The sequence below is a fragment of the Paraburkholderia sp. CI2 genome, assembly GCF_014201055.1.
In the GTDB taxonomy this organism is placed as follows: domain Bacteria; phylum Pseudomonadota; class Gammaproteobacteria; order Burkholderiales; family Burkholderiaceae; genus Paraburkholderia; species Paraburkholderia tuberum.
Genome location: NZ_JACHDL010000006.1, coordinates 55534 through 112477, shown reverse-complemented (window position 1 = coordinate 112477; position 56944 = coordinate 55534). Strand labels below are relative to the sequence as shown.

51 protein-coding genes, 1 tRNA gene, 1 pseudogene and 1 riboswitch (2 of these 54 running past the window's edge) are annotated in these 56944 nt (G+C 65.2%); of the genes and pseudogenes, 29 read left to right on the top strand and 24 right to left on the bottom strand.

The features are described from left to right. The 6 genes from uca to HDG32_RS11045 form a co-directional block, all read right to left on the bottom strand. On the bottom strand, positions 1-1342 hold the 5' end (the start) of the coding sequence (uca, locus tag HDG32_RS11070) for an urea carboxylase (RefSeq protein ID WP_184066577.1). It extends 2258 nt beyond the left edge of the window; only the first 1342 of its 3600 coding nucleotides appear in the window; it begins with the start codon at positions 1340-1342; the stop codon falls past the left edge of the window. A gap of 172 nt (positions 1343-1514) precedes the next feature. Next, positions 1515-2156 carry an urea amidolyase associated protein UAAP2 gene (locus HDG32_RS11065; RefSeq protein ID WP_184066574.1) on the bottom strand — a complete coding sequence of 214 codons (642 nt, stop codon included), beginning with the start codon at positions 2154-2156 and terminating at the stop codon, positions 1515-1517. Positions 2157-2171: 15 nt separating this feature from the next. Then, a complete protein-coding gene (locus HDG32_RS11060; protein WP_184066571.1) occupies positions 2172-2888 on the bottom strand; it encodes an urea amidolyase associated protein UAAP1 in 717 nt (238 codons plus the stop codon). A 13-nt stretch (positions 2889-2901) separates the two neighbouring features. Further along, entirely contained in the window at positions 2902-3693 is a 792-nt protein-coding gene (locus tag HDG32_RS11055) for an ABC transporter ATP-binding protein (protein ID WP_184066568.1), read from the bottom strand. Further along, positions 3690-4502 (bottom strand): ABC transporter permease, encoded by an 813-nt coding sequence (locus tag HDG32_RS11050; protein WP_184066565.1) that lies wholly within the window; start codon positions 4500-4502, stop codon positions 3690-3692. The genes HDG32_RS11055 and HDG32_RS11050 overlap by 4 nt, the downstream gene beginning before the upstream one ends. A 75-nt stretch (positions 4503-4577) precedes the next feature. Further along, positions 4578-5648, bottom strand: coding sequence for a putative urea ABC transporter substrate-binding protein (locus tag HDG32_RS11045; protein WP_184066562.1), 1071 nt, complete (start codon positions 5646-5648; stop codon positions 4578-4580). Positions 5649-5705: 57 nt separating this feature from the next. Then, a riboswitch (guanidine-I (ykkC/yxkD leader) is annotated at positions 5706-5805 on the bottom strand. A gap of 299 nt (positions 5806-6104) precedes the next feature. Between HDG32_RS11045 and HDG32_RS11040 the strand changes: the two genes are divergently transcribed. Further along, positions 6105-7316, top strand: coding sequence for an MFS transporter (locus tag HDG32_RS11040; RefSeq protein ID WP_184066559.1), 1212 nt, complete (start codon positions 6105-6107; stop codon positions 7314-7316). A 182-nt stretch (positions 7317-7498) separates the two neighbouring features. Here HDG32_RS11040 and HDG32_RS11035 read toward each other — a convergent pair. From HDG32_RS11035 to HDG32_RS11020, 4 genes are all read right to left on the bottom strand, one after another. Further along, a tRNA-Met gene (locus tag HDG32_RS11035) sits at positions 7499-7575 on the bottom strand. Between the two features lie 86 nt (positions 7576-7661). Then, a complete protein-coding gene (locus HDG32_RS11030) occupies positions 7662-9320 on the bottom strand; it encodes an MFS transporter (RefSeq protein ID WP_184066556.1) in 1659 nt (552 codons plus the stop codon). 207 nt (positions 9321-9527) lie between these two features. Further along, the gene (locus HDG32_RS11025) at positions 9528-11087 is read right to left on the bottom strand and encodes a sensor histidine kinase (RefSeq protein WP_184066554.1); all 1560 of its coding nucleotides are present in this window, start codon (positions 11085-11087) and stop codon (positions 9528-9530) included. A gap of 9 nt (positions 11088-11096) precedes the next feature. After that, complete coding sequence (locus HDG32_RS11020) at positions 11097-11885, bottom strand: response regulator transcription factor (RefSeq protein WP_184066551.1); 789 nt, start codon at positions 11883-11885, stop codon at positions 11097-11099. A 254-nt stretch (positions 11886-12139) separates the two neighbouring features. Between HDG32_RS11020 and recA the strand changes: the two genes are divergently transcribed. The 8 genes from recA to HDG32_RS10980 all read left to right on the top strand — a co-directional run bounded on the left by recA (position 12140) and on the right by HDG32_RS10980 (position 20622). Continuing rightward, positions 12140-13216: a recombinase RecA gene (gene recA / locus HDG32_RS11015; protein ID WP_018421721.1), complete on the top strand. Its 1077-nt coding sequence runs from the start codon at positions 12140-12142 to the stop codon at positions 13214-13216. Between the two features lie 7 nt (positions 13217-13223). Continuing rightward, positions 13224-13982 (top strand): recombination regulator RecX, encoded by a 759-nt coding sequence (gene recX, locus HDG32_RS11010; protein ID WP_184066548.1) that lies wholly within the window; start codon positions 13224-13226, stop codon positions 13980-13982. Positions 13983-14112: 130 nt separating this feature from the next. Beyond that, positions 14113-14787: a DUF2889 domain-containing protein gene (locus HDG32_RS11005; protein ID WP_184066546.1), complete on the top strand. Its 675-nt coding sequence runs from the start codon at positions 14113-14115 to the stop codon at positions 14785-14787. A 55-nt stretch (positions 14788-14842) separates the two neighbouring features. Beyond that, on the top strand, positions 14843-16012 hold the full coding sequence (gene sucC, locus HDG32_RS11000) for an ADP-forming succinate--CoA ligase subunit beta (RefSeq protein WP_013090442.1): 1170 nt from the start codon (positions 14843-14845) through the stop codon (positions 16010-16012). A gap of 130 nt (positions 16013-16142) precedes the next feature. Next, positions 16143-17024, top strand: a complete 882-nt coding sequence (sucD, locus tag HDG32_RS10995; RefSeq protein ID WP_013090441.1) for a succinate--CoA ligase subunit alpha — start codon at positions 16143-16145, stop codon at positions 17022-17024. Between the two features lie 165 nt (positions 17025-17189). Beyond that, entirely contained in the window at positions 17190-17894 is a 705-nt protein-coding gene (locus HDG32_RS10990) for a TerC family protein (RefSeq protein ID WP_026226026.1), read from the top strand. Between the two features lie 157 nt (positions 17895-18051). Further along, a complete protein-coding gene (locus tag HDG32_RS10985) occupies positions 18052-18675 on the top strand; it encodes a pilin (RefSeq protein ID WP_090801738.1) in 624 nt (207 codons plus the stop codon). Positions 18676-18837: 162 nt separating this feature from the next. Further along, complete coding sequence (locus HDG32_RS10980) at positions 18838-20622, top strand: Wzy polymerase domain-containing protein (protein ID WP_184066543.1); 1785 nt, start codon at positions 18838-18840, stop codon at positions 20620-20622. Between the two features lie 53 nt (positions 20623-20675). Here the strand turns inward: HDG32_RS10980 and HDG32_RS10975 are convergent, their stop codons facing one another. Together HDG32_RS10975 and moaC are read right to left on the bottom strand one after the other, a co-directional pair. Beyond that, positions 20676-21056, bottom strand: coding sequence for a nucleotide pyrophosphohydrolase (locus HDG32_RS10975; protein WP_311539705.1), 381 nt, complete (start codon positions 21054-21056; stop codon positions 20676-20678). A gap of 1 nt (position 21057) precedes the next feature. Beyond that, a complete protein-coding gene (gene moaC, locus HDG32_RS10970; RefSeq protein WP_018421713.1) occupies positions 21058-21537 on the bottom strand; it encodes a cyclic pyranopterin monophosphate synthase MoaC in 480 nt (159 codons plus the stop codon). 229 nt (positions 21538-21766) lie between these two features. Between moaC and HDG32_RS10965 the strand changes: the two are divergent. Continuing rightward, a pseudogene (locus HDG32_RS10965) lies at positions 21767-22193 on the top strand (M48 family peptidase); the annotation flags it as partial. Positions 22194-22211: 18 nt separating this feature from the next. On the opposite strand, the gene HDG32_RS10960 reads toward HDG32_RS10965, so the two are convergent. The 6 genes from HDG32_RS10960 to HDG32_RS10935 all read right to left on the bottom strand — a co-directional run bounded on the left by HDG32_RS10960 (position 22212) and on the right by HDG32_RS10935 (position 26924). Next, entirely contained in the window at positions 22212-22787 is a 576-nt protein-coding gene (locus tag HDG32_RS10960) for a DUF2946 family protein (RefSeq protein ID WP_184066540.1), read from the bottom strand. Further along, positions 22780-23832: a hydrolase gene (locus HDG32_RS10955; RefSeq protein WP_184066537.1), complete on the bottom strand. Its 1053-nt coding sequence runs from the start codon at positions 23830-23832 to the stop codon at positions 22780-22782. Before HDG32_RS10955 ends, HDG32_RS10960 begins: the two co-directional genes overlap by 8 nt. A gap of 52 nt (positions 23833-23884) precedes the next feature. Continuing rightward, a complete protein-coding gene (locus tag HDG32_RS10950; protein ID WP_184066535.1) occupies positions 23885-24331 on the bottom strand; it encodes a nuclear transport factor 2 family protein in 447 nt (148 codons plus the stop codon). Between the two features lie 165 nt (positions 24332-24496). Then, positions 24497-25522 (bottom strand): lipopolysaccharide heptosyltransferase II, encoded by a 1026-nt coding sequence (gene waaF / locus HDG32_RS10945; protein ID WP_018421708.1) that lies wholly within the window; start codon positions 25520-25522, stop codon positions 24497-24499. Positions 25523-25731: 209 nt separating this feature from the next. Continuing rightward, complete coding sequence (locus tag HDG32_RS10940) at positions 25732-25926, bottom strand: zinc-finger domain-containing protein (protein ID WP_008920434.1); 195 nt, start codon at positions 25924-25926, stop codon at positions 25732-25734. A 74-nt stretch (positions 25927-26000) separates the two neighbouring features. Further along, positions 26001-26924: a branched-chain amino acid transaminase gene (locus HDG32_RS10935; protein ID WP_184066533.1), complete on the bottom strand. Its 924-nt coding sequence runs from the start codon at positions 26922-26924 to the stop codon at positions 26001-26003. Positions 26925-27150: 226 nt separating this feature from the next. On the opposite strand from HDG32_RS10935, the gene HDG32_RS10930 reads away from it, so the two are divergent. The 9 genes from HDG32_RS10930 to HDG32_RS10890 all read left to right on the top strand — a co-directional run bounded on the left by HDG32_RS10930 (position 27151) and on the right by HDG32_RS10890 (position 36798). Beyond that, positions 27151-27906, top strand: coding sequence for an AzlC family ABC transporter permease (locus HDG32_RS10930; RefSeq protein WP_184066531.1), 756 nt, complete (start codon positions 27151-27153; stop codon positions 27904-27906). Continuing rightward, positions 27903-28226 (top strand): AzlD domain-containing protein, encoded by a 324-nt coding sequence (locus tag HDG32_RS10925; RefSeq protein ID WP_090801726.1) that lies wholly within the window; start codon positions 27903-27905, stop codon positions 28224-28226. The genes HDG32_RS10930 and HDG32_RS10925 overlap by 4 nt, the downstream gene beginning before the upstream one ends. A gap of 278 nt (positions 28227-28504) precedes the next feature. Then, positions 28505-29698, top strand: coding sequence for a phosphoglycerate kinase (locus tag HDG32_RS10920; protein WP_184066529.1), 1194 nt, complete (start codon positions 28505-28507; stop codon positions 29696-29698). A 451-nt stretch (positions 29699-30149) separates the two neighbouring features. Further along, a complete protein-coding gene (pyk, locus tag HDG32_RS10915) occupies positions 30150-31586 on the top strand; it encodes a pyruvate kinase (protein ID WP_018421702.1) in 1437 nt (478 codons plus the stop codon). Positions 31587-31773: 187 nt separating this feature from the next. Then, entirely contained in the window at positions 31774-32838 is a 1065-nt protein-coding gene (fba, locus tag HDG32_RS10910; RefSeq protein WP_184023005.1) for a class II fructose-bisphosphate aldolase, read from the top strand. A 133-nt stretch (positions 32839-32971) separates the two neighbouring features. After that, positions 32972-33862 (top strand): phosphoribosylaminoimidazolesuccinocarboxamide synthase, encoded by an 891-nt coding sequence (locus tag HDG32_RS10905; protein WP_184006461.1) that lies wholly within the window; start codon positions 32972-32974, stop codon positions 33860-33862. A gap of 56 nt (positions 33863-33918) precedes the next feature. Further along, on the top strand, positions 33919-34437 hold the full coding sequence (purE, locus tag HDG32_RS10900; protein ID WP_018421699.1) for a 5-(carboxyamino)imidazole ribonucleotide mutase: 519 nt from the start codon (positions 33919-33921) through the stop codon (positions 34435-34437). Positions 34438-34541: 104 nt separating this feature from the next. Further along, a complete protein-coding gene (locus tag HDG32_RS10895) occupies positions 34542-35738 on the top strand; it encodes a 5-(carboxyamino)imidazole ribonucleotide synthase (protein ID WP_184066527.1) in 1197 nt (398 codons plus the stop codon). Between the two features lie 10 nt (positions 35739-35748). Next, the gene (locus tag HDG32_RS10890) at positions 35749-36798 is read left to right on the top strand and encodes an L-threonylcarbamoyladenylate synthase (protein WP_184066525.1); all 1050 of its coding nucleotides are present in this window, start codon (positions 35749-35751) and stop codon (positions 36796-36798) included. 151 nt (positions 36799-36949) lie between these two features. Here the strand turns inward: HDG32_RS10890 and HDG32_RS10885 are convergent, their stop codons facing one another. The 3 genes from HDG32_RS10885 to dacB all read right to left on the bottom strand — a co-directional run bounded on the left by HDG32_RS10885 (position 36950) and on the right by dacB (position 40937). Then, complete coding sequence (locus HDG32_RS10885; protein ID WP_184066523.1) at positions 36950-38173, bottom strand: SGNH/GDSL hydrolase family protein; 1224 nt, start codon at positions 38171-38173, stop codon at positions 36950-36952. 95 nt (positions 38174-38268) lie between these two features. Next, positions 38269-39186, bottom strand: coding sequence for a sterol desaturase family protein (locus HDG32_RS10880; protein WP_184066520.1), 918 nt, complete (start codon positions 39184-39186; stop codon positions 38269-38271). Positions 39187-39374: 188 nt separating this feature from the next. Further along, a complete protein-coding gene (gene dacB, locus HDG32_RS10875) occupies positions 39375-40937 on the bottom strand; it encodes a D-alanyl-D-alanine carboxypeptidase/D-alanyl-D-alanine-endopeptidase (RefSeq protein ID WP_409340018.1) in 1563 nt (520 codons plus the stop codon). Positions 40938-41258: 321 nt separating this feature from the next. Here dacB and HDG32_RS10870 point away from each other — a divergent pair, with 321 nt between their 5' ends. From HDG32_RS10870 to HDG32_RS10845, 6 genes are all read left to right on the top strand, one after another. Continuing rightward, on the top strand, positions 41259-41921 hold the full coding sequence (locus HDG32_RS10870) for a response regulator (RefSeq protein WP_184066517.1): 663 nt from the start codon (positions 41259-41261) through the stop codon (positions 41919-41921). Between the two features lie 4 nt (positions 41922-41925). Then, positions 41926-43224: an ATP-binding protein gene (locus tag HDG32_RS10865; RefSeq protein ID WP_184066515.1), complete on the top strand. Its 1299-nt coding sequence runs from the start codon at positions 41926-41928 to the stop codon at positions 43222-43224. A gap of 168 nt (positions 43225-43392) precedes the next feature. Further along, entirely contained in the window at positions 43393-44910 is a 1518-nt protein-coding gene (locus tag HDG32_RS10860) for a DegQ family serine endoprotease (protein ID WP_184066512.1), read from the top strand. Positions 44911-45188: 278 nt separating this feature from the next. Continuing rightward, positions 45189-45683 carry a carboxypeptidase regulatory-like domain-containing protein gene (locus tag HDG32_RS10855; RefSeq protein ID WP_184066509.1) on the top strand — a complete coding sequence of 165 codons (495 nt, stop codon included), beginning with the start codon at positions 45189-45191 and terminating at the stop codon, positions 45681-45683. A gap of 147 nt (positions 45684-45830) precedes the next feature. Continuing rightward, positions 45831-46211 carry a DUF427 domain-containing protein gene (locus tag HDG32_RS10850; protein ID WP_184023015.1) on the top strand — a complete coding sequence of 127 codons (381 nt, stop codon included), beginning with the start codon at positions 45831-45833 and terminating at the stop codon, positions 46209-46211. Positions 46212-46245: 34 nt separating this feature from the next. After that, a complete protein-coding gene (locus HDG32_RS10845; protein WP_184066506.1) occupies positions 46246-46968 on the top strand; it encodes a CoxG family protein in 723 nt (240 codons plus the stop codon). Between the two features lie 107 nt (positions 46969-47075). On the opposite strand, the gene HDG32_RS10840 is transcribed toward HDG32_RS10845, so the two are convergent. Continuing rightward, positions 47076-48071 (bottom strand): helix-turn-helix domain-containing protein, encoded by a 996-nt coding sequence (locus HDG32_RS10840; protein WP_184066504.1) that lies wholly within the window; start codon positions 48069-48071, stop codon positions 47076-47078. Positions 48072-48241: 170 nt separating this feature from the next. Here HDG32_RS10840 and HDG32_RS10835 point away from each other — a divergent pair, with 170 nt between their 5' ends. After that, positions 48242-48880 (top strand): cysteine hydrolase family protein, encoded by a 639-nt coding sequence (locus HDG32_RS10835; RefSeq protein WP_184066501.1) that lies wholly within the window; start codon positions 48242-48244, stop codon positions 48878-48880. 92 nt (positions 48881-48972) lie between these two features. On the opposite strand, the gene HDG32_RS10830 is transcribed toward HDG32_RS10835, so the two are convergent. Next, the gene (locus tag HDG32_RS10830) at positions 48973-49614 is read right to left on the bottom strand and encodes a TetR family transcriptional regulator (protein WP_184066498.1); all 642 of its coding nucleotides are present in this window, start codon (positions 49612-49614) and stop codon (positions 48973-48975) included. Positions 49615-50042: 428 nt separating this feature from the next. Here HDG32_RS10830 and HDG32_RS10825 point away from each other — a divergent pair, with 428 nt between their 5' ends. The 3 genes from HDG32_RS10825 to HDG32_RS10815 are packed head-to-tail and all read left to right on the top strand — an operon-like array spanning position 50043 to position 56037. After that, positions 50043-51266: an efflux RND transporter periplasmic adaptor subunit gene (locus HDG32_RS10825; RefSeq protein WP_184066495.1), complete on the top strand. Its 1224-nt coding sequence runs from the start codon at positions 50043-50045 to the stop codon at positions 51264-51266. 18 nt (positions 51267-51284) lie between these two features. Then, a complete protein-coding gene (locus HDG32_RS10820) occupies positions 51285-54515 on the top strand; it encodes an efflux RND transporter permease subunit (RefSeq protein ID WP_184066492.1) in 3231 nt (1076 codons plus the stop codon). Between the two features lies 1 nt (position 54516). Further along, positions 54517-56037: an efflux transporter outer membrane subunit gene (locus tag HDG32_RS10815; protein WP_184066489.1), complete on the top strand. Its 1521-nt coding sequence runs from the start codon at positions 54517-54519 to the stop codon at positions 56035-56037. A 115-nt stretch (positions 56038-56152) separates the two neighbouring features. Here HDG32_RS10815 and HDG32_RS10810 read toward each other — a convergent pair whose 3' ends face one another. Next, on the bottom strand, positions 56153-56944 hold the 3' portion of the coding sequence (locus HDG32_RS10810) for a nucleobase:cation symporter-2 family protein (RefSeq protein WP_184023022.1). The gene runs 618 nt beyond the window's last position; the window shows 792 of its 1410 coding nt (coding positions 619-1410); its start codon lies beyond the right edge, outside the window; the stop codon is at positions 56153-56155.

Below are 56944 nucleotides of genomic sequence, written 5' to 3'. Positions count from 1 at the left end.
GCCCTTCGAGACATCGAGTCCACGGTTCGCCTGACGCGAACGGCCGGTCGCGCAGAATCTGGCGCAGATAGTCGCGATTGGTCTCGACGCCGTAGAGTCGGGTGTTGCGCAGCGCATCGTCGAGCGCATCGCGCGCTTCATCGCGAGTCGGCGACCACGCGATCACTTTCGCGAGCATCGGGTCGAAGTACGGCGGCACTTCGCAACCGGCCTCGATCCATGTATCGATGCGCAATGCGCGCCCGTCGGCATTCGGGAACGCGACATCGGTCAAGAGGCCCGGACTCGGTTTGAAATCACGCCCCGGATCTTCCGCGTAGAGTCGCGCCTGGATCGCGTGCCCTCGCGGCGTTAGACTCGCCGCCAGGTGCTTCAGCGGCGCGAGCGTGCCGGCCGCCAGTTCGATCATCCAACGCACGAGGTCGACGCCCCACACCTGTTCGGTGACGCCGTGCTCGACCTGCAGACGCGTATTGACCTCGAGGAAGTAGAACTGTTCGGCGGCGCTGTCGTACACGAATTCGACGGTGCCGGCGGAGCGATAGTCGACGGCTTTCGCGAGCTTGACCGCTGCCTCGCAGAGCGCGGCCTGAATGCCGTCCGGCAGGCAGGGGGCGGGCGTTTCCTCGAGCACCTTCTGATTGCGCCGCTGCACCGAGCAGTCACGCACGCCGAGCGCGAGCGCGTCGCCTTTGCCATCGCCGAATACCTGCACTTCCAGATGCCGCGCCCGTTCGATGTACTTCTCCAGAAACACGCCGGCATCGCTGAAATTGTTTTCGCCGAGGCGCTTCACGGCATCGAAATGGGCGCCGAGTTCGTCGCCGTTCCAGCATACCCGCATGCCGATGCCGCCGCCGCCCGCGGTGCTCTTCAGCATCACCGGATAGCCGATGGCCTGTGCCGCCGCGAGCGCCGCCGGCAAGTCCGCGAGCAGCCCGGTGCCTTCGAGCATCGGCACCCCTTCGTTGGCCGCGATTTCGCGGGCCGTGTGCTTGAGGCCGAACGCGCGAAGCTGCGCGGGTGTCGGTCCGATGAACGCGATGCCGGCCGCTTCGCAGGCTTCGCCGAACGCCGCGTTCTCCGATAAGAAGCCGTAACCGGGATGGATCGCCTGCACGCCTTCGCGACGCGCAATCGCGAGGATCTTGGCCACGTCGAGATAAGTCAGCGCGGCCGGACCCTCGCCGAGCGCATGCGCGACAGGCGCTTCGCTGACGTGGCGGCTCGCTCGGTCGGCTTGCGCATAGATGGCGACGCCGGTGACGTCGAGTTCGCGCAACGTCCTGAGAATGCGGCACGCGATAGCGCCGCGATTGGCGATCAGAATCTTCTCGAACATGGAAGGTGTGTTGATTCGAAGGCGGGCCGTCCCGCCGTGGGAATGGCCGGCCGTGGTCGTCCACGGCCGAAATCGCGTCAGCGATGCGTCTGGGTCAGTTCTTCGCGCGTACGGCTGAAGTACCGGCCCGAGCGAACCAGCATGAGGAGAAAAAGCCAGTGGCGGATGCGCTTCAATTCCATATCAGCAGCTCCGCGGGCGTCGGGTTGTAGGCGTTGCATGGATTGTTCAGCTGCGGGCAGTTGGAGATCAGTACGATCACGTCCATCTCCGCGCGCAATTCGACGTATTTGCCCGGCGCAGAAATGCCGTCTTCGAAGCTGAGCCCGCCCGTGGCCGTGACCGGCACGTTCATGAAGAAGTTGACGTTCGCGCCGATGTCCTGCTTCGACAGGCGGCCGTCATGTGCGCAGGCACGCAGGAAGTTGTCGCGGCAGCTGTGCATGTAGCGCTTCTCCAGTGCGTAGCGCACCGTGTTGCTTTCCTGCGCGCAGGCGCCGCCGAGCGTATCGTGGCGGCCGCACGTGTCGGCGACGATCGTCAGCATCGGATTGCCGAGGTTCGAGTACAGCACCGAGCCCGTCGTCAGGTAGAGGCTTTTTTGCCGGCGCAACGTGCGTTGCGGGTCGAAGCGCTCGCGCGGATCGGCGAGGCTGTAGAACAGCGTGTCGACCGCCTGGTTGCCTTCGAGATCGACGATGCGCAGCGTTTGCCCGGCCTTCACCTCGTGAAGCCACGGCTCGCCGGCGGCGAGTGTCTCGCGATAGACCGCGGTTTCCGGACGTTTGTCGCTGACGATAAGCGTGCTGGTCATAAGCGTGGCCTTCGCTCAAAGAAAGAAGCGTTCTGTGTTGATGAAACCGCGTGCGTTCTCTTCGCATGCGGTGCGGCAAACTTCGGCGACCTCGGGCCGCGCGTCGCTCAACTCGAGCCTGACGGGCCTCGGCGCGTACTCGGGGTTCGGGTCGAGCGGGTGCTGGATCGCGGTGAGCACGACGAGCGTGTTCATCGGTGCGTAGAGCTCGATGTAGTTGCCGGCTTTTGAGTTTCCTGGCACGAAACTGAGAACGCCGTCGTCGCTGACATCGACACGGCTGAACAGATTGAGCGTCATCAGCAGGTCAGTGATGCCGAGCCCCCACTTGCCCATTTCGACGAGCAGGTTGTCCGTGCCGTTGCGATAGAACGCGTTGCGCAGCTCCTGGTAGCGGCCCGCGCCGTATCGTTCGCGGACCTCGTCGGCGTTCGAAGCTCCGCCGATGCTGTCGTGCCAGCCACAGGTATCCGCGACGATCGCGGCAAGCACGCGGCCCATGTCGGAGTACAGGCAGTGCCCGACCGTGAGCCTGGCCGTGTGCTGGCACTTCAACGAATCCGGTAGATTGAGCCGTTCGCTCTTTTCCGTCGCGTTGACCATCATCACGCTGACGTTCGCACCGCCGCGCAGGTCGGTAATGCGCAGCGATCGACCACGCTTGACGATCAGCGACGTATGGCCGCCGCCCGGGACGGTTTCTTCAAGCAGTAAGGTCGTATCTGAGTTCATACCTGAGTTCCCTTCAGTCGGAGACCAGTTCGATATGCGATGCGCCTCGCACGGCAGCCTCGGCGATATGCACGGCGGACATGGAATCGCGGCTACGGTCGAGCGCAATGTTGTAGGTGATGCGCGCGCCATAGGAGCCCGGCGCCTGCGGGTCGACGCGCACCTTGTCGAAAACCAGCACGCGGCTTCCCAACGTGAAGCCTTCTTTCAGGTCATGCGTGACCATGAAGATCGTGAGCTTCGCTTCGCGCCACAGGTCGGAGAGCAGCTCATGCATGTCCTTGCGGATGCCGGGGTCGAGCGCGCCGAACGGTTCGTCGAGCAGCAGCACGCGAGGCTTCATCATCAGCGCCTGCGCGATCGCGAGGCGTTGCTGCATGCCGCCCGACAGTTGCTGCGGAAACTTGTTCAAGGCCGCGCCCAGACCGACGCGCTCGAGCATGGCCGCTGCCTCGTCTTGCGCCACGCGCCGACGGGCACCGAATAGCCGGCCGGTGAACTTCGCCTGTGGAAGCTCCAGCCCCAGCATCACGTTGCGCAACACGCTCAGATGGTCGAACACCGAGTAGCGTTGAAACACGACGCCGCGATGCCTGTCCGGTTCGCCGGGCAGCGGCTTGCCGTCCAGCAGGATCTCGCCGCGCGTCGCGCGCTCCTGACCCAGCAGCAGGCGCAGAAACGTCGACTTGCCGCAGCCGGACGCGCCGACCATCGAACAGAACTCGCCTTCCTTGACGGTCAGATTCAAACGCTCGAGCACGACCTGGTCGCCGTATTCTTTCCAGACGTTGCGGACTTCGATCATCGCGCGCCTCCGTACCACGGGAAGCACCATTGCGTGATCCGGCGCAGCAGCTCGTCGGTGAGCCATGCGAGCAGCGTGATCCACGCGACGTACGGCAGGATCAGATCCATCGACAGATAGCGGCGCACGAGAAAGATGCGGTAGCCGAGGCCATCGGTCGACGCGATCGCTTCGGCGGCGATCAGAAAAAGCCACGCCGCGCCGAGAGAAAGACGCGTCGCCGCCAGCAGACGCGGCAGCAGTTGCGGCAGCACCAGACGCAGAATCAGCGTCCAGCTGGTGGCGCCGAGCGTCTGCGCCTTGACCCACAGCTCGACCGGAATCTCGCGGGCGCGAGCATGCAGATCGCGAATGATCACCGGCGTGATGCCGACGACGATCAGCACGACCTTCGACAACTCGTCGAGCCCGAACACGATGAACAGGACCGGCAGCACCGCCAGCGGCGGCACCATTGAGATCACGGTGATGAACGGCGACAGCGTCGCGCTGACGAGCGGAAACGAACCGGTCGCGATCGCGGCCACCAGTGCGATCACGGCACTGACGACAAGGCCGATGCCGAGCCGCCGCAAGCTCGACAGCGTGTCGGTCCACAACAGATACTCGCCGGTGCGCTTGTTTTCGGTGAAGGCGGCCGACTTCACCGCGTCGCTCATTTGCGCCGCGCTCGGCAGCAGCTTGTCATCGGGATTGAGCGAGAGTCGCATCGAGGACCCGGCGAAGTAGACCGCGAACAGCACGACGAACGGCAGCAGGAGCAGCATCAAGCCGCCGATCCGGCTCGGATGTCGATTGATGAGTCGCATGGTGAGCGCCTGGTTGGAAAGCTGGGGTGCGAGCCCGCGATAGCGAGCCCCCGGCGAGTGCCTGGACGGTCCGTGTCAGAGCTTGCCCGCGACCGCCATCGCGACGTAGGTCGGATCGAAACGCAGCTTGACGTTGTTCTTGTTGCCGACGACGACGCCCTTGTCGAACGCCATGCCGACCGCGTCCGCGCTCTTCGCGTCCTGTCCGAGCAGGCCGTGATCGAAAGAGAACTTCGCGACACGCGTCATGATCTTCGGCATGTCGGCGCTGGTGACGAAGTCGAGCGCGGCTTGCGGCGAATAGAAGAGGGCGGTCGTCGCCAGTTGGCCCTTGAAGTTGGCGAGATCGGTGCCCGAAGCCTTCGCCATCGCGGTCAGCGCGGACGTGCTGGCCGCGGAGTCCGTGTGCATCAGCGCGACCATTTCGAACCATGCACCGGTCAGCGCTTTGCCGAGGGCGGGGTTCTGCTGCAACGTCTTCGTGTTGACGACCATCATGTCCATGATTTCGCCGGGGATCTTGCTGGAGTCGAAGACTTCGCTGACGTTCGGCTGCGACTTCAGATCGGCGAGCATCGGATTCCAGGTGACCGCGTTGTGAACCGTGGGGGTCGCGAATGCGCCCGAGATGTCGGCATCCGAGGTGTTCACGACCTTGAGGTCGCGCTCGCTCATGTGAGCGCTTTCGAGCGCGCGTGCGAGCAGGTAGTGGGAGACGGAAAACTGCACGAGGTTGACCTGTTGGCCCTTCAGGTCGGCGATCTGCTTGCCCTTGCCCTTCATCAGCACGCCGTCATTGCCGTTCGAATAGTCGCTGACGATCAGGGCCGTCGAATCCACGCCGCCGGAGGCGGGAATCGTGAGCGCGTCCATGTTGGTCATCGCGCAGCCGTCGAACTTGCCGGCCGTGTACTGATTGATGGACTCGACGTAGTCGTTCAGCTGCACGACGTCGACATTGATGCCGTATTTCCTGGCCCATTTGGACACGATGCCCTGGGTTTTCGCCTCACCCCACGGCATCCAGCCGGCGTAGATGGTCCAGCAGACCTTGAAGTCGTTGCGGCCCGCGGCGAACGTGGGGCTCGAGGCGAAGGTGGCGAGGGAGACGGCGGCAATGCCAAGACAGCGAACGAGCTTGAACATGGGTTGACCTCGGAGGGGACGGTTAGCGACGGCAGGGAGCAGCGCAAACATCGCGTTCTCTCCCGGGCTTTTGTCCCGCCGTGTAACCTCGCCTGAGGTCGACAGCTCTCGGACCAGCACCTGCGTGAAGCAGGCCGGAACCCTAGCCGTCCATTTCCAGATTGTTTGTCGAACCGGAGGTTGCGCCGGCTCCTTGCACGCTCTTTAAAGCGGGAAGTGTGCCAGGGGCCATGCCGAGGGTTGGTCGTTAGCTTTGTGCGGCGAAGGGCAAGTTTTTGCCCTGGGGCGGGGAAGGTGTGCACTGATGTGTGTCAGGGGGCGCACTCGATTCGGGCGTGAGAGGACGGGTATCCGACTCAGCGAAGCCAGACAAGATGCAACGGTCGTAGCGGGCTGCCTTGCTGCTCGCATGCGTCTGCGCCGTTCGAACGTGTTATTTGATGCCATCCCTATCGAATGCGAAACGAACCGCAAGTCAATGTCGTCCGGCAGATTCCACGCAGCGTGTGGGTTCTAGGATGTGTGAGTCTTTTCATGGACATCTCATCCGAAATCATCCACAGCCTGCTGCCGATGTTTCTGCTGGCAAGCCTTGGCGCCGGCGCCGGCACGATTGGGCTCATCGAGGGCATCGCGGAGGCCACGGCCCAGATGGTCAAGGTGTTTTCGGGAACGCTGAGTGACTACCTCGGCAACCGAAAGTGGCTCGCCGTAGCAGGGTATTCGCTCGGCGCAATGAGCAAGCCGCTTTTTGCCATTGCGTCGTCGGTTGGAGTCGTGGTGACGGCGCGCGTCATTGACCGTGTCGGCAAGGGCGTTCGCGGTGCGCCTCGCGATGCACTCATCGCGGATGTCACGCCGCAGCACCTGCGTGGCGCGGCCTTCGGCCTGCGCCAGTCGCTCGATACGGTCGGTGCGTTCCTCGGACCGCTGCTGGCCGTTCTCATCATGCTGATATGGGCAGATAATTTTCGGCTTGCCTTCTGGCTTGCCGTCATTCCTGGTGTGCTCGCGGTTGCGCTGTTGACGTTTGGTATCACGGAGCCTGAGCACGAGCCTCGCGCCAAAAGAAGCAATCCTGTGCGGTGGCAGAGTCTCAGGGAGCTTGGTTTGGACTACTGGTGGGTCGTAGGGATAGGCGCCGTTTTTGCGTTGGCGCGATTCAGCGAGGCTTTTCTGGTGCTTCGTGCGATGGGCAGCGGCGTACCGATTGCGCTCGTTCCGCTCGTCATGGTGGCAATGAATATCGTCTACGCGCTGTCCGCTTATCCGTTCGGGAAGCTCGCGGACACGATGCGGCATACGCGGCTGCTGATAGGTGGTCTGATCGTGTTGATTGGCGCCGACCTCGTGCTTGCACACGGCACCCACTGGAGCATAGTCGTCGTAGGCGTAGCGCTGTGGGGGCTGCACATGGGGATGACGCAAGGCCTGCTCGCCACGATGGTCGCGCACACGGCACCTGCGCATCTGCGCGGGACTGCGTTCGGTTTCTTCAATCTGCTGAGCGGCATCGTGACGCTGGTTTCGAGCGTTGTCGCAGGCCAGTTGTGGGAACGTCTGGGCGCAGCCACGACCTTTTATGCGGGCGCAGCCTTCGGTCTGATGACCGTGGTGCTGCTGCTCTTTCACCCGACACCGGCTCAATCTCTTCACGACCTGAGCTAACGTGGCATAGCCGGGGTATCCGTCTGGAAAATGCGCGCATTGTTGCCGCTATTTCCCCAACGTCGAGTGGTGTGTTGCTGCGTCCGCCTGAACTCGGATGCCCATCGGTCGTCAGGCTTCGTGGCAGCGTTTCAAAACAAAAAAGCCGCTGTCCTTGTGGGACAGCGGCTTTTTCTTGAAGCTGGTGGCGAATCAGGGACTCGAACCCCGGACCTGCGGATTATGATTCCGTCGCTCTAACCGACTGAGCTAATTCGCCGAAAGAAGCGAGATTATGCTGGGGCCACCGAAGGCTGTCAACCCCCGGCTCACAACTTTTTCAGATAGCTCCGGCTGTCGGTCCACTCAATCCTTCGCGTAGATATCCGAGTCCTTGGTTTCGCGCACGAACAGCATGCCGATCACGAAGGTGACCACCGCGATGATGATCGGATACCAGAGCCCCGAGTAGATGTTGCCCTTCGCCGCGACGATCGCGAACGCGGTGGCCGGCAGGAAGCCGCCGAACCAGCCATTGCCGACGTGATACGGCAGCGACATCGACGTATAACGGATGCGCGTCGGGAACATCTCGACCAGCATCGCCGCGATCGGCCCGTAGACCATCGTCACGTAGATCACGAGGATCGTCAGGATCACGATGCTCATCGGCCAGTTGATCTGAGCCGGATCAGCCTTCGGCGGGTAGCCGGCGGCCTTCAGCGTCGCGGCGAGCGTCTTCTCGAACGTCTTGGCTTGCTCCTTCGCGTCGCCGGCGCGGCCGTCGAACGTGTTGACGACCGTATCGCCCACGCGGATCTGCGCGATCGTGCCGGCAGGCGCCGCGACGTTGTCGTAGTTCAGGCCGGCTCGCGACAGCGCGCCCTTCGCGATGTCGCATGAGCTCGTGAACTTCGCCGTGCCCACCGGGTTGAACTGGAACGAGCACTCGGCCGGATCGGCGATCACGACGATCGGCGACTTCGCGGTTGCCGCTTCGAGCGCCGGGTTCGTGTAGTGTGTGAGCGCCTTGAACAGCGGGAAGTAGGTGAGGGCGGCGATCAGCAGGCCGGCCATGATGATCGGCTTGCGGCCGATGCGATCCGACAGCGAGCCGAAGAACAGGAAGAACGGCGTGCCGATCAGCAGCGCGAGCGCGATCATGATGTTGGCGCTCGAACCGTCGACCCTCAGCGTCTGCGTGAGGAAGAACAGCGTGTAGAACTGGCCCGTGTACCAGACGACAGCCTGGCCGGCCGTCAGGCCGAGCAGCGCGATAATCACGACCTTCAGGTTCTTCCATTGGCCGAACGCTTCGGAAAGCGGCGCCTTCGAGGTCTTGCCCTCGGCCTTGATGCGCGCGAACACCGGCGACTCATGCAGTTGCAGGCGAATCCACACCGACACCGCGAGCAGCAGGATCGACACGAGGAACGGAATGCGCCAGCCCCAGGCGCCGAACGCGTCTTCGCCCATGAGCGTGCGAACGCCGAGAATCACGAGCAGCGACAGAAACAGACCGAGCGTGGCGGTGGTCTGGATCCATGCGGTGTAGAAGCCGCGGCGGTTCGCCGGCGCGTGTTCGGCCACGTAGGTCGCGGCGCCGCCATACTCGCCGCCGAGCGCGAGACCCTGCAGCAGGCGCATCGCGATGAAGAGCACCGGCGAAGCGATGCCGATCGCCGCGTAGCCCGGCAGGAAGCCGACGAGGAACGTCGACAGGCCCATGATGACGATCGTGATCAGGAACGTGTACTTGCGCCCGACCATGTCGCCGAGCCGCCCGAATACGATCGCGCCGAACGGCCGCACCGCGAAGCCCGCCGCGAAGCTGAGCAGCGTGAAGATGAACGCCGCGGTCGGATTGACGCCGGAGAAGAAGCTCTTGCTGATGAAGGCCGCAAGCGAGCCGGCCAGATAAAAGTCGTACCACTCGAAAACCGTACCCAGCGACGATGCGAAGATCACCCGCTTCTCATCGCGCGTCATCGGCACGTGCGAGATTTGCCCGCCAACGGTAGCCATATTGTCGTCTCCAATATTGATATATCCACGGATCGCCGGCACAGCCGTTCCCGTGCAACCGATTATTGGAGTGGAAACTTACGGCGTTCTGACTCGGCGCCTGAACCTGGGGTAGTCCGGTAAGTCGACGAATAGGCGTTCAATTTCCGTTAATGTGCTGGTATGTTCGCGCAACCCACGTTGAAATATCTCAAAAAACGCTGACCGTCAAGCTGACGATAGAGGCGCGTTAGGGTAAGTCCCGCCCCGTTCGAGCACGTGCAAGCTGACGCGCACCAGTGTGCCGGCGAGCCGCGGCGACTCCTGGTAGACGTTGTCGTCGATGGCGAGCTCGCCGCCGTGCATTGCCGCAATCTCGCGCACGATCGCGAGGCCGAGGCCGCTGCCGTCGCCCTCGCGGCCCAGAATCCGGTAAAAGCGCTCGACCACACGCGAGCGCTCGCTGGCCGGAATGCCGAGCCCGGTGTCCTCGACTTCCAGGTGCACGAGCCGCGCGGGGGCGTCGTGCCGCACGCGCACGGTGATGCGGCCGCCCGCCGGCGTATAGCGGATCGCGTTGTCGATCAGGTTCGACAGCATTTCACGCAGCATCACCGGATTGCCGGCGACTTCGACGGGCTCGTCGGGCGCTTCGTAGCCGATGTCCATCTGCTTCGCGAGCGCGGCCTGCACCCATTCGCGCACCGCGCTGCGCGCGAGTTCGCCCAGTTCGAGCGGCGTGAAGATCTGTCCCGACCGACGGTTTTCCGCGCGCGCCAGCGCGAGCAATTGCGTGACGAGCCGCGCGGCCTGCTCGGAGCTCGTCGCGATCTGTTCGAGCGAGCGACGAACCTCGGCCGACGCGTTCTGGCGCAGCGCGAGCTCGGCCTGGGTGCGCAGGCCGGCCAGCGGCGTTTTCATCTGATGCGCGGCGTCGGCGATGAAGCGCTTCTGTAGCTCCATGTTCTGTTCGAGGCGCGTGAGCAGATCGTTGAACGACGTGACGAGCGGCTCGATTTCCGGCGGCGCGCGGCGCGCTTCGAGCGGCGACAGATCGTCCGGCCGGCGCGCGCGGATATGCGCCTGCAGCGCATGCAGCGGCTCGAGCCCGCGCGACAGCCCGAACCACACGAGCAGGATCGCGAGCGGCAGGATCACGAACTGCGGCAGGATCACGCCCTTGATGATGTCGTTGGCGAGCTGGCTGCGCTTGTCGAGCGTTTCGGCGACCTGCACGAGCACGGCCTGAGCGCCCGGCGTCTGCGGAAACTCGACGGTCGTGTAGGCGACGCGGATGTCGTTGCCGCGCAGCACGTCGTCGCGGAATTCGACGAGGCCCGGTGGCGGGCGGTCCTCCTCGTGCGGCAGTGGCATGTCACGCTCGCCGGCCACGAGCTCGCCGCGCGTGCCGAGCACCTGAAAGAACACGCTGTCGACGTTGTCGGCGCGCAGGAAATCGCGCGTCGACTCGGGCAGCGACAGCTCCGCGACGCCATTGACCGGATGGATCTGGCGCGCGAGCACGTAGGCGTCGGTTTCGAGCGCGCGGTCGAACGGCCCGTTCGCGATCGACTTCGCGACCAGATAGGTGACCGCGAGGCTCATCGGCCAAAGCAGCAGCAGCGGCGCGAGCATCCAGTCGAGAATTTCGCCGAACAGCGAGCGCGGACGCGCTTCGGCGGCGGCTTCGGTTTCGTCGGGCGCGGCGAACGGATTGGCGTAGCGCGCGTCGCGCGCCTCGTCGAGGTCCGCCGCGTGCGCCGTGGCGCGATCAGCGCGTGCGGACATCGCTGGCCTCTATTTGTAGTGGTGGCTCGCCGGCATCGCGGTGGACGACGGCGCGGTGGACGATTGTGCCGCTTGTGCCGTCTGCGGCGCGGAGCCGGCCGGGGTGGCGGGCGCGCTCGCATTCGCCGGCGGCGCCGCTTTTTCGAGACAGTAGCCGAGCCCGCGCACGGTGATGATGCGCACGCCGCTCGGTTCGATCTTCTTGCGCAGCCGGTGCACGTAGACTTCGATCGCGTTGTTGCTGACTTCCTCGCCCCATTCGCATAGATGGTCGACGAGCTGCTCTTTCGAGACCAGCCGGCCGATCCGTTGCAGCAGCACTTCGAGCAGCCCGAGTTCGCGCGCCGACAGATCGATCGCCTGGTCGTTGACGTAGGCGATGCGGCCCACCTGATCGAACGACAGCGAGCCATGCCGCACGACGGTCGGGCCGCCGCCCGCGCCGCGACGTGTCAGCGCGCGCACGCGCGCTTCGAGTTCGTTCAGCGCGAAGGGCTTGGCCATGTAATCGTCGGCGCCGAGGTCGAGGCCTTTGACGCGTTCGTCGACGCTATCGGCGGCGGTCAGGATCAGCACGGGCAGGTTCGAATTGCGCGCGCGCAGGCGGCGCAGCACCTCGAGCCCGGACATGCGCGGCAGGCCCAGATCGAGGATCAATAGGTCGAACGTCTGCATTGACAACGCGGTATCGGCTTCGACGCCGCTTTTCACGTGATCGACCGCATAGGCCGATTGGCGGAGTGATCGAACCAGACCATCCGCGAGTATGCTGTCGTCTTCGGCAATCAGAATTCGCATGATGCGCCAGCCTGGCTTTGCCGGCACCGTGGGGTTGCCCCGGCGCGCAGCGGTCTCCGAACATTATTGTGGGTAGTTGGGGCGATGCGACAGTAAAAGATGCGCGTTCGCATCACAATCGCGCTTGCCAAAACTACTGTTTTTTTATACAGTGTCTGCGTTTCGTGTGATGTCCTGGAGACTCCGCTCAATTCGAGTGGAACCACGGGTGCACATCTGCCTCAGACGCCGTTCATCATAGCAAAGGACGATTCATGGAAGAAAGCAAGAAAGGCTCGGCTGGACTGACTGCTGAAAAGAGCAAGGCTCTCGCCGCCGCGCTCGCGCAGATCGAAAAGCAGTTCGGCAAAGGGTCGGTCATGCGGCTCGGCGCAGGTGAGGCAGTCGAAGACATCCAGGTGGTCTCCACCGGATCGCTCGGCCTCGACATCGCACTGGGCGTCGGCGGTTTGCCGCGCGGCCGCGTGGTCGAAATCTACGGTCCGGAATCGTCCGGTAAAACCACGCTGACGCTGCAGGTCGTCGCCGAAATGCAGAAGCTCGGCGGCACCGCGGCGTTCATCGACGCGGAACACGCGCTGGACATTCAATACGCGGGCAAGCTCGGCGTGAACGTCGCCGACCTGCTGGTCTCGCAGCCGGACACCGGCGAACAGGCGCTCGAAATCGCCGACGCGCTGGTGCGCTCGGGCTCGATCGACATGATCGTGATCGACTCGGTCGCGGCGCTGGTGCCGAAGGCGGAAATCGAAGGCGAAATGGGCGACTCGCTGCCGGGTCTGCAGGCGCGTCTGATGTCGCAGGCGCTGCGCAAGCTGACCGGCACGATCAAGCGCACGAACTGCCTCGTGATCTTCATCAACCAGATCCGCATGAAGATCGGCGTGATGTTCGGCAACCCGGAAACCACCACGGGCGGTAATGCGCTGAAGTTCTACGCGTCGGTGCGTCTCGACATTCGCCGCATCGGCTCGATCAAGAAGAACGACGAAGTGATCGGCAACGAAACCCGCGTGAAGGTCGTCAAGAACAAGGTGGCGCCGCCGTTCCGTGAAGCGATTTTCGACATCCTGTACGGCGAGGGCATCTCGCGTCAGGGCGAAATCATCGACCTCGGCGTGCAGGCGAAGATCGTCGACAAGGCCGGCGCATGGTACAGCTACAGCGGCGAGCGGATCGGTCAGGGCAAGGACAACGCGCGTGAATTCCTGCGCGAAAATCCGGATATCGCTCGCGAAATCGAAAACCGTATCCGCGAATCGCTGGGCGTTACCGCGATGGCGAACGCCGTGACCGGCGCGGACGCTGAAGTCGCGGGCGAAGAAGAGTAAGCATCAAGTGATACGCAAAGGCCGGCCGCTGTCCGGTTTCGACTCCGGACGCTATCCGGACGGCCCGCGCGACGCGGCGGACGGATCGCCTGAATCCGGCGATCCGTTCGAACCGTTCGACGCACATGACCGCGCTGCGGGCCGCGACCCGCAGCGTACGCGGTCTGCGCCCGCTGCAGCGTCGTCCAGCCGGGATTCCTCCGGACTCGATTCCCCAATCCCCTCCGAGGTCACCTACACCCGCTCGCGTCGCCAACCCGGCGAAGAGAAGCCGGGCCAGTCCGACAAAGACGACAGCAGAAAATCCCAACGCCCCGCCCGTTCGCTGAAAGCGCGCGCGCTCGGCTATCTGTCGCGCCGCGAATATAGCCGCGCCGACCTCGCCCGCAAGCTGAAGCCTTACGTCGAGGAAACCGATTCGCTCGACACGGTGCTCGACGCGCTGCAGGCCGAAAACTGGCTATCCGACTCGCGCTTCGCGGAAAGCCTGATCCATCGGCGCGCATCGCGGCTCGGCACGAGCCGCATTCTCGGCGAATTGAAGCAACACGCGCTCAACCCGGCGCTCGTCGAAGAGGCGAGCGCGCAATTGCGCGAAACCGAACTCGCGCGCGCCCAGGCGGTCTGGCGCAAGAAGTTCGGCCAGTTGCCGCAAACGCAGGCCGAGCGCGCGAAGCAGGCGCGCTTTCTCGCGTCGCGCGGCTTCTCCGGCGCGACGATCGGCAAGATCCTGAAGGGTATCGACGACATCGGGGACGGCGACTAACACGCCAGTCTCGACGGGTAGGGCAATTACCGCGCCGTAACCTGGCGCCAGGCCGTGCGCAATCGGGGCTGTCCCAAATACCCGTTATGCTAAAATCCAGACGTTTTCCAATCCGGCCTTTCCTTCCCGCATGTCGCTCTCCCCGCCAGTGTCCCGTCAGTTGCGCCATCGTCGCGCAATCAGAGCGGAAGCTTACGAGCGAGCCGATGGTCTGTGGGATGTGGAAGCGTGCCTGACCGACGAAAAGCCACGCGATGTGGCGCTTGCGTCGGGTGTCCGGCCCAATGGTCAGCCGATCCATGAACTCTGGCTTCGCATCACCATCGATCGCAAGCTCAATGTCGTCAACGCCGAGGCGTCGTCCGACTGGGTGCCCTATCCAGGGTTGTGCCAGGCCAGCAATCCCGCCTACCGTGCCCTCATCGGGCTCAATCTGTTCCACAACTTCCGTCGCGATGCTGCCCGTTTGCTGGCCGGCACGGCCGGTTGCACGCATCTCACCGAGCTGTGCGCGATCCTGCCGACCGCCGCGATCCAGGCGTTCGCCGGCGACGTATGGAACACCGATGACGGCACGCCGGGTGCGAACGCGGGTTCGGGAGACGAATCGTCTAACGGCACAGGCGGGCATTCCAACGACAAACCGCCATTCCAGCTGGGACGCTGCCACGCGCTGCGTTTCGACGGCGAGGCGGTGAAACAGTTTTATCCGCGCTGGTATGGTCATGCACCGCGTCCGGCGGAACGCGCGGCCTCGTCGGACGGCGCGGCGGCCCGCGAACGAAGCGGCGACGCGTCGGCCTGAACGGCGGCAACGGAATCGAAGTTCTATCCAACTCTCACACTGAAGGGAATCACGCATGAAGATTCACGAGTACCAGGGTAAGGAAATCCTGCGGAAATTCGGCGTCGCGGTACCGCGCGGCAAGCCGGTCTTCTCGGTGGATGATGCGGTCAAGGCCGCGGAAGAGCTGGGCGGCCCGGTGTGGGTCGTGAAGGCTCAGATCCATGCGGGTGGCCGTGGCAAGGGCGGCGGCGTCAAGGTCGCCAAGTCGCTGGAACAGGTTCGCGAGTACTCGAACCAGATCCTCGGCATGCAGCTCGTCACGCACCAGACCGGTCCGGAAGGCCAGAAGGTGAACCGCCTGCTGATCGAAGAAGGCGCCGACATCAAGAAGGAACTGTATGTCGGTCTCGTGATCGATCGCGTTTCGCAGAAGATCGTCGTGATGGCGTCGAGCGAAGGCGGCATGGACGTCGAAGAAGTCGCGGAAAAGACGCCTGAGCTGATCCACAAGGTTGCCGTCGATCCGTCGACTGGCCTGAAGGACTCGGAAGCAGACGACCTCGCGAAGAAGATCGGCGTGCCCGACGCTTCGATCCCGCAAGCTCGCGCGATCCTGCAAGGCCTGTACAAGGCATTCTGGGAAACCGACGCATCGCTCGCCGAAATCAACCCGCTGATCCTGACCGGCGACGGCAAGGTCATCGCACTCGACGCGAAGTTCAACTTCGACTCGAACGCGCTGTTCCGTCACCCGGAAATCGTCGCGTACCGCGATCTGGACGAAGAAGATCCGGCTGAAATCGAAGCGTCGAAGTTCGACCTCGCGTACATCTCGCTCGACGGCAACATCGGCTGTCTGGTGAACGGCGCCGGCCTCGCAATGGCAACGATGGACACCATCAAGCTGTTCGGCGGCGAACCGGCGAACTTCCTCGACGTCGGCGGAGGAGCTACGACCGAGAAGGTCACCGAAGCCTTCAAGATCATGCTGAAGAACCCGAACCTGACCGCGATTCTGGTCAACATCTTCGGTGGCATCATGCGCTGCGACGTGATCGCGGAAGGCGTGATCGCGGCGTCGAAGGCCGTGTCGCTGAAGGTGCCGCTCGTGGTCCGCATGAAGGGCACGAACGAAGACCTGGGCAAGAAGATGCTCGCCGAATCCGGCCTGCCGATCATCTCGGCGGACAGCATGGAAGAGGCGGCTCAGAAGGTCGTCGCGGCTGCTTCGGGCAAGGCCTAAGCCAGCTGTCCACGGCGCATTTACCAGCTCATTTGCCAGGTTTACGAGTGGCGGCGCGCGAGCGACACAGGCGTGAAGCATCGCGCCGAGTGGCGCTACCGCGCGACGCCAAACGAACAGAGGTCAATACATGTCGATTCTGATCAACAAAGACACCAAGGTCATCACGCAGGGCATCACCGGCAAGACCGGTCAGTTCCACACGCGTGCTTGCCGTGAATACGCAAACGGCCGCGAAGCGTACGTCGCGGGCGTGAACCCGAAGCGCGCCGGCGAAGATTTCGAAGGCATCCCCATCTACGCGAGCGTCGCTGAAGCCAAGGCTGAGACGGGCGCGACCGTGTCGGTGATTTACGTTCCGCCGGCAGGCGCTGCCGCCGCAATCTGGGAAGCAGTCGAAGCCGACCTGGATCTCGCAATCTGTATCACGGAAGGCATTCCCGTCCGCGACATGATCGAGATCAAGGACCGTATGCGTCGCGAAAACCGCAAGACGCTGCTGCTCGGACCGAACTGCCCGGGCACGATCACGCCGGACGAACTGAAGATCGGCATCATGCCGGGTCACATCCATCGCAAGGGCCGCATCGGCGTCGTGTCGCGTTCGGGCACGCTGACGTATGAAGCAGTCGGCCAGCTGACCGCGATCGGCCTCGGCCAGTCGTCGGCAGTCGGCATCGGCGGCGACCCCATCAATGGTCTGAAGCACATCGACGTGATGAAGATGTTCAACGACGATCCGGATACGGACGCCGTCATCATGATCGGCGAAATCGGCGGTCCGGACGAGGCGAACGCCGCGCACTGGATCAAGGACAACATGAAGAAGCCGGTGGTTGGCTTCATCGCTGGCGTCACGGCGCCTCCGGGCAAGCGCATGGGCCACGCCGGCGCGCTGATCTCGGGCGGTGCGGACACCGCCGAAGCGAAACTGGAAATCATGGACGCGTGCGGTATCAAGGTCACGAAGAACCCGTCGGAAATGGCGCGTCTTCTGAAGGCGATGCTGTAAATCGAATTCGCGTGCCGTTGGCGCGCGATTTTGATACGCTTACGACCTCCTTTCGTGAGCGGGCGGTCCCAAAAAGCGGGGGAGTGCAGACTCCCCCGCTTTTTTTTGTCCGAGCTTGCGCCGCGGTTCTGTCCGCGCGGTCGATTTTTTCTTATGCTTTTTTCCATGCTCGAATTCTTCACGACCCTCCATTGGGGCTCGGTCTTTCAGATCATCGTCATCGACGTTCTGCTCGGCGGCGACAACGCGGTCGTGATCGCGCTCGCCTGCCGCAACCTGCCGCAGTCGCAGCGCATGCGTGGGATCGTGTGGGGGACCGCCGGCGCGATCGCGCTGCGCGTCGTGCTGATCGCGTTCGCGGTCGTGCTGCTCGACGTGCCGTTCCTGAAGTTCGCGGGCGGCTTGCTGCTGCTGTGGATCGGCGTGCGCCTGCTCGCGCCGGCGCACGACGCTCACGACAACGTGAAGCCGGCCGACAAGCTGATCTCGGCGGTGAAGACGATCATCATCGCGGATGCGGTGATGAGCGTCGACAACGTGATCGCGATCGCGGGCGCGGCCGAAGCCGCGGAGCACGAGCACCGGTTGGCTTTGGTGATCTTTGGCCTCGTCGTGAGCATTCCGCTGATCGTGTGGGGCAGCCAGCTGATTCTGAAGCTGCTCGATCGCTTTCCGGGCATCGTACTGTTCGGCGCGGGCCTGCTCGGCTGGATCGCGGGTGGTCTGATGGTCAACGACCCGGCCGGCGACCGCTGGCCGATCCTCGACACGCCAGTCGCCGAATACGGGATGAGCATCGCGGGCGCGCTGTTCGTCGTGATCGTCGGTTATCTGTTGAAGCGCCGTAACGCGAAACGTGCGGCGGTGTGAGCATGGTGCTGACGGTGCATCGCTGCCTGATTCGTGATGTCGTCCGAATGCAAGCCTGGCCATCCGGCTGACTGTGACGCGCGAGCTTCGCTCGCTACGATTGAAACGCCTGTTCCCGATCCACGGGCCAGGCGTTTCTCGTATCAGGAGTCTGCCGATGATCGTTACCCTGCCATATTCCCCATACTCTCAATCGACGCAATCCTCGCGTAGGTCGCGCCGCGCACGCTGGCGCGCGAGCTGGTTCGCGCGCATCTGCCGCCGCTGCGGCGTCGGCTTCACGCTGATCGAGTTGATGATCGTGCTCGCGATCGTCGGCGTGATCGCGGCCTACGCGATTCCCGCGTATCAGGACTATCTGGCGCGCAGCCGGGTCGGCGAGGGCTTGTCGCTCGCGGCGTCGGCGCGGCTCGCGGTGGCCGAAAACGCCGCGAGCGGCAACGCGTTCAGCGGCGGTTATGCGTCGCCGCCCGCCACGCGCAACGTCGAGTCCATCCAGATCGACGACGACACTGGTCAGATCACGATCACGTACTCGACGCGTGTCGCGCAGGCCGGCGCAAACACCATGACGCTGGTGCCGTCGGTCCCGGACAACGTCGATGCGCCGAGCGCGCGAGTCGCGTTGAGCAAGGACGCGGTGCAGACCGGCGCGCTGACGTGGGAATGCTTTGCGAGCGGCAAGAGCGCGTCGTCGTTGCCGGCGCCGGGTTCGGGGCCGATGCCAAGCGAGGCGCCGACGCTCGCCGCGAATCTGGCGCCGCCCGAATGCCGTTCATAAGGGGCAAATGAGTGAGTGAACGAGACAGCAGCCGAGCGCTGACTGGATGAGTCGAAGCCACAACGTAAAAGGCTGATTTTCAGCCTATTTCGGCCGGACCGGCGCACAGTGCAACGAAATTTTTGTATAGTGCGCCGGTTGCTGACGCCCACCGTTGATTCGATGCCCACCCCTTTCGCGCGCTACCTGTCTCTCGTACTGCTGGCTCTTGCGTTGATCCTGCCCTACGCGGTTGCCAACCATACGTATCCGATCCCAACCTTCTACGCCGAATTCACCTCGCTCGCGCTGTTTCTGCTGACCGGGGCAGCCGTCGTGCTGCTGGTCGCGACCACCCGGCCGCGTGTGAGCTTCGCGTCGCCCGCGGTCGCGCTCGTACCCCTGCTGTTCGGCCTCGTGCTGGTCGTGCAGACGCTGGTGCTGCCGGTCGCGGAGCCATCGATGAACTGGCTCGGCGCGGGCTTCCTGCTCGCTGCGTGGATGGCCGTGCATGTGGGCTACGGCTTCACGCGCGTGAAGCTCGACGAGACCGCGTTGCGCTGGGCGGCGGGGGCGTTGATCGTCGGCGGTCTGTTCGCGGTGTTCAGTCAGGTGACCCAGCTGTTTCACCTCGAGGCGCGCGTGGCTCCGCTCGTCGTCGCGTACAACATAACCGTCGAGCGCCGGCCGTTCGGCAACATGGCGCAGGCGAACCACCTCGCGACGTATATCGCGTTCGCGATGGCGGGCGCGCTGTACCTCGTGCAGACGCGCCGCATCGCGGTGCCCATCTGGCTGCTCGTCTCGACGATTTTCTCGGTCGGCCTCGCGCTGACCGTGTCGCGGGGTCCATGGCTGCAGATGGGCGTGATCGTCGTCGCCGGCTTCTGGATGGCCTTCGCGCAGACTCGCAACGAACCGCAATTGCGCCGTAGCAACCGTGAATGGCTGGTGCCGATCGCGCTCGCGGTGCTGTTTTTCGTGGTCAATGCGCTGATCCGCTGGGCCAACGTGCGCTTTCACCTCGAACTCGCGCAGTCGGCGGCCGAACGCTTCCAGGATGCCGGCCAGATCGCGCCGCGCCTCGCGCTGTGGAAATACGGCTGGACGATGTTCAAGCAGCATCCGCTGCTCGGCGTCGGCTGGGGCGAATTTCCGAGCCATCAGTTCGAGCTCGTCAAGCAGCTGGGCGGCGTCGAAATCGCCAACAACTCGCACGACATTTTCGTCGACCTGCTCGCGAAAACCGGTCTGATCGGTCTCGCGATCGTGCTCGTGGGTCTCGTCGCGTGGCTCGTGCGCGTCGTGCGTGCGCCGCAAAGCGCCGCGCGCGTGTTCGGCATCGCGCTGATCGGCGTGCTGACGATGCATGCGCTCGTCGAGTATCCGCAGCAGTACATGTTCTTCCTGTTGCCCGCGATGTTCGTGTTCGGCCTGCTCGAAACGCGGCCGTTGCGCGCGGTGCCGGCGAATCTGTCGCTCGGCGCGTTCGCGGTGGTGGTGTTCGGCGGACTCGCCGCGCTGTATCCGGTGTATCGCGACTATGCGCGTGCCGAGGTGCTCTACTACGGCGCGCGTCCGGCCGAGCAGTACGGCGCCGATCCGTCGTTCATGTTCGGCGCGTGGGGCGAATACGGTCTCGCGACGCTGCAGCCGATGAATCCGCTGAACCTGCAGCGCAAGCTCGCGATGCACAAGCAGGCGATCGCCCTGTTGCCGGGCGAGACGGTGCTGCGTCGCTACGCGGTGCTGCAGGCGCTGACCGGCGATACCGCGGCGGCGCTCGATACGGTCGAACGCTTGCGGATCTTCGCCGAGGAATTGAAAGACTGGCCGGCGCAGCTCGGCTATCTCTACCAGCTCGTCGACGAGCAGAAGTCGCTCGCGGGCTTCAAGCAGCAGTTGGTGAAGCGCTACGGCACACCGGCGCACGATGCGACGCCGGATGACGACAGCGACGAAGATTGATCGGGCCGCGGAAGCTTAGGCGTGCTAGCGCCGCGGCTTCCTCCCTTCAAAGTTCAAAGCTCGGAATACTTCGCGGCCGTGCCTTTCGCCTTGTCGACGGGGTAGCGCGCTTCGTTCAGCTTCAGTTTTTCCGCTGCCGCGTCGACGAGATCGAAGCCGGCGGTATGGGCGACCAGCAGCAGGTACATGAACACGTCGGCGCACTCGTGCCTGAGGTTCGTCGATTGCGCGGGATCGCCGAGCAGCGCGTCGATCTGCGCATCGGTCTTCCACTGAATCGTCTCCAACAGCTCACCGGCTTCGATGCCGGTGGAGACGATCAGGTTGCGCAGCGTGTGAAACTGCCGCCAGTCGCGCGCGTCGCGAAACGCCAGTAGCTGCTCGAGCAGTTCGTCGATGGTCATGTTGCTACCCGGATAGTTGTCGAACCGCACGTCAAGCTTGCGCGACCCAATCCCCCGATTTCCCGCCATGCTTTTCCATCACCTTCACATCGGTGATCGTCATGCCGCGATCCACCGCCTTGCACATGTCGTACACGGTCAGCAGCCCGATCTGCACGGCGGTAAGCGCCTCCATTTCGACGCCCGTGCGTCCAAACGTCTCGACCTGGACCGTGCAATGCACGCCGGGCATCTGCTCGTCGAGTTCGAAATCGGCCTTCACGCGTGTCAGCGCGAGCGGATGACAGAGCGGAATCAGATCGGCGGTGCGCTTCGAGGCCTGGATCGCCGCGATCCGCGCGATGCCGATCACGTCGCCCTTTTTGGCGTTGCCGTCGCGGATCAGCGCGAACGTGTCGGGCAGCATGCGGATCGAGCCACGCGCGATCGCGATGCGCCTGGTCTCCTGCTTGCCGCCGACGTCCACCATATGCGCGTCACCGGCCGCATCGAAATGAGTGAGTTCAGGCATGGTTGACTCCTTCAGAGGGCGCCTATCATAGCAGTGCGGCGCGGCCTCGAATCGTCGCGGCGACTGATTACATTTGCGCTGTGTCGTGCTCTGAGTTTTGCCTCGTACGCGTCCTGCGACGCCCTTGCCCATTATCTTAGTCCGGGCCACGCGCAGCGTTTTTCGACTTCGTCAGGCCGGCTTCGCGATGCATCCAAAACGATTCCTCGCTGCGTCGCTATCCGTCGCACTCGCGACCGACATCGCACGGAGTGCCGGTCACACCGACGAAGCCGCGCGTCTCGCCGAGCTCGCGCAGAAGCGCTGGCCGCAATCGAACGCGGCGCCCGACATGCATATCCGCACGCTGTTCACGCTACATCGCTTCACCGACGCGCAGGCGCTCGCGAAGCAGGAGACCCGGGCGGCATCCCGATCAACCCGCGTGGTGGCTCTATCTCGCGCAGGCGAGCGCGGGCAGTGGCGATACATTGACGCAGCATCGCGCGATGGCGGAGAAGTTCGCGCTGGAGGGCGCGTGGCCATCGGCGATCCGGCAGCTGAAGGACGCGCGCGACCTGAAGACGATCGGCTATTACGACCTCGCGACCGTCGACGCGCGCCTGCACGAGATGGGGAGCCGCTACAAGGAGGAGCGGCTCGACGAGAAAGGGTAGGGTGGACGTGAGCGCACGTCAGACCTGCGCCGCCGGGCTCGCAACGAAGCCAAAGCGCGCGGCCACCTGATCGCGTCGCACGCTTTGCAGCGGCAAGGTGCGCTGAACACTCCAGTGGAACGCACCGCTCAATGAGCCATCGTCGGCGAGCGTCGCGTGATCGGAGAAGATCTCGAGGTCGTGATCGTGCAGCACCGCGATACGTGCTGGCTGCGAGCGATCCGCAAACAGAATGCCGCCGTCTTCATCCACGAACACCGCCGCCGGCTCGAACGCGCCGCCGCCCTGGTCGTGCAGCGCGAGCGTTCCATCCGCGTGCGCGGACAATCTGACCACCCACGGCGTATAAGCCAGCTCGACATACACGCGCTGTGGTCCGTTCTGAAAAAACCACTGCCCGCGCTCATCGGCCTCGTAGTTCCGGTTGATGAAGCCAAGCAGCGCCTCATGCCGGATCGGCACGCCGGGCGCGCCGCTCGTCTGGGCCGCTTCGTCGCGCATGCGCCAGTTGCCGCGCCGGTCGAGCATCAGCCAGCCGGTGCAACTCGGCACGTTCGGCCATTTGGCGAGCGCCTGTTTGACGATGTCATCCATGATCGACGTGTCGCTCCAGATAGCCGAACACGCGCCGCGACAGCCAGTCGATGCGGCCCGGGAACGGCCCGGTCATGAAGCCCGCGTGGCCGCCGTGCTCAGGCTGATAAAGCTCGACCGCCGCCGACACCTCGTGCCGCGACGGCAGCGCTTCGGCCGGCAGGAACGGGTCGTTGCGCGCGTTGAGCACGAGCGTCGGCACCTGAATGTGCGGCAGCAGCGGGCGGGTGGTTGCGGTGCTCCAGTAGTCGTCGGTATCGCGAAAGCCGTGCAGCGGCGCGGTCACGACGTTGTCGAACTCGTACATCGTGCGGCTCGCGAGCATCGCGTCGCGATCGAACAGGCCCGGGAACTGCTCGAGCTTCTGGTTGGCCTTGTGCTTCAGCGTCTTCAGGAAGCTGCGCGTGTAGACGAGGCCGAAGCCCTGCGACAGCGCACGGCCGCCCGCATGGACGTCGATCGGTGTCGAAATCGCGGCAGCGGCGGCTACCACCCGCGCCGCATCGGCCTGCCGCTCACCGAGCCAGCGCAGCAGCACGTTGCCGCCGAGCGACACGCCCGCCGCGACCACCGACCCGCGATGCGCGGCGCGCAGGCGGCGCAGGATCCAGTCGACCTCGTTGCTGTCGGCGAGATGATAGAAGCGCGGCAGCCGGTTCAGCGGGCCGCTGCAACTGCGAAAGTGCGGCACCACGCCGTGCCAGCCGTATTCGCGCGCGGCGGCCATCAGCGCGACCGCGTAGTGCGACGACGAACTGCCTTCCAGGCCGTGAAACAGCACGAAGAGCGGCGCGGTGTCGGTGGGCGGAGTATCGTGCGCGACCCAGTCGAGATCGATGAAATCGCCGTCCGGGGTGTCCCAGCGCTCACGGCGAAACGATACCGCGGGGCGGCGCGCGAACAGCGACGGGACGATCGTCTGCACATGCCGGTTCGGCAGCCACAGCGGCGCGCGGTACAGCAGCTCGACGGTCGCCTCGACGGCGGCCGCCACCTTGACGGGGGCCGTACCGGAGGAAGCGGGTTTATGTGGCGTCGAACTCATACCGGCGGAAAGGCGAGAAAACGTGATTCCGAATCTGTCGTGGTGCCGCGCGTCAGTGCAGCGGACCCTGGCCATGCCGCATCTTCGTCGCGAACTGGCTGGCGGTCTCGTTCGGCATCGGGCTTGCGTGAATATGCGCAATGCGCCATTCGCCGCGTTCATGGACCAGCACGTAGGTGGTGAAGACCATCGCGGGCGTGGCGGTCGGGTTGGCCGGACGATGTGCTTCGGCAATCGCATAGACGACGGTGCCGAGGCTGTCGTAGACGCGGATGTCGAGCGGCTCGATCGACACCGGCAGCGCTTCGAGCTGGACCTGCAAGCCATTGCGGATGCTCTCGAGGCCGTGCAGATGCGAGCCGTCCGCGCAGATGCAGCTGACGAACTCCTCGTCGATCCACAAGCCCATCAAGCTGTCGATATTGACCTCGGCGACGGCCTGATAGTAGGCGTTCAGGGTATCGGCGGCGGCTTCGAAGATATGGGCAAAACGTGGCATGGCTCGTCAGTCTCTTGTGCGCGGCGCGCGGTTGCGGGTCAGCGGTAGCGGGACGGTCCAGAGCGCCGGACCATCGCCCCCGGCGTCAGCTTGCCCGTGCCGCAAGGCGCGAACATGACGCGACGCGCTCGGGGCGTGCGGTGTTGCGTGCGAGTACCAGTCAGCTCAGCGCTGCGCGAGCAGCATGCCGCGCAAATCGCCGAAAACCTGCTCTGCGCTCAGCTGCTTCAGACAGTTCAGATGACCGAGCGGGCACTCGCGCTCAAAACAGGGGCTGCATTCGAGATGAAGCCATTGTACCTTCGCGAGCTCGGACAAGGGCGGGGTGTGGCGCGGATCGGTCGAACCGTAGACGGCCACGAGCGGGCGGCGCAGCGCGGCGGCGACGTGCATCAGTCCGGAGTCGTTGGTGACGACCGCGTTGGCCCGCGAGATCAGCGCGCAAGCCTCGCCGAGTGCGGTCTGGCCGCACAGGTTGCGCACGTTCGGCGCTTTCTCGGCGATCGCCTGCGCGAGCGGCGCGTCTTTCGGCGAGCCGAGCGCGACGATTTGCGTGTACGGGAACGACTGGCCGACCATCTGCGCGAGCGACGCGAAGTGCTCGGGCGGCCAGCGCTTCGCGGGACCGTATTCGGCGCCGGGGCAGAACACCAGCAGCGGCACGCGCGTATCGAGATTGAAGCGCGCCGACACGCGCGAGGCCTCGTTCAGGTCCGTGTCGAGGCGCGGCATCGGCAGATCTTCGGGGACCTTGGCGCCTGGCGCATAGGCGAGGGCGGCGTAGTGGCCGACCATCGGCGGGCGGGCGTCCTTGCGCGGATTCGCGTGACGCACGTTCAGCACGCCGTAGCGACTCTCGCCGGTGTAGCCGATGCGCAGCGGAATGCCCGCCAGCCACGGAATCAGCGCCGACTTGAACGAATTCGGCAGCACGTAGGCCGCGTCGTAGCCGACGTCGCGCAGATCGCTCGACAGCTGCCAGCGGCGCAGCATCTGCAGCTTGCCGTGGGCGAGATCGGTCGCGTAGACGTCGCGGATTTCCGGCATGCGTTCGAGCACGGGTGCGACCCAGCTGGGCGCGACCGCGTCGATGACGATGCGCGGATGCAATTTCACGAGGCGCGCAAACAGCGGCTGCGCCATCAATGCGTCACCGATCCAGTTCGGTGCGATAACCAACGCGCGACGCATCAGAGTGAGTGTCCGGTGTCGATAACAAGCGCCGCGCGCGCGATGCGCGCGGCACTCGGATAGGTAAATGGGGAAAGCGGAAAGCCGCACGGCGCGATGCCGTTCGGCCGCACGCGTCGTGCGGTCGAGCCTGCGGCGCGGCGAGCGCGTGATTCAAAACGCGCGCCTCGTGCCGTGCAAGCTGGCTCAGAACCGCTCGATGCGTTGGATCAATGGCCCTTGATCACTTCGCCGTCGCGCAGCTTGTAACGCGTGCTGCAATACGGGCAACGCGCTTCGCCGTGCGACACGTCGATGAAGACGCGCGGATGCGCGCTCCAGCGCGGCATGGCCGGGTTCGGACAATACGCCGGCAGATCTTTTGCCGACAGTTCGACCAGCGGCATTTCCTTGATTTCGCTCATGAGACTTTCTCGTTGTATGCGGGGTGCGTGCAGTGCGCCGCCGTTGGGCTGCGCGGGGCATCTCGAAACGTCGCTCAGATCTTCGTGAGCCAGTGCGCGTATTTCGCGCTCCTGCCGTTCACGACGTCGAAGAAAGCCGACTGCAGCTTTTCGGTGATCGGGCCGCGCGCGCCAGCGCCGATCGTGCGGTTGTCGAGCTCGCGGATCGGCGTGACTTCGGCCGCCGTGCCGGTGAAGAACGCTTCGTCGCAGGTATAGACTTCGTCGCGCGTGATGCGCTTTTCGATCACCTGCAGGTCCATGTCGCGCGCGAGCGTGATGACGGTGTCGCGCGTGATGCCGTCGAGGCACGACGACAGATCAGGCGTGTACAGCTTGCCGTTGTTGACGAGGAAGAAGTTCTCGCCCGAGCCTTCCGACACGTAGCCGTCGACGTCGAGCAACAGCGCTTCGTCGTAGCCGTCGGCGATCGCTTCCTGGTTCGCGAGGATCGAGTTCACGTACCAGCCCGACGCCTTCGCGCGCACCATCGACACGTTCACGTGATGGCGCGTGAACGACGACGTCTTTACGCGGATGCCCTTGGTGATGCCGTCTTCGCCAAGGTATGCGCCCCACGGCCACGCGGCGATCGCGACGTGAATCGTGTTGCCCTTGGCCGACACGCCGAGCTTTTCCGAGCCGACCCAGATGATCGGGCGCAGATAGCACGAATCGAGCTTGTTCTCGCGGACCACTTCGCGCTGCGCGGCGGCGAGCGTTTCATGGTCGAACGGCACGTTCATCTGGAAGATCTTCGCCGAGTTCAGAAGGCGCTTGGTGTGCTCCTGCAGGCGGAAAATCGCGGTGGCGCCGTCGGCCGTCTTGTAAGCGCGCACGCCCTCGAACACGCCCATGCCGTAGTGCAGCGTATGGGTGAGCACGTGGATTTTGGCATCACGCCACTCGATGAGCTTGCCATCCATCCAGATCTTGCCGTCGCGGTCGGCCATTGACATACGGTTCTCCAGCAGGTGCGTTATGAGGTGCGGCCATGAGCGCAGGACATGGCCGGGAGCGCTATTTTAGCGTCTTTTGCACACACCACGGGCATTTGGGCGCACCCCGGACGCTATAATCCAGCGCACGCATAAATCAAATCCGGATGCGCCAGCGGGTGGTCTCGCAAGCTGGCGCCGACCTGGCCTTTTTGACGGCGTTTCCTGCGCCCGCACCCTTCGCCCGATGCTCGCTCGACTGTCCGACACCGATCGCCGCGCTTTTCGTGAAGGCGCGCGCGCCTACGCCCCCACGCTGATGGCGATTTTTTCCTGGGGCCTCGTGACCGGCATCGCGATGAGCAAGTCCGTGCTGACGCTGCCGCAGGCGCTCACGATGTCGCTGCTGTGCTACGCCGGATCGTCGCAGCTGGCGGTGTTGCCGCTCCTCGCGGCGAAGCTGCCGGTGTGGACCGTGTTGCTGACCGCGGCGATGGTCAACACCCGCTTCGTGATCTTCAGCGCCGGCCTCGCGCCGCACTTCCCGTATCTGTCGATGTGGCGGCGCATCGTGCTGGGCTATTTCAACGGCGACGTGATCTATCTGCTATTCGTCAAGAAGAGCTTTCCGACCGGCTACGTGCCGGGCAAGGAGGCGTACTTCTGGGGCATGGCGGTATCGAGCTGGCTGTCGTGGCAGGTGTCGTCGATCATCGGCATCCTGCTCGCGAGCCTGATTCCGGACAATTGGGGGCTCGCGCTGGCCGGCACGCTCGCGCTGCTGCCGGTGATGGTGTCGGCGATCGCCACCCGCTCGACGCTGGTCGCGGTCAGCGTGGCCGGCATCGTGTCGCTGCTCGCGCTCGATCTGCCGTACCGGCTGGCGTTGCCGCTCGCGGTGATCGCGGCGATCGCGGCCGGTAGTGCGGCCGATCTGATGATCGAGCGCGCCGACCTGCGCCGCATTCGTGGCGTGAACGATCGCGCCGGAGACTCCCGATGACCTCCACGCAAATCTGGCTCGCCATTTTCGGCATGACCTTCGTCACCGCGCTCACGCGCGCGATGTTCCTGATCGGCGGCGAGCGCACGGTACTGCCGGCGCGCGTGCAGAAGATGCTGCGCTACGCGCCGGCCGCCGCGCTCGCCGCGGTGGTGGTGCCCGACGTGCTGACGACGTCCGATGGGCTGTCGTTCGCGCCTTCCAACCATGAGCTTTACGCGACGCTCGCCGGCCTCGGCTGGTTTTTGTGGCGGCGCACCATGCTCGGCACGATCGTGACCGGAATGGTCGTGTTCACGCTGATGCGCGTCTTCCTGTGAGGGCCGGGCCCGGGGTGCGGCGATGAATGCTACGTCGCGGCATCTGCGGCCTTGCGATCAAATGCGCGAGATTCGCCGCGTCGCGGATCAGAAGGCCGTTGGGATCAGTTAAAATGCTTTTTCCGGGTTGAGCGCGCCGCAGCCAGGCGCCTGGTGCCGCGGCCGGCCGCAGGCGCCCGATCCCGCGGAGCCGTTGGGCCGAAGCGCTGGAGTTCGCTGCGCCTCGTCCCCGCGCGCTGTCCGTCACCGCCTTCTCATCAACTCGCATACTCAAGCCCATGAACAAGGTATTGCGTCTCTCCGACCTGATCGCCGAAGGCAAGCTGTCCGGCAAACGCGTGTTCATCCGCGCCGATCTGAACGTGCCGCAGGACGATCAAGGCAACATCACCGAAGACACCCGCATCCGCGCTTCCGTGCCGGCCATCAAGGCCGCGCTCGACGCCGGCGCCGCGGTGATGGTCACCTCGCACCTTGGCCGTCCGACCGAAGGCGACTTCAAGCCGGAAGATTCGCTCGCACCAGTGGCGAAGCGTCTCGCGGAGCTGCTCGGCCGCGACGTGCCGCTCGTCGCGAATTGGGTCGAAAAGGGCGTGAACGTCGCGCCGGGCTCGGTCGTGCTGCTCGAAAACTGCCGCGTCAACAAGGGCGAAAAGAAAGATTCCGACGAGCTCGCGCAGAAAATGGCCAAGCTCTGCGATATCTACGTGAACGACGCGTTCGGCACCGCCCACCGCGCCGAAGCGACTACGCACGGCATCGCGAAGTACGCGCCGGTTGCCTGCGCGGGTCCGCTGCTCGCCGCTGAGCTCGAAGCGCTCGGCAAGGCGCTAGGCGCACCGAAGCGTCCGCTCGTGGCGATCGTCGCGGGCTCCAAGGTGTCGACCAAGCTGACCATCCTGAAGTCGCTCGCGAAGAAGGTCGACCAGCTGATCGTCGGCGGCGGCATCGCCAATACGTTCATGCTCGCGGCCGGCCTGAAGATCGGCAAGTCGCTCGCCGAAGCCGATCTGGTCGACGAAGCGAAGGCGATCATCGACGCGGCCAAGGCCCGCGGCGCCTCGGTGCCGATCCCGACCGACGTCGTCACGGCCAAGGAGTTCTCGCCGACCGCGAAGGCAGAAGTAAAGGCCGTCGCCGATGTGCAGGACGACGACATGATCCTCGACATCGGCCCGGAAACGGCCAAGGTGCTCGCCGCGCAACTCGAGAAGGCCGGCACGATCGTGTGGAACGGCCCGGTCGGCGTGTTCGAGTTCGACCAGTTCGGCAACGGCACGAAGACGCTCGCGGACGCGATCGCGCGCTCGGCGGCGTTCTCGATCGCAGGCGGCGGCGATACGCTCGCGGCAATCGCCAAGTACGGCATCCACGACCAGGTGAGCTACATTTCGACGGGCGGCGGCGCATTCCTCGAGTTCCTCGAGGGCAAGAAGCTGCCGGCGGTAGAAGTTCTGGAATCGCGGGCTTAACGTGGCGACGCGCTCCCCAGCGGCGAAGTCGACCAAGGCGCGTGGCGTGAAAGCGCCGCGCGGTAACGCGGCAACGCCGGCAGGGGAGCGCGCGACACGCGCGGCCGCTGCGTCGGCAGCGGCCGGACAGGACGAGGCTGCCGAAGCGCCGATAGCGCCCGCGGGACCGGTTGCAGCGCATGCTCCGACCGGCGACGCGGAGCAGCCCCCAACGGCACAGGTCGAAGCTGCTCAACACGATTCGGCCCGGCCGGAACAGCCTTCCGGCAAGCAGGGCAGCAAATCTCCGGCGCGCGAGGCGCCGCTCTCGAATATCGCATCACCCGCATCACTCCACAAAGCGACACCGGCCACAACCGGCGCGCGACCCCAGCCAGCATCTTTCGATGCGCGAACTCCGCAGCAGCCCCGCAGCGCTCTTACCAGCGATCCTATCCAGACGAGGAGACTCATGCATCGCGCCACCAAGATTGTCGCTACTATCGGTCCGGCTTCCAGCACGCCGGAAATCCTGCTGCAAATGATTCAGGCGGGATTGGACGTGGTGCGGCTCAATTTCTCACACGGCACCGCGGACGACCATCGCCAGCGCGCCGAATTCGTGCGCGAGGCGGCCCGTCAGGCCGGCCGCGAAGTCGCCATCATGGCTGACCTGCAAGGCCCGAAGATCCGCGTCGGCAAATTCGAGAACGGCCGCACGACGCTCGTCACCGGCAATCCGTTCGTCCTCGATGCCGACTGCGAGCTCGGCAACGACGAGCGCGTCGGCCTCGACTACAAGGATCTGCCGCGCGACCTGAAGCCGGGCGACGTACTGCTGCTCAACGACGGCCTGATCGTGCTGAACGTGCAGCGCCTGATCGGCAACGAGATCCACACGGTCGTGAAGATCGGCGGCGAGCTGTCGAACAACAAGGGCATCAACCGCCAGGGCGGCGGTCTGTCGGCGCCCGCGCTGACCGCCAAAGACATGGAGGACATCCGCACGGCGATGTCGCTCGGCGTCGATTTCGTCGCGGTGTCGTTCCCGAAAAACGCGACCGACATGGAAATGGCCCGCCAGCTCGCGAACATCGCCGGCGCGCCGTACGGCATCAAGCCGAAAATGATCGCGAAGATCGAGCGCGCGGAAGCGATTCCGGCGCTGCAAGGCATCCTCGACGCGTCGGACGGCATCATGGTCGCGCGTGGCGATCTGGCCGTGGAAGTGGGCAATGCCGCGGTGCCGGCGCTGCAAAAGCGCATGATCCGGATGGCGCGCGAATCGAACAAGTTCGTGATCACCGCGACGCAGATGATGGAGTCGATGATCCACGCGCCGGTGCCGACCCGCGCGGAAGTGTCGGACGTCGCCAACGCGGTGCTCGACGGCACGGACGCGGTGATGCTGTCGGCGGAATCGGCGGCGGGCAAGTACCCGGTGCAGACCATCGAGACGATGGCCGCGATTTGCGTCGAAGCGGAAAAGTCCGAGCAGTCGGAGCTCGACAAGGACTTCCTCGACCGCACGTTCACGCGGATCGACCAGTCGATCGCGATGGGCGCGCTGTTCACCGCCTATCACCTGGGCGCCAAGGCCATCGTCGCGCTGACCGAATCGGGCTCGACCGCGCTGTGGATGTCGCGTCACTGGACCCACGTGCCGATCTTCGCGCTGACGCCGCGCGTCGGCAGCGAACGGGCGATGGCGCTGTACCGCAACGTGACGTCGCTGCATCTGGACACCAACACCGACCGCGACACGGCGCTGCAGCAGGCGCTCGAAACAGTGGTCGGCAAGGGCTACGCGTCGCACGGCGACATGGTCGTGCTGACGGTCGGCGAGCCGATGGGTCAGGCGGGCGGCACCAACACGTTGAAGATCGTGCGGGTCGGTGAACCGTACTGATCAGGCAGGACTGCTCGATCGGCACAGGCTCGATTGAGCGAAGCAGGGCGGCGAAACCCGCACGGTCCATGTGCGACGGCGCACCAAAGTGCCGGTGTCATCGCGGGAACGCCCCCTGCTTCGCGATAAAATCGCCGCAAAAGATGCCGACGGCAAAAGAATTCGTTTCAATCTAAGGAGTTTCAGCATGCCTCTCGTATCAATGCGTCAACTGCTGGACCATGCTGCGGAAAACGGCTATGGCCTTCCGGCATTCAACGTGAACAATCTGGAGCAGGTGCAGGCGATCATGGCCGCGGCCGACAAGGTCAACGCCCCAGTCATCATGCAGGCGTCGGCCGGTGCGCGTAAGTACGCGGGCGAGCCGTTCCTGCGTCATCTGATCGAAGCGGCGGTCGAGTCGTATCCGCACATTCCGGTCGTGATGCACCAGGACCACGGTCAGTCGCCGGCGGTGTGCATGGCGGCGATTCGCAGCGGCTTCACCAGCGTGATGATGGACGGTTCGCTCGAAGCCGACGGCAAGACGGTCGCATCGTACGAGTACAACGTCGAAGTGTCGCGCAAGGTCGTTGAGGCGGCGCACTCGATCGGCGTCACCGTGGAAGCGGAGCTGGGCGTGCTCGGTTCGCTCGAAACGATGAAGGGCGACAAGGAAGACGGCCACGGCGCCGAAGGCACGATGACGCGTGAACAACTGCTGACCGATCCGGAGCAGGCGGCCGACTTCGTCAAGCTGACCCAGTGCGACGCGCTGGCCATCGCGATCGGCACCTCGCACGGCGCCTACAAGTTCAGCAAGAAGCCGACGGGCGATATTCTCTCGATCCAGCGCATCAAGGAAATCCATCAGCGCATTCCGAACACGCACCTCGTGATGCACGGCTCGTCGTCGGTGCCGCAGGAGCTGCTCGCAGAAATCCGCGAATTCGGCGGCGACATGAAGGAAACCTACGGCGTGCCGGTCGAAGAAATCCAGGAAGGCATCCGTCACGGCGTGCGCAAGGTCAACATCGATACCGACCTGCGTCTGGCGATCACGGGCGCGATCCGTCGCTACATGGCGACCAACCCGGGCAAGTTCGATCCGCGCGATTACCTGAAGCCGGCGCGCGAAGCGGCGATGAAGATCTGTATCGACCGTTACACACAATTCGGCTGCGAAGGCCAGGCTGGCAAGATCAAGCCGGTTTCGCTTGATAAAATTGCGCAGAAGTACAAGTCGGGCGAGCTCGCGCAAGTCGTCCGTTAAGCTGTAGTTTTGGCTCCGCGCCTGGCCGTTTGGCCAGGTTGTCGTCCGATCGCCGTTCCCGCATCATCGGGGGAACGGCGTTTCCCTTTTGTTCCGGTCACATTTTTTGCACCACTTTTAGCGAACCACGACGATGTCTACCCTCTACGAATCCACGCTCCGCTCGCTGCCGCTGCTCGGCCGCGGCAAAGTCCGCGACAACTATGCGGTGGGCAACGACCAGTTGCTGATCGTCACGACCGACCGTCTGTCGGCGTTCGACGTGATCATGGGCGAGCCGATTCCGAACAAGGGTCGCGTGCTCAACGCGATGGCGAACTTCTGGTTCGAGAAACTGAAGCACGTGGTGCCGAACCACCTGACGGGCGTCGCGCCGGAGTCGGTGGTCGCGCCGGACGAAGTCGAGCAGGTCAAGGGGCGCGCGGTGGTCGTCAAGCGTCTCGAGCCGATCCTCGTCGAAGCGGTGGTGCGCGGCTATCTGGCCGGCAGTGGCTGGAAAGATTACCAGGCCACCGGTTCGGTGTGCGGCGTGCAACTGCCGCCGGGTCTGCAGAACGCGCAGAAGCTGCCCGAGCCGATCTTCACGCCGGCCGCCAAGGCCGAGATGGGCCACCACGACGAAAACATCACCTACGACGAGATGGAGCGCCGCATCGGCACCGAACTGTCGGCCACGATCCGCGACATTTCGATCCGTCTGTATAAGGAAGCCGCTGATTACGCGGCCACGCGCGGCATCATCATTGCGGACACGAAGTTCGAATTCGGTCTGGACAACCACGGCAAGCTGTACCTGATGGACGAGGCGCTGACCGCCGATTCGTCGCGCTTCTGGCCGGCGGACCAGTACCAGGTCGGCACGAACCCGCCGTCGTTCGACAAGCAGTTCGTGCGCGACTGGCTCGAAACCCAGCCGTGGAAGAAAGAGCCGCCGGCGCCGAAGCTGCCGGACGACGTGGTCGCGAAAACGGGCGAGAAGTACCAGGAAGCGCTCGAGCGCCTGACCGGCCACAAGCTCGACTGATCTGATCGCGCGCGCCGTGTCAGGCGCGCATCGCCGGGAAACAAGGAAGCCGTAAGATGAGTGAAGCACAAACCGCCCATACGCATGATGCGCCGGTCGTCGGCGTATTGATGGGCTCCAGTTCCGACTGGGAAGTGATGAAAAACGCCGTCGCGATTCTGCAGGAATTCGGCGTGCCGTACGAAGCGAAGGTCGTGTCCGCGCACCGCATGCCCGACGAAATGTTCGCCTATGCTGAAAGCGCGCGCGAGCGCGGCATTCGCGCGATCATCGCGGGTGCGGGCGGCGCCGCGCATCTGCCGGGCATGCTGGCCGCGAAGACCACGGTGCCGGTGCTCGGCGTGCCGGTCGCGAGCAAGTATCTGAAGGGCGTCGATTCGCTGCATTCGATCGTGCAGATGCCCAAGGGTGTGCCGGTCGCGACGTTTGCGATCGGCGAGGCGGGTGCCGCGAACGCGGCGCTGTTTGCGGTGTCCCTGCTCTCCGGCACCAGCGCCGAATACGCGGACAAGCTCGCTGCATTCCGTGTGCGCCAGAACGAAGCGGCTCACGCGATGGTATTGCCGGCGCTGTAAGCGCGCTGGTTGTTTTATAAGACGTCTCCTGTCCGACCCCCGGCCGGATGCCCGCCGCTCGCTGTGCGAGCGCGACGCGTATCCGGCCGCGACCGACCACCAAGATGAACCCTGACAACACACCGGTTTCACCGATTCTGCCCGGCGCATGGCTTGGCATGGTCGGTGGCGGCCAGCTCGGCCGCATGTTCTGTTTTGCCGCCCAGGCGATGGGCTATCGCGTCGCCGTGCTCGATCCGGACGAAACCAGCCCGGCCGGCGCGGTCGCCGACCGCCACCTGCGCGCGGCCTACGGCGACGAAGCGGCGCTGACCGAACTCGCGCGGTTGTGCGCGGCGGTGTCGACCGAATTCGAGAACGTGCCGTCCGCGAGCCTCGACTTTCTCGGCAAGTCCACCTTCGTGAGCCCGGCGGGGCGTTGCGTCGCCGTCGCGCAGGACCGGATCGCCGAGAAGCGCTTTATCGCGTCGTCGGGTGTTACGGTTGCACCGCACGTCGTGATCGAGTCGTCGGATGCGCTTGCGGCGCTGGGCGATGGCGAGCTCGAAGCGGTGCTGCCCGGCATCCTGAAAACGGCGCGCATGGGTTACGACGGCAAAGGCCAGATTCGCGTGCGCAACGCCGAGGAAGTGCGCGAGGCGCATGCGTCGCTCGGCGGCGTACCGTGTGTGCTCGAGAAGCGCCTGCCGCTGAAGTTCGAGGTGTCGGCGCTGATCGCGCGCGCGGCGAGCGGGGCGTCGGTGGTCTATCCGCTCGCGCAGAACACCCATCGCGACGGCGTGCTGTCGCACACCATCGTCCCCGCGCCGGACGCGTCGCCGGCGCTCGTGCAGCAGGCTCAACAGGCCGCGCTGCAGATCGCCGAGAAGCTCGGCTACGTCGGCGTGCTGTGCGTCGAATTCTTCATTCTCGAAGACGGCTCGCTGGTCGCCAACGAAATGGCGCCGCGCCCGCATAACTCCGGCCACTACACGGTCGACGCGTGCGCGACGAGCCAGTTCGAGCAGCAGGTGCGCGCGATGACCGGCATGCCGCTCGGCGACACGCGCCAGCATTCGCCGGCGGTGATGCTGAACATCCTCGGCGACGTGTGGTTTCCGGACGGTCCGAAGCGCGCGGCGGTCACGCCGCCGTGGCAGGAAGTCGCCGCGATGCCGTCAGCGCGCCTGCATCTGTACGGCAAGGAAGAGGCGCGTTGCGGCCGCAAGATGGGCCACGTGAACTTCACCGCGCCGACGCTCGAAGAAGCCCGCACCGCGGCGCGCGATTGCGCGCGGCTGCTGCACATCGCCACCAGCTGACGCGCGCGCCATGCCGGATCAACAGAAACCCGCCGAGGACGCTACCAACGCGTTGCCGGTCAGCGCCGCGCAGATCGAGCACGCGGCGGCCTTGCTCGACGCGGGGGGGCTGGTCGCGTTTCCGACGGAAACCGTGTACGGCCTCGGCGGCGATGCCGAGAACCCGGACGCGGTCGCGCGCATTTACGCGGCGAAGGGGCGGCCGGCCAATCATCCGGTGATCGTGCATCTCGCGCCGCATGGCGATCCGAACTACTGGGTCGAGCATTTGCCGGCGGATGCGCAGCGCCTGATCGACGCGTTCTGGCCGGGACCGCTCACGCTGATCCTCAAGCGCGCTGCGCGCATTCCGGCAGCGGTCAGCGGCGGGCAGGACTCGGTGGGACTGCGCTGCCCGTCGCATCCGGTTGCGCAGGCGTTGCTCGATGCATTCAGCGCGTTGCGCGGCGGGCATGGCGGCGTCGCCGCGCCGTCGGCGAACCGCTTCGGGCATGTGAGCCCGACCACGGCGCAGCATGTGCGCGACGAGTTCGGCAGCGCGATTCATGTGCTCGATGGCGGCGCGTCGGATGTCGGTATCGAGTCGACGATTCTCGATCTGTCGCGCGGCTTTCCGGCGCTGCTGAGGCCCGGTCGCGTGACGCCGCAGGATATCGCCGACGTGCTCGGCGAGGCGCCGCGTCTGCCCGACGGGTCGGACGCGACCGCGCCGCGCGCGTCGGGCACGTTGAAAGCGCATTACGCGCCGCGCACGCCGCTCGTGCTGCTGCCATTCGGCGAGCTCGAGCCGCTTCTCGCGGTGCGCGAGCCGGGCGAGCGCGTCGCGCTGGTCGCGCGCGCGTCGCGTGCGGGACAGTGGGCCGATGTCGACGGCGTGCATTTCGTCGCCGCGCCGGAAGATCCGCACGTCTATGCACGCGAGCTCTATGGCTTGCTGCGCGCGCTCGATCGCGCGAACGTCACGCGGATTCTGATCGAGAAGCTGCCCGATACGATCGAATGGATCGCGCTCAACGATCGGCTCGGGCGCGCGGCGGCGGCATTCGAAGCGCAGCACTGACGCAATCGGATCGCTGCGCTGCATGGCGTGGCCACCGGACAAGGCAAAGGCCCGGCTCGTTCAACGAGCCGGGCCTTTTGCCATCTAGCCAGCCTTAGCGACGCCGGTTAGCTGTCATGTCAATACCGCTAACCCCACGGCCACCGCCGCGTTACTTGCCAAGCCCGCTAGCAGCGATCTGCGTCTCGACCTGCTGTGCGAACAGCGCCTGCAGGTGCGTGGTCGGATGCACGAGGTCGGCGAACATGTAGGTCTGGTCCGCGCCGGCCACCGTGTAGGTTTGCGGCGAGCAGAACAGCGACGACGCAAGCGCGCTGCCGAAGTCCGCCGCCGTCTGGCCGGATGCGAGCACGCTCGGATTGTTCGTCGCGTACGTGGTCGCGCTTTGGGCCATCGACGCCAGGTTACACGCGGTGCCCGCATTCGACACCGTGAAACCGAGCGACTGATAGTTCTGCAACGTCTGGTCGATCCACGCGAATGCGCTCACGTAGATGACCTGCTTGGTCGACGCGAGGCCTTGCTGCAGCACGCCGTTGTAGGTCTTGACGAGCGCGTTGATGAGCGCCTGGCCTTGCGCGCCCGCGGCGAGACCTTGCGGCGTCTGCGCGATGTCCGGCACGTCCGACACCACCACGTGCGTCGCGCCCGACGCGACGACCTTCTGCACCGTGCCGACGAACGTGGTCGCCGCGGTGGTGATGTCCTGCAGCGCGGCCAGCGTGGCCGTCTGCGACGCGGCGGCTGCCGCCGTCTGCGCGTCGGCCGGGGTACCGCCGTTCAGGAGCGCCTGCGTCGCCGCTGCCGTACCGGCAGCCGAGACCGCTTGGACCGCGACGAAGATGTCGTTCGCGCCGCCGTTCATCAGCACGAGCTGGTTCGAATTGAAGCTGTTATTGTGCCCGGCCAGATACTCGGCGACCTGCGTCGTGACCGGCACCGTCGTCGCGGCCATGTTGTTCGGCGCGTAGCCTTCGCCCGGCTGCAGATCGACACGCGAGCCGCCCTGCGCGTAACCGAGGCCGCCCGTCGCGGTGAGCGGCATGCCGAAGCCGCCGACGTACGCGGCGGTGAGCGTGCCGCCGTAGTACTCGGCGACCTTCTGCGTCCAGACCTCACCCGGATTCGTCGTGAAGCGGCCGCCGCCCGTGCCGACGTTCGCCTGGACCGTCGGCATGTATGTGCCGACATCCGACAGGCTGTCGCCGAATGACACGACCTGCAGCGTGACGCCCCCCGGCGGCGTGTTGCTGCTGCTCGAACTATTGTTGTCGCTGCCACCGCCGCATGCCGCGAGCGCGGCGAACGCTGCGCTCGCCACTGCGATCTGCGTGACGCGCAACCATTGCTGTTTCTTCGAAGCGGTTTGATTCATGTTGACTGCATCTCCTCGTATGTGTGGCCCTTGATGCCATGTGTTGCAGGCGGCGTCCACCGCGTTGGCGGCGTGACGACAGCTTACAGAATCTTCTACGGCCGGCGCGATGTCCGAAGCGCGACCGTATGGTTTGAGTTCAAGCCGGCTCCCTTCGCGCGCTGCGCATGATAAGCGGCGGCCCAGGCGGGCGGCGCGAACAGCGCACGCCATTTGTTGCGCCAGCCGCGCACGCTCGCGAAGTCGGCGGCCATCGATGCCCATTCGCGAAACGTCGCCTTCAGCGGGTTGTACGTGTGCAGCGGCTCGACGATGCCGTACCGCGGCGCCTCGTGCGGATCTTCTTCGACGTAGCTGCCGAGCAGGCGATCCCAGATCACCAGTACACCTGCGTAATTGCGATCGATGTAGCGATCGTTGCACGCATGATGCACGCGATGGATCGACGGCGTATTGAACACGTATTCGAGCCAGCCGAGCTTGCCGATCGCCTGCGTGTGCACGAAGAACTGGAAGCCGAGATTGACCAGCACGATCGCGACAATCTGCTTCGGAGCAAAGCCAGGAATGGCGAGCGGAATCCAGAACACCCACATGCCGGCGATCGGGTACATCAGGCTCTGGCGGAACGCGGTCGAAAAATTCATCCGCTCCGACGAGTGATGCGCGACGTGCGCGGCCCACAGCCAGCGCACGCGATGACTGCAGCGATGAAAGACGTAATAGAGCAGGTCCTGCGCGACGAACAGCACGACGAACGACAGCCATGTCGCCGGCCATGTATGAAAGCGGTAATGCTCGTAGAAAAACGCGTAGACAGGGATGATCGCGAGCCACGCGAGCTTGTCGGCGGCCTGCTGCAGCAGCGCGAGCGCGGCGTTGCACAGCGTGTCGCGCCAGCTGTAGAGCCGCTCGGCCGGGCGCGTGCGGCTCACGTGCCACGCCTCCCAGCCGATGCAGGCAAGAAAGACGGGCGCCATGGCGAGCAGCAGCAATTCGGCATCGAATTGCATCTTGTCTCCCTTCCTGGTCCCTGACCGCCGCGCGGTACGCGGCGGGTGGTGTCGTTATCGTTCGTGAGGTCGCGCGGTCTGCACGACCGGCGCCCTGCGCGGCAAGCCCGTGATGTCGCGCGCCGCATGCTGCCCGACAGCGTACACGGTTAGGAGCTTGCCGCGCGCGGCATCGCTAGAAGGAATACTCAGTGGCTGCCGCGCTTGCGCGGGTTTTTCCTGGGCTTCTCGCGCGCTTCCTCGATGGGCGCGGAAACCTTCGTGAAGCCCTGCGACGGGCCTTCGTACACCCATTCGAGCAGCGCGTCGTGCGCGGCGCGCGCCGCTTCCGAATGCGGATCGTTGATCAGGCTGACGACGACATAGCTGTTGCCGTCGGCCGACGCGACGTAGCCGGCGATCGCGCGTACGTCGCGCAGCGTGCCGGTCTTGATGTGCGCGTTGCCGCCCGCGCCCTGGCTGGTCAGGCGGTTGCGCATCGTGCCGTCGACACCGGCGATCGGCAGCGAGTCGACGAACACCTGCGCGACTGGGCTCGCGTTCGCGCGTTGCAGAACATCGGCGAGCGCGAGCGCGGTGATGTGTTCGTCGCGCGACAGGCCCGAGCCGTTATCGAGCGACAGGTATTCGGTGTTCAGGCTGTCGCGCGTCAGGAAAGCTTCGACCGCGTGCGCGGCTTTCGCGGGCGTGGCGGGCGGCCTTTCCTCGGCGGCGCCGATCGTCAGGAACAGGTTGCGCGCCATCGTGTTGTTGCTGAACTTGTTGATGTCGCGAACGATGTCCGACAGCATCGGCCCCTCGTGCCTGGCGACGAGCTTCGCGCCGGCGGGCACCGCGCCTTCGCGGGTCGCGCCCGTGAATGTGCCGCCGGTTTGCTGCCACAGCGCGAGAAAGCCGCGCGCGAAGAACGTCGAGTGATCGAGCACGGCGACGTTGATCGTGCGCGCGTCGCAGCGCACCGGAAAGTCGCCGATGAACGACGCGACGAGCGTGCCGTCAGGCTCCGGCGTGACGGTCGGCGTCGGCAACTCGCCCCGGCATGGGCCGCTCGTCGCACGCAGCTGGTTGTCGATGCGCAGTTGCGCGAGCGCGGGCAGCACGTCGATCGCCACCGTGCCGTCGGGCGACGGCGTCAGCGTGAACGACAGCGATTTGAACGCGTACAGCAGCGGATCGGGGCCGACGTTGTACGGCGCGTTCACGTCGTCGTCGAACGCGGGCAGGTCGCGAGTCGACGGATCGAAGTAGCGCTTGTCGAGCACCAGCGCGCCGTCGATACCGTTGATGCCCGCCTTGTGAATCTTCTGCACGAGGTCGATCAGTTCTTCGGGCACGAGCTTCGGGTCGCCGGTGCCCTGGATGTACAGATTGCCGTGCAGCACGCCGCTCGCGTCGAGCGGGCCGTCCGCGTACGCGCTGGTGCGCCAGCGGTAACCGGGACCGAGGATCGACAGGCCCGAGTAGGTGGTGACGAGCTTCATCGTCGAGGCGGGCATCATCGGCTTGCCGGCGTTCAGCGCGAGGATCGGCGTGCGATCGCCGACCTTTTCGACGACCACGCTGATCGACGACAACGGCACGTGCGCGCGCTGCAGACCGACCATCACCGGCTGCGGCAGTACCGTCGTGACGTTGACGCTCGGATGCGTGGCCTTGACGCGTGCCTCCGCGGTCAGCGGCAGCAGCGTGCCTGCGCCGAGCGCGGCGGCGCAGAGCCAGACGGCTGCGCGCGGCACGACGCGGTTAGGCATGAAGGCTGCGCGATCGAACATACGGCGCGAGTGCAGCGCCATACGGCGTGCGACGGAAGACAGAAAAGCGTGCGTCATGAACGGGTGAACGGGCAAACGGACGAGCAGGATTTCAAGGTCGGCGTGCGAGGGACGATGGAACGGCAAGCTGGGCGCCTTGACGGCGCGGTAGCGCGCCGCGGTCTACCGGCCGTCGCGCGACGCAAAGCGCCCATTGTAGTGACATCCCGCGAGGCTGCGGTGAAAAAAGCGCCACACGCCGCACGGGTCGGAAGCGGGCGCTAGAATGCGGCATCATCGAATGTTTTGGAACGGACAACCATGCGCATCCTGCTAGTCGAAGATGACCGGATGATCGCCGAAGGCGTGCGCAAGGCGCTGCGCGGCGAAGGCTTCGCCGTCGATTGGGTCGAGGACGGCGAAGCGGCGCTGCGCGCGGCGGCGTCCCAGCCTTACGACCTCGCGTTGCTCGACCTCGGTCTGCCCAAGCGCGACGGTCTCGAGGTGCTGCGCGCACTGCGTGCGCGCGGCCATGCGCTGCCGGTGCTGATCGTCACCGCGCGCGACGCGGTCGCCGATCGTGTCAAGGGCCTCGACGCCGGCGCTGACGATTACCTTGTCAAACCTTTCGATCTCGACGAGCTCGGTGCGCGGATGCGCGCGCTGATCCGGCGCCAGTCCGGCCGCAGCGATTCGACGATTCGCCACGGCAATTTGACCCTCGATCCCGCGTCGCACCAGGTGACGCTCGATGGCGCCCTGGTCGCGCTATCTGCGCGCGAATTCGCGCTGCTCGAGGCGCTGCTCGCGCGACCCGGCGCGGTGCTGTCCAAGAGCCAGCTAGAGGAAAAGATGTATGGCTGGGGCGAGGAGATCGGCAGCAATACCGTCGAGGTCTATATCCACGCGCTGCGCAAGAAGCTCGGCGCCGATCTGATCCGCAACGTCCGCGGGCTTGGCTACATGATCGCGAAGGACGCCTGAGCCGATGCGCTCGATTCGCCGACAACTGTTGTTCTGGCTGCTCGCGCTCGTGCTGCTCGGCGTCGGCATCGCGGGCTGGCTGATCTACCGGCAGGCACTCGCCGAAGCGAACGAGCTGTTCGACTACCAGCTCGAGCAGATCGCCGCAGCGCTGCCGGCGGAACCGTTCTCGCAGGTGCTCGGCCGCGATACCGGCGACGAGGGCATCGTGCTGCAGATCTGGAACCGCAACGGCATGCTGATGTATTACTCGCGGCCGCGTGCGCCGCTCGCGCCGCGCGCCGAACTCGGTTTTTCGACCGAGCGCACCGACCGCGGCGAATGGCGCGTATATGGCGCGATCGTCGGCGACAACGTCGTGCAGCTCGCGCAGCCGCTGTCGGTGCGCAACCGGCTCGCCGCCGATGTCGCGCTGCGCACGCTGTGGCCGCTGATCGTGCTGCTGCCGCTGCTCGGACTCGCGGTATGGGTGATCGTCGGTCGTGGGCTGCGGCCGCTGCGGCGCGTGACGAGCGCGCTCGACACCCGTCATCCCGAAGCGCTGGATCCATTGCCTGATCAGCGCCTGCCGCTCGAAGTGCGGCCGCTCGTGCGTGCGCTGAACGGGCTGCTGCAGCGGCTCGCGACCGCGCTCGATATCCAGAAGGCGTTCGTCGCCGATGCCGCGCACGAATTGCGCACGCCGCTTGCCGCGGTACAGATTCAGGCGCAACTGGTCGCGCGCGCGAAGGACGACACAGCCCGCAGCGAGGCGCTCGTCGATCTGCAGGCGGGTGTCACGCGCGCGACGCGCCTCGCCGAGCAACTGCTCGCGCTCGCGCGCGCCGAGCCGGACGGCGCCGCCGGCGCAGTGATGCTCGATCTGCGCGAGCTGCTGCAGGAGTGCGTCGCGACCTACGCGCCGCTCGCAATGAATCGCGGCGTCGACCTCGGCATCGAGGCGAGCGAGGCCGCCAGCGTGACCGGCGACGCCGAAGCGCTGCGCGTGATGTTCAACAACCTCGTCGACAACGCGACCAAGTACACGCCGCGTGGCGGCCGCGTCGACGTCAGCCTGCGTGTCGAGGACGGCCATCCGGTCGTGCGGATCGCCGATAGCGGCCCCGGTATCGATCCCGCCGATCGCGAGCGCGTGTTCGACCGGTTCTATCGCGCGGGAGCGGGCGCGAATCGCGCGCGCACCGACGTGGCGGGCAGCGGCCTCGGTCTCGCGATCGTGCGTCGGATCGCCACCCAACATCATGCGCAAGTGTCGCTCGACGACTCGCCGGCCGGTGGTTTGCAGGTCATCGTACGCTTCTGATCATGGTGATTTACTGTTCGGCCAACGCCGGCGTTCGTGCTGGCGCGGCGGTCCGTAGCGGCCGGTCCGATAAGGTTCCCATGATCTGGCGCTGCTTAAGACTCTTTTAAGTGATGCCCCTTACGCTCCTCGACATCCAAAGTCACTTTGTCCAGTCAGGAGCTCATGATGAACGCGAAAACCTTGTCCCGCGGCGCCGTTGCGGTAGCTGTGGCCGCTGCGCTTTCAGCCGGCTATGTGGCGGGCCATCGCGACGTGCCAGCACCGCAGATCATCTCGCCGGCGCAAGCCGCCGCGATGATGCCAGCCGAAGCAGCCGCCAAAACCGGTATCCCCGATTTCTCCGGTCTCGTCGAGACTTACGGTCCGGCCGTCGTCAACATCAGCGCGAAGCACGTGGTCAAGCAAACCGCGATGCGTGGTAATGGCGGCAACCTCAACGGCAACCAGCTGCCGATCGATCCGAACGATCCGTTCTATCAGTTCTACAAGCGGTTCTTCGGCGGCGTGCCCGGCATGCAGGGCGGCGATGGCGGAGACGCGCCCGACCAGCCGAGCACGAGCCTCGGCTCGGGCTTCATCATCAGCAGTGACGGCTACATTCTGACGAACGCGCACGTGGTCGATGGCGCGAACGTCGTCACCGTGAAGCTCACCGACAAGCGCGAATTCAAGGCGAAGGTGGTCGGCGCCGACAAGCAGTCCGACGTCGCCGTGCTGAAGATCAACGCGAGCGATCTGCCGACGGTGAAGATTGGCGATCCGCGCCAAAGCAAGGTTGGTCAGTGGGTCGTCGCGATCGGCTCACCGTACGGCTTCGATAACACCGTGACCTCGGGCATCATCAGCGCGAAGTCGCGTTCGCTGCCCAATGAGAACTACACGCCGTTCATCCAGACCGATGTGCCGGTGAACCCTGGCAACTCGGGCGGTCCACTCTTTAATCTGCAAGGCGAAGTGATCGGCATCAACTCGATGATCTACTCGCAGACGGGCGGCTTCCAGGGCCTGTCGTTCGCGATCCCGATCAACGAGGCGATCAAGGTCAAAGACGATCTCGTCAAGACCGGTCACGTGAGCCGCGGCCGCCTCGGCGTCGCAGTACAGGGCTTGAACCAGACGCTCGCCGAGTCGTTCGGCATGCAGAAGCCGCAAGGCGCGCTGGTCAGCTCGGTCGACGCCAACGGGCCGGCGGCCAAGGCTGGCTTGCAGCCGGGCGACGTGATCCTGTCGGTGAATGGCGACGAAGTGAGCGATTCGACGGATCTGCCGGCGAAGATCGCAGGTCTCGCGCCGGGCAGCTCGGCGACGCTGAAAGTGTGGCGCGATAAGGCCAGCAAGGACGTGAAGGTGACGATCGGCTCGTTCTCGGATGCAAAGGTTGCGTCGGCGAACAAGACCGATCAGCAGACCCAGTTGCAAGGCCGTCTCGGCGTCGCTGTGCGGCCGTTGACGCCGGAAGAGAAGAGCAGCGCGTCGGTGTCGCACGGTCTGCTCGTACAGCAGGCAGGCGGCGCGGCGGCGAGTGCAGGCATCCAGGCGGGCGACGTGATTCTCGCGGTCAATGGCCGTCCGGTCACGAACATCGATCAGCTGAAGCAGATGATTTCGGGCGCAGGCAACAGCATTGCGCTGCTGATCCAGCGGGATAACGCGCAGATTTTCGTGCCCGTAGATCTCGGCTGATCCAGTATCCGGGCGGTTCGAACGGATCGCCCACCCCAGTTTGAGCTGTAGTAGCGATTGCCGGTCCTTTGCATTTACTGCAAGGACCGGTTTTTTTTCGCCTGTCCGCACCGTGCTACGGCGAGCAGCGCGGGCAGGGCGAAACGCGCCACGCGGCTTGTTGTCACGGTCGCGCATGTCCAGTCGACGCAACCGGATGGTTGGCACACAGGTTGCTTCGACCTTGATTTGGGCCTGTTCGGGGATTGGGCAAGGACTGCAACAAGGAGAGCGAACCGATGAAAACCCAACGCAATCAGCAAAGAATCGTAGCCGTCGCGCTGTGCGCGGCGCTCGCGCTCGGACTGGCGGGCGGTGCGTACGCGCAGCAGGCGGGCGTGACCGGTGGCTCGACGACCGACAACACCAGCGCGGGCAACACCAACGGTGGCGGTCTGCCGCAAGTCCAGCAGCAGGGCGACGTGTCGTACGTGTCGGGCGGCGTCGGCCTCGACGAATCGCGGGCGTTGCGACAAGCGCAAAGCCAGTGGCCACTGACGTTGCGCTTCACCGGACCCAACGCCGAGTTTCTCGCGGATGTGCACGTGCGTATCGTCGATGCCCATAACGGCGAAGTGCTGAACACGACGTCGCGCGGACCGTTCATGCTGGTGCGCTTGAGCCCCGGCCGCTATACGGTGCACGCGAAATACAACGACAGCGAGCAAACCCGCCCGGTTAGCGTGCCGGCGCACGGCAACGTCAAATCCGCGTTCATCTGGAACGCGAAGTAACGGGTCGATCGGTCCGCCGCCGCGCAGCAAGCTTGCGCAATCGGCCGAAGTTTGGCCGATAATGAAGCCACGGGCAGCTCCCGTGGCTTTGCCGTTCCGGCGGCAACAGCCGGTAGTGCAGCACCCACCCCATCACGGAGCCTGGACATGAGCGATGCGTCGACATCTGCGGGACGGCTGGACGGCCATACCATCGTGATCCGCGACAACGGTCACCGCGTGCGCGTGATTCACGGCGGCGTGACGATGGCCGACACCCAGGCCGCGCTGACGCTATCGGAGACCGGCCTCGCCGACGTGTTCTATTTCCCGCGCGAGCACGTGAACATGGCCCGGCTCGAACGCTCGACGCACACGTCGCATTGTCCGTTCAAGGGCGACGCGTCGTACTTCCATCTGCGCACCGAAGATGGCGTGATCGAGAACGCGGTGTGGTGCTACGAGGCGCCGTTCGAGCAGGTCAGTCGCATCAAGGGCTATCTCGCTTTTTACGCATCGCGCGTCGACCGCATCGATCAGACGTCCTGATCCCGCAGTCGGCGCGTTCATCGGGGAGGTTGTCATGGAACTGAACGACGCGTTACGGATTCCGCTGGCGCCGTCCGAGGTCTGGGACGCGTTGCAGGACCTCGCGCTGTTGCGTGCCAGCCTCGACAACTGCGAGTCGTTCGTGCGTCTCGCCCACGGCGAATACGCGCTGACGATGACCGTGCCGCTCGGCCCGTTGCGCGCGCATTATCAGGCGCGCGCGCACGTCGCCGGCCAGGATTCCGGCCCGGCGGACGCGCAGCGCCGCACCATCAACTTCAAGGCCCTGGCCGAGGGCATCGGCGCGTTGCGCGGTCAGATCGAAGTGCGTTTGCGCGCGGACGAGGGGCGGGAGCGCGGCACGCGCATCGACTACACACTGTGGGCGACGTCGTCGGGACCGCTCGCCGAGTTGCCGACGCGCCAGCTCGAGAACGCCTTGCGTCAGATCGCCGACGATTTTTTCGCCGAGTTCGACGCCGTCGTGCGCGCCAAGCACGGCAAAGGGCCGAACCGCGCGCGTGGCACGGCGCCGCGTCGCCAGCACGTGTTTTTGCGGCCGATCACGCTCGGCGGCATCGCGCGGCGAGCGCGCATCGAGCACAGCCATGCGCTGTCGGGGCGCGCGGCGAGCGCGTCGCATAGCTGGTCGCATCACGAGCCCGGTCAGCATGTCGTGCCGTACTGGGCGTGGGCCGGGATGATCTTTCTGGTCGCACTATTGTTGTATGTCGCGCGCTGGTTCAGCGAGCATTGAGGCCGCGAGCCGCGCGCAGCCCCTGATGGAACGCGCGACAAACATCCCGCGCGACTACGAAATCCCGGTGACGCACTACGAAATAGCGGTGCTCCCGCCGCCTTCATCTAATCCCCGCGAAACTCCCGCCGCCACGCGCTCGGCGACGTGCGAAACGCGTCCGCGAAATGCTGCCGCAGCGATGCGGCCGAGCCGAATCCGGCGCTCGCCGCGATCGCTTCGACCGACTCGTCGGTGCTTTCCAGCAGCTGTTGCGCACGCGCGAGCCGCTGCGCGAGCAGCCACGCGCCGACGGTGGTGCCGGTCGCGAGCCGGAAGCGCCGCGTGAAGGTGCGGCGGCTCATCAACGCGCGCGCGGCGAGCGTGTCGAGCGTATGCGGCGTGGCCAGGTTGCCGCTCACCCAGTCGAGCAGGCCGGACAGGCGATCGCCGCGCGGCTTCGGCGGCATCGGCTGCTGCACGTATTGCGCCTGGCCGCCCTGGCGATGCGGCGACACGACGAGCCGGCGCGCGACGTGGTTCGCCACCCGCGCGCCGCAGATCTTGCGCAGCACGTGCAGGCAGCAGTCGAGGCCGGCGGCGGTGCCGGCCGAGGTCAGCACGTTGCCGTCGTCGACGTACAGCACGTCGGCGTCGAGCCGCACGCGCGGGTAGCGGCGCGCGAAGTCGTCGGCCCAGGCCCAGTGCGTCGAAGCGGGCCGTCCATCGAGGATGCCCGCGGCGGCCAGCACGAAAGCGCCGAGGCACAGGCCGACGAGCAGCGCGCCGCGCGCATGCGCGGCCCTCAGCGCGTCGAGCAGCGCGGCGGGCGGGGTTTCGGCGGGATCGCGCCAGCTCGGCACGATGATCGTCTGCGCGTCGGCAAGCGCTTCGAGTCCGTGTATGACCGCGATCGAGAAGCCCGCGGTCGTCGCCAGCGCGCCCGTCTCCGCGGCGCAGACGCGGAAGTCGAAGTCGGGAACACCGCCGCCGCGACGGTCCTCGCCGAACACGACGCACGGCACCGACAGATGGAACGGGCTGATGCGGTCGAACGCGACGACGGCGACGACGTGGCGCGGCGCCTGATCGGAGACGTCGTCGGAAGATGCGAAGCTGGTCATGCCGGGCGCCTCATGAAAGCCATAAGTATGGCCCGATTCTAGCGAAGGTTGTCATTCGGGCCGCTGTCGACGGGCGGGCAGCGGAGCAACAATGCCGTTATTGCCGTTGCGCCGCGGCCACCGCGCTGGGCGCGCGCCATCGACCGCTTTTTCTGACTAGGAGCCTTGCCATGAGCACACCCGCGCCGCGCCGTGCGCTGATCGTCATCGACGTGCAGAACGAATACGTGAGTGGCGACCTGCCGATCGAATTTCCGGACGTGCGCACGTCGCTCGCCAACATCGGTCGCGCGATCGATGCAGCGCGCGCCGCCAGCGTGCCGGTCGTGATCGTGCAGAACGTCGCGCCCGCCACCTCGCCGCTGTTCGCGCGCGGCAGCACGGGCGCGGAACTGCACACGGTCGTGAGCTCGCGCGCTCATGATCATTTCGTCGAGAAGTCGCTGCCGAGCGCATTCGCTGGGACCGATCTGGCCGACTGGCTCGCCGCCCGGCAGATCGATACGCTGAGCGTTACCGGCTACATGACCCACAATTGCGATGCCTCGACGATCAACCACGCGGTGCATGCTGGCCTCGCCGTCGAGTTCCTGCACGACGCAACCGGCTCGGTTCCGTATGAAAACAGCGCGGGCTTCGCGAGCGCGGAGGAGATTCATCGCGTGTTCAGCGTGGTGCTGCAGTCGCGCTTCGCGGCGGTCGCGAGCACCGATCAATGGATCGCGGCGCTAAAGAGCGGCGCGCCGCTCGAGCGCGGCAACATCTATGCGTCGAATCAGGCGGCGCGAGCGCGCCGGGCGGTTGCCTGAACCCGGCGCAGGGGCGGTGGCCCGGTCCAAAAACAGAAACGGGCGGTTCACCGAACCGCCCGCTGTTCCAATCCGTCACCTTGGCGCGCCTTCTACGCCGCCTTCCTGCGCAACGCCGGACTCAGGCGCAAGGCGTCGAACATCGCTTCCACCATCTGCTGCGCTTGCGCGCCGAAGTCGGTCGCGTCGGGCAAAAACAGCATGTCGCGCAAAGAACCGCCGACGAACGCGTGGACCATCGCCGCGGCAAGCTTCGTGTCGAGGTCGGCGGGCATCTGGCCTTTGGAGATCGCATTGCGCAGACCGCCCTCGATCTTCGCGAGCCCCTCGCGCATATTGTTCTGATACCGTTCCATCACCGGCCCCATATCTTCGACCAGCTCGCACTTCAGAAACAGAATGTCGAACACGCGGCGGCGGCGCGGATCGTTGGCAGTGTCGCGCAGGCAGACCACGCAGACTTCAATCAGGCGTCCGAGCGGATCAGCTTCGTTGGGATCGAGCGACGCCGCCTTCAGTTCGTCGAGCGGCAGCAGCACGCGGTCGAACATTTCGGTGAACAGCTCGCTCTTATGTGCGAAATGCCAATAAATGGCGCCGCGCGTGACGCCCGCGGCCTGCGCGATATCGGCCAGCGACGTGCGCGATACACCCTTCTCGAAGAAGACCTGTTCGGCCGCGTCGAGAATCCGGTTGCGCGTCTCCAGCGCCTCTTCTTTGGTCCTTCTGACCATATTGGTGTAGCCTGCGCTGATCTTGGGGTTTATGCGGACAGTTTTAAGTCGGTCTGGTGACACTTTGACTGCTTCTGAAGCGAATTGCGACGCGAATCTGCGGTACCCCAGCCTCGGAAGATATGAATGCACTTTTACATGCATTCATGAATGTATATATAATAGCACCCCACGATCGGATAGCCCAAGCCGTGACGAGCGGTTAATATCCGTCACTGTTGCCTTTCGAAAGCGCTTTCGCGGCCGCCAAACGGCGGTGCTGCGCGGCATTCCCCGGTATGGCGCATTCGTAGCAGGGTGCCCTGCAGGCGCGGGTTTGCATCCATGGGCTTCCGGTCGAGCGTCGCGAGACGCTTGTGTGCGCTGTCGTCCCCGGGGTAGGGATGCGCGCACTTTTTCATTACTCAGTCTTTGACAGAGGTCGCTCCATGCGCGTCGAACGGGTTCCATTCCGCTTAATCAGTGCCGCGACGGCTGCCATCTTGCTGGCGGCGTGCGGACCAAAACAATCTGCCCCGCCGCCACAGACGCCCGAAGTCGGCGTCGTCACCCTCCAGCCGACGACCGTGCCCGTCGTCACCGAACTGCCCGGCCGTACCAGTGCCTTCCTCGTCGCGCAGGTGCGCGCGCGGGTCGACGGCATCGTGCTGCGCCGCGAGTTCACCGAGGGTAGTGAGGTCAAGGCCGGCCAGCGTCTGTACAAGATCGATCCGGCGCCGTACATCGCGTCGTTGAACAACGCGAAGGCATCGCTCGCGAAGGCGCAGGCGAACCTGGTGACGACCACCGCGCAGGCCAATCGCTACAAGGTGCTGGTCGCGGCGAACGCGGTCAGCAAGCAGGACTACGACAACGCGGTCGCCGCCGAAGGCCAGGCCGCCGCCGACGTCGCCGCGGGCAAGGCCGCGGTCGATACCGCGCAGATCAACCTCGGCTATACCGACGTGACCTCGCCCGTGACCGGCCGGATCGGCGTGTCGCAGGTCACGCCGGGCGCCTTCGTGCAGCAGAGCGCGGCCACGCTGATGGCCACGGTCCAGCAACTCGATCCGGTCTACGCCGACCTCACGCAATCGAGCCTCGAGGGTCTGAAGCTGCGTCGCGAGGTCCAGGAAGGGCGTCTCAAGACGACCGGCCCGGGCGCCGCGCAGGTCACGCTGGTGCTGGAAGACGGCCGCGTCTACTCCGAGAAGGGCAAGCTGCAGTTCACCGACGTGACCGTCGACCAGGGCACCGGCTCGGTCACGGTGCGCGCGATCTTCAAGAACCCGAACCACGTGCTGCTGCCGGGCATGTTCGTGCGCGCGAAGATCGACGAGGGCGTCAACCAGAACGCGCTGATCGTGCCGCAAGTCGGCGTCACGCACGACCAGAAGGGTCAGCCCACCGCGCTCGTCGTCGGCAACGACAACAAGGTCGAGCTGCGTCAGCTCGTCACCTCAGGCACCTTCGGCTCGTACTGGGTGGTCTCGGACGGCCTGAAGGCGGGTGACCGCGTGATCGTCCAGGGCACCGACAAGGCGCATCCCGGCCAGATGGTCAAGCCCGTGCCGGCGCAGCTGCCCGGCAACCCGGCTTCCGACGCCGCCGCAAACGGCGCCCAGACAGGTCAACCCGCGGCTCAGCCTGCCTCCGCCGCTTCGGGCGCGTAATAACAGGGAGCCCGCCTCATGGCAAAGTTCTTTATTGATCGCCCGATTTTTGCATGGGTGATCGCCATCATCCTGATGCTCGCGGGTATCGCGTCGGTGTTCACGCTGCCGATCGCGCAATACCCGACCATCGCGCCGCCGTCCATCCAGATCAGCGCAACCTATCCGGGTGCTTCGGCGAAGACGGTGGAAAACACCGTTACGCAGGTGATCGAGCAGCAGATGAGTGGTCTGGACCACCTGCTGTACCTCGCGTCGACCTCGGACGACACGGGCACGGCCACCATCACGCTGACGTTCGCGGCCGGCACCAACCCTGACATCGCGCAGGTGCAGGTGCAAAACAAGCTGCAGCTCGCCACGCCGCTGCTGCCGCAAGCGGTGCAGCAGCTCGGCACCAAGGTCACGAAGTCGAGCAGCAGCTTCCTGCTGGTGATGGCGTTCGTGTCGACCGACGGCAGCATGAACAAGTACGACCTCGCGAACTACGTCGCGTCGAACATTCAGGATCCGGTCAGCCGTATCGACGGCGTGGGCACGGTGACGCTGTTCGGCACGCAGTACGCGATGCGCATCTGGCTCGACGCGAACAAGCTGAATAACTTCAGTCTGACGCCGCTCGATGTCGAAACCGCGCTGCAGGCGCAGAACGTGCAGGTCGCGGGCGGCTCGCTCGGCGGCACGCCGTCGGTGCCGGGCCAGGTGCTGCAGGCCACGATCACGCAGGCCACGCTGCTCAATACCCCCGAGCAGTTCGGCGACATCCTGCTGAAGGTGAATCAGGACGGCTCGCAGGTGCGTCTGCGCGACGTGTCGCGCGTCGAGCTCGGCGGCGAAAACTATAACTTCGACACCAAGTACAACGGTCAGCCGACGGCGGGCTTCGGTATCCAGCTCGCCACGGGCGCGAACGCGCTCGCCACCGCGAAGGCGGTGCGCACGAAGATCGCCGAACTGTCGAAGTACTTCCCGCACGGCCTGGTGGTGCAGTACCCGTACGACACGACGCCGTTCGTGCGCCTGTCGATCGAGGAAGTGGTCAAGACGCTGCTCGAAGGTATCGTGCTGGTGTTCCTCGTCATGTACCTGTTCCTGCAGAACCTGCGCGCTACGCTGATCCCGACGATCGCGGTGCCGGTGGTGCTGCTCGGTACGTTCGCGATCATGAACGTGGTCGGTTTCTCGATCAACACGCTGTCGATGTTCGGTCTCGTGCTCGCGATCGGCCTGCTGGTGGACGACGCGATCGTGGTGGTGGAAAACGTCGAGCGGGTGATGCAGGAGGAGGGCTTATCGCCTCGCGATGCAACCCGCAAGGCGATGGACCAGATCACCGGGGCGCTCGTCGGCGTGGCCCTCGTGCTGTCGGCGGTGTTCGTGCCGGTGGCGTTCTCGGGCGGCTCGGTCGGCGCGATCTACCGGCAGTTCTCGCTGACGATCGTCGCGGCGATGGTGCTGTCCGTGCTCGTCGCGTTGATTCTGACGCCGGCGCTGTGCGCGACGATCCTGAAGCCGATTCCGAAGGGTCATCACGAAAAAGCGACCGGCTTCTTCGGCTGGTTCAACCGTACCTTCAACACGAGCCGCGACAAGTACCACTCGGGCGTGCACCACGTGATCAAGCGCTCGGGCCGCTGGCTCATCATCTACATGGTGGTGATCTTCGCGGTGGGGCTGCTGTTCGTGCGTCTGCCGAAGTCGTTCCTGCCTGACGAAGACCAGGGCACGATGTTCGTGCTGGTGCAAACGCCGTCGGGTTCCACGCAGGAAACTACCGCGCGCGCGCTGAAGGACGTGTCGGACTACCTGCTGAACGAAGAAAAGGCGATCGTCGAATCGACCTTCACGGTGAACGGCTTCAGCTTCGCGGGTCGTGGCCAGAACGCGGGTCTCGTGTTCGTGCGGATGAAGGACTACGCGCAGCGCCAGCACGCGGACCAGAAGGTGCAAGCGCTGGTGGGCCGTCTCTACATGCACTTCAGCACCTACAAGAACGCGACGGTGTTCCCGGTCAATCCGCCGTCGATTCCTGAACTCGGCACCGCGGCGGGCTTCGACTTCCAGTTGCAGGACCGCGCGGGTATCGGTCACGCGAAGCTGATGGAAGCGCGCAACATGCTGCTCGGTCTGGCGGCGAAAGACCCGACGCTCGCGCAGGTACGTCCGAACGGCCTGAACGATACGCCGCAGTTCAAGGTGAGCATCGACCACGAGAAGGCTTCCGCGCAGGGTGTTTCGCTCGCCTCGATCGACCAGACGTTCTCGATCGCATGGGCCTCGGCGTATGTGAACAACTTCCTCGACACTGACGGCCGGATCAAGAAGGTCTACCTGCAGGGCGACGCGCCGTTCCGGATGAAACCGGAAGACGTGAATGCCTGGTTCGTGCGCAACGGCGCGGGCGCGATGGTGCCGTTCTCGGCCTTCGCGAGCACCGAGTGGACCTTCGGTTCGCCGAAGCTCGAGCGCTACAACGGTATTTCGTCGGTGGAAATCCAGGGTGCGGCCGCGCCGGGCAAGTCGACCGGTCAGGCGATGGCGGCGATGGAACGGATCGTCACCAAGCTGCCGGCGGGAGTCGGCTACGAGTGGACGGGTCTGTCGCTGCAAGAGCGTCAGTCGGGTTCGCAGGCGCCAATCCTGTACGGCATCTCGATTCTCGTCGTGTTCCTGTGTCTCGCGGCGCTGTATGAAAGCTGGTCGATCCCGTTCTCGGTGATCATGGTGGTGCCGCTCGGTGTGATCGGCGCACTGCTGGCCGCGACGCTGCGCGGGCTCGAGAACGACGTGTTCTTCCAGGTGGGTCTGCTGACCACCGTGGGTCTGTCGGCGAAGAACGCGATTCTGATCGTGGAATTCGCGCGAGAACTGCAGCAGAGTGGAGGCATGGGACCGATCGAAGCCGCGCTCGAAGCGGCGCGTCTGCGGTTGCGTCCAATCCTGATGACCTCGCTCGCGTTCATTCTCGGCGTGCTGCCGCTCGCGATCAGTAACGGCGCGGGGTCGGCCAGCCAGCACGCGATCGGTACCGGTGTGATCGGCGGCATGTTGACGGCGACCTTCCTCGCGATCTTCATGATCCCGATGTTCTTCGTCGTGATTCGCGCGAAGTTCGGCGGTGAGAAGGAAGACCCGGATGAGGCGCTGCGCCACTATGAACAGCACCATCCGCACGATCCGCCAGGCGGCGCGGCGGGTGGCACGACCGACGGGTCGGATGGCAATGGCTCGGGCAAGGATGGGCATTGAGATGCAAAAACACTCTTTGATTGCAGTGGCGGTCGCGCTGCTCGCCACGGGTTGCACGCTGGCGCCGCACTACCAGCGGCCCGCCGCGCCCGTGACGGCGACTTTCCCGACGGGCGGCGTGTACGACCAGCAGCCGGGCGCGCAGGGCGCGCGCGGCGCGAACGGCCTGGCTGCCGCCGACATCGGCTGGCGCGACTTCTTCGTCGATCCGCGTCTGCAGCAGCTGATCGAAATCGCGCTGAAGAACAACCGTGATCTGCGTGTGTCGGTGCTGAACATGCAGGCGTCGGCGGCGCAATACCGTATCGTGCGCGCGGGCCTGTTCCCGACGCTCGACGCCGCGGCTTCGCAAAGCCGGCAGCGCACGCCGCGCGATCTGCTGGCGTCGCCCAACGGCCCGACGATTACCAACACATATTCGGTGGGCTTGAACGCGTCGTGGGAAATCGACTTCTTCGGGCGCGTGCAGAGCCTGAAGGATCAGGCGTTGGCCACGTACCTCGGCACCGCGCAGGCGCGCAAGTCCGCGGAAATCGCGCTGGTGTCGCAGGTGGCGAACCAGTACATGACGGTGCTCGAATTGGACGATTTGCTGACGGTCACGCAGAACACGCTGAAGACGGCACAGGAGTCGTTTCGGATCACCAAGCTGCAGTTCGACAACGGCACCGGTTCGGAACTCGATCTGCGCCAGTCGCAAACGGTTGTCGAAACCGCGAGCGCGGACCTGCAGGCGCAGATGCGTTTGCGGGCTCAGGCTGACAACGCGCTGGTGCTGCTGATCGGCGAGCCGTTGCCGGCTGATCTTGCGCCAGGCCTGCCGCTGAGCGACCAGAGCCTGCTCACGGATATTCCGGCGGGCCTGCCGTCCGATCTGCTGACGCGCCGTCCCGACATCATGGAGGCCGAGGAAAATCTGCTCGCGGCCAACGCGAACATCGGCGCGGCGCGCGCCGCGTTCTTCCCGAAGGTCACGCTGACCGGCAGCGCCGGCACGCTGAGCCCGACGCTCGGCGGGCTGTTCAAGCCGGGTTCGGCGGCGTGGAGCTTCGCGCCGTCGATCACGCTGCCGATCTTCGAGGGCGGTCAGAACATGGCCAACCTCGATCTCGCCAACATCGAGAAGAACGTGCAGATCGCCACGTATGAGAAGGCGATCCAGACGGCCTTCCGCGAAGTGGCGGACGGACTGGCCGCGCGCGGCACGTACGACGAGCAGATCGCGGCGCTCGAGCGGGATGTCGCGGCCGAGCAGCGCCGGCTGGATCTGTCGACCCTCCGTTATACGAGCGGTGTCGACAGCTATCTTTCGGTGCTGACCGCGCAGACCTCGTTGTACGAGGCTCAGCAGGCGCTGGTCACCGCGCGCATGGAACGTCTGCAGAACCTGGTCACGCTGTACCAGGCGCTCGGCGGCGGCTGGATCGAGCACAACGGCGAGCAGCCGCGTCCGGCCGACGCGCCGGTCGACTACGGTGCGGCGAGCGCACCGGTCGCGGCTTCGGCGGCGACGGCAGGGTAAGCGCTGCGGCTCGACGAACCGCTGAAGTAAAGCAAAAACGCCACGGCATGCCGTGGCGTTTTTGTTGCTTCGCGGCGTTCGGTGCCGCTCGCCGCATCATCGCTGCATCAAAAGCTCAATGCAGATCCGCCGCCCGCAGCATCTCGTTGCTCTGCGGTGCGCCGCCCGCGCTGGCGTCGAGATCGTGCCCGGCGCGGCGAAGCTCGCTCTTCGCCATCTTCTCGCCCTTCACGCCGTTGAAGATCAGGTTCAGCGCGACCGCCGACACCGACGCGAGCAGAATCCCGCTGTGTAGCAGCGGCGACAACGCTGGCGGCAGTTGCGAGAAGAAGTGCGGCGAGACGACCGGCACGAGGCCGAGCCCGATGCTGACCGCGACGATGAAGAGGTTGTGCTGATTCCTCACGAAGTCGACGCGCGACAGCACCTTGATGCCGTTCGCCGCGACCATGCCGAACATCACGATGCCCGCGCCGCCGAGCACGAACGCCGGCACCGACGCGACCACCTGCGCCATCTTCGGGAAGAGGCCGAGCAGCACGAGGATCACGCCGCCCATCGCGCAGACGAAGCGGCTCTTCACGCCGGTCACGCCGATCAACCCGACGTTCTGCGAGAACGACGTATGCGGGAACGAGTTGAAGATGCCGCCGATCAGCGTGCCGAGACCGTCGACGCGCAAGCCACGCACCAGCGTTTTCTGATCGACCGGACGATCGACCATGTCGCCGACCGCGAGAAACATGCCGGTCGATTCGATGAACGTGACGAACATCACGGTGACCATCGTCGCGATCGACAGCGGATCGAAGTGCGGCAGACCGAAGTGGAACGGCATCACGAAGCCGACCCACGGCGCGTGCATGACGCCGTCCAGGTTGACGCGGCCGAGCATCAGCGCGATCGC

What these genes read in the sequence shown, in the direction of transcription:
- HDG32_RS10980 (WP_184066543.1), top strand. Translation starts at nt 18,838, where the DNA reads ATGCCCACCCCTTTCGCGCGCTACCTGTCTCTCGTACTGCTGGCTCTT.
- HDG32_RS10865 (WP_184066515.1), top strand. Translation starts at nt 41,926, where the DNA reads ATGCGCTCGATTCGCCGACAACTGTTGTTCTGGCTGCTCGCGCTCGTG.
- sucD (WP_013090441.1), top strand. Translation starts at nt 16,143, where the DNA reads ATGTCGATTCTGATCAACAAAGACACCAAGGTCATCACGCAGGGCATC.
- moaC (WP_018421713.1), bottom strand. Translation starts at nt 21,537, where the DNA reads ATGCCTGAACTCACTCATTTCGATGCGGCCGGTGACGCGCATATGGTG.
- HDG32_RS10990 (WP_026226026.1), top strand. Translation starts at nt 17,190, where the DNA reads ATGCTCGAATTCTTCACGACCCTCCATTGGGGCTCGGTCTTTCAGATC.
- HDG32_RS10860 (WP_184066512.1), top strand. Translation starts at nt 43,393, where the DNA reads ATGAACGCGAAAACCTTGTCCCGCGGCGCCGTTGCGGTAGCTGTGGCC.
- HDG32_RS10890 (WP_184066525.1), top strand. Translation starts at nt 35,749, where the DNA reads ATGCCGGATCAACAGAAACCCGCCGAGGACGCTACCAACGCGTTGCCG.
- HDG32_RS10885 (WP_184066523.1), bottom strand. Translation starts at nt 38,173, where the DNA reads ATGAATCAAACCGCTTCGAAGAAACAGCAATGGTTGCGCGTCACGCAG.
- HDG32_RS10895 (WP_184066527.1), top strand. Translation starts at nt 34,542, where the DNA reads ATGAACCCTGACAACACACCGGTTTCACCGATTCTGCCCGGCGCATGG.
- HDG32_RS10925 (WP_090801726.1), top strand. Translation starts at nt 27,903, where the DNA reads ATGACCTCCACGCAAATCTGGCTCGCCATTTTCGGCATGACCTTCGTC.
- HDG32_RS10825 (WP_184066495.1), top strand. Translation starts at nt 50,043, where the DNA reads ATGCGCGTCGAACGGGTTCCATTCCGCTTAATCAGTGCCGCGACGGCT.
- HDG32_RS10935 (WP_184066533.1), bottom strand. Translation starts at nt 26,924, where the DNA reads ATGTCAATGGCCGACCGCGACGGCAAGATCTGGATGGATGGCAAGCTC.
- HDG32_RS11030 (WP_184066556.1), bottom strand. Translation starts at nt 9,320, where the DNA reads ATGGCTACCGTTGGCGGGCAAATCTCGCACGTGCCGATGACGCGCGAT.
- recA (WP_018421721.1), top strand. Translation starts at nt 12,140, where the DNA reads ATGGAAGAAAGCAAGAAAGGCTCGGCTGGACTGACTGCTGAAAAGAGC.
- HDG32_RS11055 (WP_184066568.1), bottom strand. Translation starts at nt 3,693, where the DNA reads ATGATCGAAGTCCGCAACGTCTGGAAAGAATACGGCGACCAGGTCGTG.
- HDG32_RS11050 (WP_184066565.1), bottom strand. Translation starts at nt 4,502, where the DNA reads ATGCGACTCATCAATCGACATCCGAGCCGGATCGGCGGCTTGATGCTG.
- HDG32_RS10940 (WP_008920434.1), bottom strand. Translation starts at nt 25,926, where the DNA reads ATGAGCGAAATCAAGGAAATGCCGCTGGTCGAACTGTCGGCAAAAGAT.
- dacB (WP_409340018.1), bottom strand. Translation starts at nt 40,937, where the DNA reads ATGCCTAACCGCGTCGTGCCGCGCGCAGCCGTCTGGCTCTGCGCCGCC.
- HDG32_RS10835 (WP_184066501.1), top strand. Translation starts at nt 48,242, where the DNA reads ATGAGCACACCCGCGCCGCGCCGTGCGCTGATCGTCATCGACGTGCAG.
- HDG32_RS10880 (WP_184066520.1), bottom strand. Translation starts at nt 39,186, where the DNA reads ATGCAATTCGATGCCGAATTGCTGCTGCTCGCCATGGCGCCCGTCTTT.
- HDG32_RS10950 (WP_184066535.1), bottom strand. Translation starts at nt 24,331, where the DNA reads ATGCCACGTTTTGCCCATATCTTCGAAGCCGCCGCCGATACCCTGAAC.
- fba (WP_184023005.1), top strand. Translation starts at nt 31,774, where the DNA reads ATGCCTCTCGTATCAATGCGTCAACTGCTGGACCATGCTGCGGAAAAC.
- HDG32_RS10850 (WP_184023015.1), top strand. Translation starts at nt 45,831, where the DNA reads ATGAGCGATGCGTCGACATCTGCGGGACGGCTGGACGGCCATACCATC.
- HDG32_RS11045 (WP_184066562.1), bottom strand. Translation starts at nt 5,648, where the DNA reads ATGTTCAAGCTCGTTCGCTGTCTTGGCATTGCCGCCGTCTCCCTCGCC.
- HDG32_RS10870 (WP_184066517.1), top strand. Translation starts at nt 41,259, where the DNA reads ATGCGCATCCTGCTAGTCGAAGATGACCGGATGATCGCCGAAGGCGTG.
- HDG32_RS10845 (WP_184066506.1), top strand. Translation starts at nt 46,246, where the DNA reads ATGGAACTGAACGACGCGTTACGGATTCCGCTGGCGCCGTCCGAGGTC.
- HDG32_RS11040 (WP_184066559.1), top strand. Translation starts at nt 6,105, where the DNA reads ATGCGAAACGAACCGCAAGTCAATGTCGTCCGGCAGATTCCACGCAGC.
- HDG32_RS10820 (WP_184066492.1), top strand. Translation starts at nt 51,285, where the DNA reads ATGGCAAAGTTCTTTATTGATCGCCCGATTTTTGCATGGGTGATCGCC.
- HDG32_RS10955 (WP_184066537.1), bottom strand. Translation starts at nt 23,832, where the DNA reads ATGAGTTCGACGCCACATAAACCCGCTTCCTCCGGTACGGCCCCCGTC.
- waaF (WP_018421708.1), bottom strand. Translation starts at nt 25,522, where the DNA reads ATGCGTCGCGCGTTGGTTATCGCACCGAACTGGATCGGTGACGCATTG.
- HDG32_RS11005 (WP_184066546.1), top strand. Translation starts at nt 14,113, where the DNA reads ATGTCGCTCTCCCCGCCAGTGTCCCGTCAGTTGCGCCATCGTCGCGCA.
- HDG32_RS10930 (WP_184066531.1), top strand. Translation starts at nt 27,151, where the DNA reads ATGCTCGCTCGACTGTCCGACACCGATCGCCGCGCTTTTCGTGAAGGC.
- HDG32_RS11060 (WP_184066571.1), bottom strand. Translation starts at nt 2,888, where the DNA reads ATGAACTCAGATACGACCTTACTGCTTGAAGAAACCGTCCCGGGCGGC.
- HDG32_RS10905 (WP_184006461.1), top strand. Translation starts at nt 32,972, where the DNA reads ATGTCTACCCTCTACGAATCCACGCTCCGCTCGCTGCCGCTGCTCGGC.
- purE (WP_018421699.1), top strand. Translation starts at nt 33,919, where the DNA reads ATGAGTGAAGCACAAACCGCCCATACGCATGATGCGCCGGTCGTCGGC.
- HDG32_RS10960 (WP_184066540.1), bottom strand. Translation starts at nt 22,787, where the DNA reads ATGGATGACATCGTCAAACAGGCGCTCGCCAAATGGCCGAACGTGCCG.
- pyk (WP_018421702.1), top strand. Translation starts at nt 30,150, where the DNA reads ATGCATCGCGCCACCAAGATTGTCGCTACTATCGGTCCGGCTTCCAGC.
- HDG32_RS10830 (WP_184066498.1), bottom strand. Translation starts at nt 49,614, where the DNA reads ATGGTCAGAAGGACCAAAGAAGAGGCGCTGGAGACGCGCAACCGGATT.
- sucC (WP_013090442.1), top strand. Translation starts at nt 14,843, where the DNA reads ATGAAGATTCACGAGTACCAGGGTAAGGAAATCCTGCGGAAATTCGGC.
- HDG32_RS10985 (WP_090801738.1), top strand. Translation starts at nt 18,052, where the DNA reads ATGATCGTTACCCTGCCATATTCCCCATACTCTCAATCGACGCAATCC.
- HDG32_RS10840 (WP_184066504.1), bottom strand. Translation starts at nt 48,071, where the DNA reads ATGACCAGCTTCGCATCTTCCGACGACGTCTCCGATCAGGCGCCGCGC.
- HDG32_RS10815 (WP_184066489.1), top strand. Translation starts at nt 54,517, where the DNA reads ATGCAAAAACACTCTTTGATTGCAGTGGCGGTCGCGCTGCTCGCCACG.
- HDG32_RS10855 (WP_184066509.1), top strand. Translation starts at nt 45,189, where the DNA reads ATGAAAACCCAACGCAATCAGCAAAGAATCGTAGCCGTCGCGCTGTGC.
- HDG32_RS11025 (WP_184066554.1), bottom strand. Translation starts at nt 11,087, where the DNA reads ATGTCCGCACGCGCTGATCGCGCCACGGCGCACGCGGCGGACCTCGAC.
- HDG32_RS11065 (WP_184066574.1), bottom strand. Translation starts at nt 2,156, where the DNA reads ATGACCAGCACGCTTATCGTCAGCGACAAACGTCCGGAAACCGCGGTC.
- HDG32_RS10920 (WP_184066529.1), top strand. Translation starts at nt 28,505, where the DNA reads ATGAACAAGGTATTGCGTCTCTCCGACCTGATCGCCGAAGGCAAGCTG.
- HDG32_RS11020 (WP_184066551.1), bottom strand. Translation starts at nt 11,885, where the DNA reads ATGCGAATTCTGATTGCCGAAGACGACAGCATACTCGCGGATGGTCTG.